At 68.3% G+C, this 56,108-nt stretch carries 55 protein-coding genes and 1 riboswitch (1 of these 56 running past the window's edge); of the genes, 31 read left to right on the top strand and 24 right to left on the bottom strand.

Annotation, left to right across the window (positions count from 1 at the left end; all coding sequences use genetic code 11):
- Positions 1-11 precede the first annotated feature (11 nt).
- Positions 12-557, bottom strand: coding sequence for a DUF2087 domain-containing protein (locus J0I99_RS13190; RefSeq protein ID WP_291398159.1), 546 nt, complete (start codon positions 555-557; stop codon positions 12-14).
- A gap of 244 nt (positions 558-801) precedes the next feature.
- Between J0I99_RS13190 and J0I99_RS13185 the strand changes: the two genes are divergently transcribed.
- The 13 genes from J0I99_RS13185 (at position 802) to J0I99_RS13125 (ending at position 15,169) form a co-directional block, all read left to right on the top strand.
- A complete protein-coding gene (locus tag J0I99_RS13185; RefSeq protein ID WP_291394113.1) occupies positions 802-1,284 on the top strand; it encodes a bifunctional 2-polyprenyl-6-hydroxyphenol methylase/3-demethylubiquinol 3-O-methyltransferase UbiG in 483 nt (160 codons plus the stop codon).
- A 215-nt stretch (positions 1,285-1,499) separates the two neighbouring features.
- Positions 1,500-3,104: a signal recognition particle protein gene (gene ffh, locus J0I99_RS13180; protein WP_291398157.1), complete on the top strand. Its 1,605-nt coding sequence runs from the start codon at positions 1,500-1,502 to the stop codon at positions 3,102-3,104.
- 41 nt (positions 3,105-3,145) lie between these two features.
- Positions 3,146-3,529: a 30S ribosomal protein S16 gene (gene rpsP / locus J0I99_RS13175; protein WP_291394115.1), complete on the top strand. Its 384-nt coding sequence runs from the start codon at positions 3,146-3,148 to the stop codon at positions 3,527-3,529.
- A gap of 3 nt (positions 3,530-3,532) precedes the next feature.
- On the top strand, positions 3,533-4,069 hold the full coding sequence (gene rimM / locus J0I99_RS13170) for a ribosome maturation factor RimM (RefSeq protein ID WP_291398155.1): 537 nt from the start codon (positions 3,533-3,535) through the stop codon (positions 4,067-4,069).
- Positions 4,066-4,746 carry a tRNA (guanosine(37)-N1)-methyltransferase TrmD gene (gene trmD, locus J0I99_RS13165; protein WP_291398153.1) on the top strand — a complete coding sequence of 227 codons (681 nt, stop codon included), beginning with the start codon at positions 4,066-4,068 and terminating at the stop codon, positions 4,744-4,746. The genes rimM and trmD overlap by 4 nt, the downstream gene beginning before the upstream one ends.
- Positions 4,747-4,779: 33 nt before the next feature.
- A riboswitch (cobalamin riboswitch) is annotated at positions 4,780-4,968 on the top strand.
- 32 nt (positions 4,969-5,000) lie between these two features.
- Positions 5,001-5,585, top strand: coding sequence for a HupE/UreJ family protein (locus tag J0I99_RS13160; protein WP_291398151.1), 585 nt, complete (start codon positions 5,001-5,003; stop codon positions 5,583-5,585).
- Between the two features lie 287 nt (positions 5,586-5,872).
- On the top strand, positions 5,873-6,421 hold the full coding sequence (gene rplS / locus J0I99_RS13155) for a 50S ribosomal protein L19 (RefSeq protein WP_291389611.1): 549 nt from the start codon (positions 5,873-5,875) through the stop codon (positions 6,419-6,421).
- Between the two features lie 146 nt (positions 6,422-6,567).
- Positions 6,568-7,179: a hypothetical protein gene (locus J0I99_RS13150; protein WP_291389610.1), complete on the top strand. Its 612-nt coding sequence runs from the start codon at positions 6,568-6,570 to the stop codon at positions 7,177-7,179.
- A gap of 95 nt (positions 7,180-7,274) precedes the next feature.
- Complete coding sequence (locus J0I99_RS13145) at positions 7,275-8,081, top strand: MBL fold metallo-hydrolase (protein ID WP_291398149.1); 807 nt, start codon at positions 7,275-7,277, stop codon at positions 8,079-8,081.
- A gap of 316 nt (positions 8,082-8,397) precedes the next feature.
- Complete coding sequence (locus J0I99_RS13140) at positions 8,398-9,231, top strand: PadR family transcriptional regulator (RefSeq protein ID WP_291398146.1); 834 nt, start codon at positions 8,398-8,400, stop codon at positions 9,229-9,231.
- Positions 9,232-9,375: 144 nt separating this feature from the next.
- A complete protein-coding gene (locus J0I99_RS13135; protein WP_291398206.1) occupies positions 9,376-12,222 on the top strand; it encodes an FAD-binding and (Fe-S)-binding domain-containing protein in 2,847 nt (948 codons plus the stop codon).
- Positions 12,223-12,400: 178 nt separating this feature from the next.
- Positions 12,401-13,594, top strand: coding sequence for an RNA methyltransferase (locus tag J0I99_RS13130; RefSeq protein WP_291398144.1), 1,194 nt, complete (start codon positions 12,401-12,403; stop codon positions 13,592-13,594).
- Between the two features lie 168 nt (positions 13,595-13,762).
- The gene (locus J0I99_RS13125) at positions 13,763-15,169 is read left to right on the top strand and encodes a protein adenylyltransferase SelO (RefSeq protein WP_291398142.1); all 1,407 of its coding nucleotides are present in this window, start codon (positions 13,763-13,765) and stop codon (positions 15,167-15,169) included.
- A 243-nt stretch (positions 15,170-15,412) separates the two neighbouring features.
- Here the strand turns inward: J0I99_RS13125 and J0I99_RS13120 are convergent, their stop codons facing one another.
- A complete protein-coding gene (locus J0I99_RS13120) occupies positions 15,413-17,587 on the bottom strand; it encodes a CHASE2 domain-containing protein (RefSeq protein WP_291398140.1) in 2,175 nt (724 codons plus the stop codon).
- A gap of 192 nt (positions 17,588-17,779) precedes the next feature.
- Between J0I99_RS13120 and J0I99_RS13115 the strand changes: the two genes are divergently transcribed.
- A complete protein-coding gene (locus tag J0I99_RS13115) occupies positions 17,780-18,166 on the top strand; it encodes a DUF3307 domain-containing protein (protein ID WP_291390672.1) in 387 nt (128 codons plus the stop codon).
- 142 nt (positions 18,167-18,308) lie between these two features.
- Here J0I99_RS13115 and J0I99_RS13110 read toward each other — a convergent pair whose 3' ends face one another.
- The 5 genes from J0I99_RS13110 to J0I99_RS13090 all read right to left on the bottom strand — a co-directional run bounded on the left by J0I99_RS13110 (position 18,309) and on the right by J0I99_RS13090 (position 24,222).
- Entirely contained in the window at positions 18,309-18,767 is a 459-nt protein-coding gene (locus J0I99_RS13110; protein ID WP_291390671.1) for a Crp/Fnr family transcriptional regulator, read from the bottom strand.
- 138 nt (positions 18,768-18,905) lie between these two features.
- The gene (locus J0I99_RS13105; protein WP_291398138.1) at positions 18,906-20,717 is read right to left on the bottom strand and encodes an IlvD/Edd family dehydratase; all 1,812 of its coding nucleotides are present in this window, start codon (positions 20,715-20,717) and stop codon (positions 18,906-18,908) included.
- Positions 20,718-20,856: 139 nt separating this feature from the next.
- The gene (locus tag J0I99_RS13100; RefSeq protein ID WP_291398136.1) at positions 20,857-21,828 is read right to left on the bottom strand and encodes a LacI family DNA-binding transcriptional regulator; all 972 of its coding nucleotides are present in this window, start codon (positions 21,826-21,828) and stop codon (positions 20,857-20,859) included.
- A gap of 86 nt (positions 21,829-21,914) precedes the next feature.
- On the bottom strand, positions 21,915-23,195 hold the full coding sequence (gene eno / locus J0I99_RS13095) for a phosphopyruvate hydratase (protein ID WP_291398134.1): 1,281 nt from the start codon (positions 23,193-23,195) through the stop codon (positions 21,915-21,917).
- A gap of 7 nt (positions 23,196-23,202) precedes the next feature.
- The gene (locus tag J0I99_RS13090; RefSeq protein WP_291398132.1) at positions 23,203-24,222 is read right to left on the bottom strand and encodes an aminoglycoside phosphotransferase family protein; all 1,020 of its coding nucleotides are present in this window, start codon (positions 24,220-24,222) and stop codon (positions 23,203-23,205) included.
- Between the two features lie 124 nt (positions 24,223-24,346).
- Here J0I99_RS13090 and J0I99_RS13085 point away from each other — a divergent pair, with 124 nt between their 5' ends.
- The gene (locus J0I99_RS13085; protein ID WP_291390665.1) at positions 24,347-25,099 is read left to right on the top strand and encodes an SDR family oxidoreductase; all 753 of its coding nucleotides are present in this window, start codon (positions 24,347-24,349) and stop codon (positions 25,097-25,099) included.
- A gap of 55 nt (positions 25,100-25,154) precedes the next feature.
- Here the strand turns inward: J0I99_RS13085 and J0I99_RS13080 are convergent, their stop codons facing one another.
- From J0I99_RS13080 to J0I99_RS13065, 4 genes are all read right to left on the bottom strand, one after another.
- Positions 25,155-26,069, bottom strand: a complete 915-nt coding sequence (locus J0I99_RS13080) for an alpha/beta hydrolase (RefSeq protein ID WP_291398130.1) — start codon at positions 26,067-26,069, stop codon at positions 25,155-25,157.
- 84 nt (positions 26,070-26,153) lie between these two features.
- Complete coding sequence (locus J0I99_RS13075; protein ID WP_291398128.1) at positions 26,154-27,338, bottom strand: MFS transporter; 1,185 nt, start codon at positions 27,336-27,338, stop codon at positions 26,154-26,156.
- Between the two features lie 141 nt (positions 27,339-27,479).
- Complete coding sequence (locus J0I99_RS13070; RefSeq protein WP_291398126.1) at positions 27,480-28,316, bottom strand: 5'-3' exonuclease H3TH domain-containing protein; 837 nt, start codon at positions 28,314-28,316, stop codon at positions 27,480-27,482.
- A 174-nt stretch (positions 28,317-28,490) separates the two neighbouring features.
- Complete coding sequence (locus J0I99_RS13065) at positions 28,491-29,864, bottom strand: FAD-binding oxidoreductase (protein ID WP_291398124.1); 1,374 nt, start codon at positions 29,862-29,864, stop codon at positions 28,491-28,493.
- A gap of 239 nt (positions 29,865-30,103) precedes the next feature.
- Here J0I99_RS13065 and J0I99_RS13060 point away from each other — a divergent pair, with 239 nt between their 5' ends.
- On the top strand, positions 30,104-30,454 hold the full coding sequence (locus J0I99_RS13060) for a RidA family protein (RefSeq protein WP_291398122.1): 351 nt from the start codon (positions 30,104-30,106) through the stop codon (positions 30,452-30,454).
- Positions 30,455-30,564: 110 nt separating this feature from the next.
- Here the strand turns inward: J0I99_RS13060 and J0I99_RS13055 are convergent, their stop codons facing one another.
- Positions 30,565-30,825, bottom strand: a complete 261-nt coding sequence (locus tag J0I99_RS13055) for a DUF2934 domain-containing protein (protein ID WP_291398120.1) — start codon at positions 30,823-30,825, stop codon at positions 30,565-30,567.
- Between the two features lie 272 nt (positions 30,826-31,097).
- Between J0I99_RS13055 and J0I99_RS13050 the strand changes: the two genes are divergently transcribed.
- Complete coding sequence (locus tag J0I99_RS13050; RefSeq protein WP_291398118.1) at positions 31,098-31,427, top strand: hypothetical protein; 330 nt, start codon at positions 31,098-31,100, stop codon at positions 31,425-31,427.
- A 193-nt stretch (positions 31,428-31,620) separates the two neighbouring features.
- Here J0I99_RS13050 and J0I99_RS13045 read toward each other — a convergent pair whose 3' ends face one another.
- The 3 genes from J0I99_RS13045 to J0I99_RS13035 are packed head-to-tail and all read right to left on the bottom strand — an operon-like array spanning position 31,621 to position 33,642.
- Positions 31,621-32,238 carry a hypothetical protein gene (locus J0I99_RS13045; RefSeq protein WP_291398116.1) on the bottom strand — a complete coding sequence of 206 codons (618 nt, stop codon included), beginning with the start codon at positions 32,236-32,238 and terminating at the stop codon, positions 31,621-31,623.
- Between the two features lie 5 nt (positions 32,239-32,243).
- On the bottom strand, positions 32,244-32,870 hold the full coding sequence (locus J0I99_RS13040) for a hypothetical protein (protein ID WP_291398114.1): 627 nt from the start codon (positions 32,868-32,870) through the stop codon (positions 32,244-32,246).
- The gene (locus J0I99_RS13035) at positions 32,857-33,642 is read right to left on the bottom strand and encodes a MotA/TolQ/ExbB proton channel family protein (protein ID WP_291391993.1); all 786 of its coding nucleotides are present in this window, start codon (positions 33,640-33,642) and stop codon (positions 32,857-32,859) included. Before J0I99_RS13035 ends, J0I99_RS13040 begins: the two co-directional genes overlap by 14 nt.
- A 195-nt stretch (positions 33,643-33,837) precedes the next feature.
- Here J0I99_RS13035 and J0I99_RS13030 point away from each other — a divergent pair, with 195 nt between their 5' ends.
- The 12 genes from J0I99_RS13030 (at position 33,838) to J0I99_RS12975 (ending at position 45,479) form a co-directional block, all read left to right on the top strand.
- Positions 33,838-35,082 (top strand): DUF3422 domain-containing protein, encoded by a 1,245-nt coding sequence (locus J0I99_RS13030; RefSeq protein WP_291398112.1) that lies wholly within the window; start codon positions 33,838-33,840, stop codon positions 35,080-35,082.
- Between the two features lie 134 nt (positions 35,083-35,216).
- Entirely contained in the window at positions 35,217-35,633 is a 417-nt protein-coding gene (locus tag J0I99_RS13025; protein ID WP_291391991.1) for a cytochrome c family protein, read from the top strand.
- Between the two features lie 193 nt (positions 35,634-35,826).
- Positions 35,827-36,876 (top strand): LysR family transcriptional regulator, encoded by a 1,050-nt coding sequence (locus J0I99_RS13020; RefSeq protein WP_291391990.1) that lies wholly within the window; start codon positions 35,827-35,829, stop codon positions 36,874-36,876.
- 80 nt (positions 36,877-36,956) lie between these two features.
- Positions 36,957-38,696: a PQQ-binding-like beta-propeller repeat protein gene (locus J0I99_RS13015; RefSeq protein WP_291398110.1), complete on the top strand. Its 1,740-nt coding sequence runs from the start codon at positions 36,957-36,959 to the stop codon at positions 38,694-38,696.
- A gap of 75 nt (positions 38,697-38,771) precedes the next feature.
- A complete protein-coding gene (locus J0I99_RS13010; RefSeq protein WP_291391988.1) occupies positions 38,772-39,365 on the top strand; it encodes a c-type cytochrome in 594 nt (197 codons plus the stop codon).
- A 2-nt stretch (positions 39,366-39,367) separates the two neighbouring features.
- Positions 39,368-40,126: a hypothetical protein gene (locus J0I99_RS13005; protein WP_291391987.1), complete on the top strand. Its 759-nt coding sequence runs from the start codon at positions 39,368-39,370 to the stop codon at positions 40,124-40,126.
- 8 nt (positions 40,127-40,134) lie between these two features.
- Complete coding sequence (locus J0I99_RS13000; RefSeq protein WP_291398108.1) at positions 40,135-40,902, top strand: pentapeptide repeat-containing protein; 768 nt, start codon at positions 40,135-40,137, stop codon at positions 40,900-40,902.
- Entirely contained in the window at positions 40,899-41,396 is a 498-nt protein-coding gene (locus J0I99_RS12995) for a thermonuclease family protein (RefSeq protein WP_291398106.1), read from the top strand. The genes J0I99_RS13000 and J0I99_RS12995 overlap by 4 nt, the downstream gene beginning before the upstream one ends.
- Before the next feature lie 132 nt (positions 41,397-41,528).
- Positions 41,529-42,134 carry a 3-isopropylmalate dehydratase small subunit gene (gene leuD, locus J0I99_RS12990; RefSeq protein WP_291391984.1) on the top strand — a complete coding sequence of 202 codons (606 nt, stop codon included), beginning with the start codon at positions 41,529-41,531 and terminating at the stop codon, positions 42,132-42,134.
- 86 nt (positions 42,135-42,220) lie between these two features.
- Positions 42,221-42,610 carry a RidA family protein gene (locus J0I99_RS12985; RefSeq protein WP_291398104.1) on the top strand — a complete coding sequence of 130 codons (390 nt, stop codon included), beginning with the start codon at positions 42,221-42,223 and terminating at the stop codon, positions 42,608-42,610.
- 175 nt (positions 42,611-42,785) lie between these two features.
- Complete coding sequence (gene leuB, locus J0I99_RS12980; protein WP_291391982.1) at positions 42,786-43,883, top strand: 3-isopropylmalate dehydrogenase; 1,098 nt, start codon at positions 42,786-42,788, stop codon at positions 43,881-43,883.
- Between the two features lie 192 nt (positions 43,884-44,075).
- A complete protein-coding gene (locus J0I99_RS12975) occupies positions 44,076-45,479 on the top strand; it encodes an aminotransferase class V-fold PLP-dependent enzyme (protein WP_291398102.1) in 1,404 nt (467 codons plus the stop codon).
- A gap of 240 nt (positions 45,480-45,719) precedes the next feature.
- On the opposite strand, the gene J0I99_RS12970 is transcribed toward J0I99_RS12975, so the two are convergent.
- Together J0I99_RS12970 and J0I99_RS12965 are read right to left on the bottom strand one after the other, a co-directional pair.
- On the bottom strand, positions 45,720-45,965 hold the full coding sequence (locus tag J0I99_RS12970; RefSeq protein WP_291398100.1) for a DUF1127 domain-containing protein: 246 nt from the start codon (positions 45,963-45,965) through the stop codon (positions 45,720-45,722).
- A 34-nt stretch (positions 45,966-45,999) separates the two neighbouring features.
- A complete protein-coding gene (locus tag J0I99_RS12965; RefSeq protein ID WP_291398098.1) occupies positions 46,000-46,959 on the bottom strand; it encodes a homocysteine S-methyltransferase family protein in 960 nt (319 codons plus the stop codon).
- A gap of 250 nt (positions 46,960-47,209) precedes the next feature.
- On the opposite strand from J0I99_RS12965, the gene J0I99_RS12960 reads away from it, so the two are divergent.
- Complete coding sequence (locus J0I99_RS12960; RefSeq protein WP_291398096.1) at positions 47,210-47,857, top strand: TetR/AcrR family transcriptional regulator; 648 nt, start codon at positions 47,210-47,212, stop codon at positions 47,855-47,857.
- A gap of 165 nt (positions 47,858-48,022) precedes the next feature.
- Here the strand turns inward: J0I99_RS12960 and J0I99_RS12955 are convergent, their stop codons facing one another.
- From J0I99_RS12955 to J0I99_RS12940, 4 genes are all read right to left on the bottom strand, one after another.
- On the bottom strand, positions 48,023-49,018 hold the full coding sequence (locus J0I99_RS12955) for an LLM class flavin-dependent oxidoreductase (RefSeq protein WP_291398095.1): 996 nt from the start codon (positions 49,016-49,018) through the stop codon (positions 48,023-48,025).
- Positions 49,019-49,238: 220 nt separating this feature from the next.
- Entirely contained in the window at positions 49,239-51,050 is a 1,812-nt protein-coding gene (locus tag J0I99_RS12950) for an ABC transporter ATP-binding protein (RefSeq protein WP_291398093.1), read from the bottom strand.
- 517 nt (positions 51,051-51,567) lie between these two features.
- Positions 51,568-52,947, bottom strand: coding sequence for an ammonium transporter (locus J0I99_RS12945; protein WP_291398091.1), 1,380 nt, complete (start codon positions 52,945-52,947; stop codon positions 51,568-51,570).
- A 26-nt stretch (positions 52,948-52,973) separates the two neighbouring features.
- Positions 52,974-53,312, bottom strand: a complete 339-nt coding sequence (locus tag J0I99_RS12940; RefSeq protein ID WP_291398089.1) for a P-II family nitrogen regulator — start codon at positions 53,310-53,312, stop codon at positions 52,974-52,976.
- Between the two features lie 295 nt (positions 53,313-53,607).
- On the opposite strand from J0I99_RS12940, the gene J0I99_RS12935 reads away from it, so the two are divergent.
- Positions 53,608-54,825 carry an FAD-dependent monooxygenase gene (locus J0I99_RS12935; protein WP_291398087.1) on the top strand — a complete coding sequence of 406 codons (1,218 nt, stop codon included), beginning with the start codon at positions 53,608-53,610 and terminating at the stop codon, positions 54,823-54,825.
- Between the two features lie 94 nt (positions 54,826-54,919).
- Here the strand turns inward: J0I99_RS12935 and J0I99_RS12930 are convergent, their stop codons facing one another.
- The 3 genes in view from J0I99_RS12930 to J0I99_RS12920 are tightly spaced (at most 38 nt apart) and all read right to left on the bottom strand, a layout consistent with a single transcriptional unit that may run on beyond the window.
- Positions 54,920-55,114, bottom strand: coding sequence for a Trm112 family protein (locus J0I99_RS12930; protein ID WP_291398085.1), 195 nt, complete (start codon positions 55,112-55,114; stop codon positions 54,920-54,922).
- Between the two features lie 38 nt (positions 55,115-55,152).
- On the bottom strand, positions 55,153-55,818 hold the full coding sequence (locus J0I99_RS12925) for an LON peptidase substrate-binding domain-containing protein (RefSeq protein ID WP_291398083.1): 666 nt from the start codon (positions 55,816-55,818) through the stop codon (positions 55,153-55,155).
- A 10-nt stretch (positions 55,819-55,828) separates the two neighbouring features.
- Positions 55,829-56,108 carry the end of a co-chaperone YbbN gene (locus tag J0I99_RS12920; RefSeq protein ID WP_291389979.1) on the bottom strand. Its footprint extends 668 nt past the window's final position, so the window shows 280 of its 948 coding nt (coding positions 669-948); its start codon lies off the right edge, out of view — the gene reads right to left on this strand; it ends in the stop codon at positions 55,829-55,831.

Here is a 56,108-nt window from a genome sequence, read left to right as displayed (position 1 = left end):
GTGAGACAGCCTCACGACGCCGCCTTCGCCTTGAGCTGCTCCAGCAATGGCCCCAGTTCCGACGGCGGGGTGCGCTCGATGCGGCGGTACTCGCGGCCGTCCTGGTTTCGCTCGAGCATCCTGGCGTCGACCATGGCGCGGCGGATCAGGGCGTGGTCGCCGAAGGCGTGCCAGCCTTGGATCAGCGCGCTGATCTGACGCTCGGTGAATACCTCCCCGCGCGGGATGCGCGACCAGAACACCCATTGGCTGAGGGTCTGCAGTGCGAGGCGCGCCGGCCAGCTCAGGAGCACGCCCTCCTTGTCGAAATAGCGGGCCGCCTTTTCGACCTGGTCGAGATTGGCGCGCGTGCCCGCCTCGGTGGCGGCCTTCAGCCGGTCGGCGGCTTCGGCATCGGCGCGCAGGTGCTGGTAGTTGGCAAAGCCGGCCGCCCTCGCGATGAAGTTCAGGAGCTCGACATGGCTGGGCAGGCCGTCGTGCTGGCTGAGGCTCTGGCGCAGGGTCTTGGTGAAGAGTGAAAGGTCATCCACCGCAAGGGGGACGGCAGTTCTGGGCATGACTTATCCTCGGTTGGTGCCGCTGCCCTGAGGGACGTCGCGGTCGCCGGCTTGCGAGTGGCACGAAGGACAAGTGCGGTCTCGAAGGATGGTCGCAGGTTTAGCTCCCCGTTGCGGGGCGGCGACGCCTGGGTGAACTGCAGACCCGGACCAAATCTAGCGCCGCTGGGGATAGCGGGCAACGGCCATGTTCAAGCCACGTTCGGGCGAGTTAGTTCGACGGGTTCGCATGGGGGAGTCGAGTTTGGCCGAGATCGCGAAACGCCATCGCTGGGCGGTGGAGTTGCTGGCGCCGCGACGCGGCGAAAGCGTGCTGGAGATCGGCTGCGGGCACGGCATCGCCACCGGGCTGGTGCTCAAGGCGGGCGCCGACGTGGTGGCGGTCGACCGGTCGGGCAAGATGGTTGCGGCCTGCATCAGGCGGAATGAGGGGCTCGGGCGGCTGACGGCGTTCGAGAGTGATTTCGAGGAGCTGGACCTCGGCAGGTTCGATGCAGCTCTCGCGGTCAATGTCGACTTCGTCCGGCACGAGGATCGCGGCTGGGCCCGCGCTTTCGGCAAGGCCGTCACGGCAGGCGGCCGGATCGTGCTGGTGCTCGAGGCGCCGACCATCCGCACGGCCGACCGCTTCGCGCTCAATGCAGCGGCAAGCCTCGCCGGGATGGGGTTCGAGGTCGATACACAACTGGGCGAGGGGATGGTCGCGGTGGTGGGACGACGGCGCTGACCGGCCGCCTTTCCTTGACTCCGCCCCATTCGTGCTCTATCGACGCCGCCAATCCATCAGGACAAGTCTCCTGAAGGCCGACCGGGACCCGCGAAGGTATAAAGAGATCCCGGAGGCTCGCACCCCACAGCGCAAGCGCCCTGGGGTGTGTTTGGCGTTTGCGCTGATGGAACCCATATCCCGGGCCACATGGCACGGGACGATGAGGAAGACGGATGTTTGAAAGTCTAAGCGACCGGCTTGGGAAAATCTTCGACGGGCTTCGTGGGCGCGGCGCGCTCAACGACAAGGACGTCGACGAGGCGCTGCGCGAAGTGCGCCGGGCGCTGCTCGAGGCCGACGTCTCCCTCGAAGTGGTGAAGGCCTTCGTCGAGCAGGTGCGCGACCGTGCCGTCGGCGCCGAGGTCACCCGCTCGGTCACGCCGGGCCAGCAGGTGGTCAAGATCGTCCATGACGAGCTGGTCAAGGTGCTGGGCGAGACGCAGGTTCCGATCGACTTCAACACCACGCCGCCGATGACCATGCTGATGGTCGGCCTGCAGGGCGCGGGCAAGACCACGCTCTCGGCCAAGCTCGCCAAGCGCATGAAGGAGCGGCAGGGCAAGAAGGTCCTCTTGGCCTCGCTCGACGATCGCCGCCCGGCTGCCAAGGAGCAGTTGCGCGTCCTCGGCGAGCAGATCGGCGTCGATACGCTGCCGATCCAGCTCAACGAAAAGCCCGTCGATATCGCCCGGCGCGCGCAGCGCGACGGCAAGCTCGGCGGCTATGACGTCGTCATCCTCGACACCGCCGGCCGCACGCATGTCGACGAAGAGCTGATGGAAGAGACGGCGGCGGTGAAGGCTGCCACCGATCCGCACGAAATCCTGCTGGTCGCCGATGCGCTCACCGGCCAGGACGCAGTGAACCTTGCCCGCTCGTTCGATGCGCGCGTCGACATCACCGGCATCGTGCTGACCCGCGTCGACGGCGACGGCCGAGGCGGCGCGGCGCTCTCGATGCGGGCCGCGACCGGCAAGCCGATCAAGCTGATCGGCACCGGCGAGAAGATGGATGCGCTCGAGGATTTCCATCCAAGCCGCATCGCCGACCGCATCCTGGGCATGGGCGACATCGTCAGCCTGGTCGAGAAGGCGGCGCAGACGGTCACCGCCGAAGACGCGCAGAAGATGGCGAAGAAGCTCAAGAAGGGCAGCTTCGACCTCGAGGACCTGCGCACTCAGCTCATGCAGATGAAGAAGATGGGCGGCATGGGCTCGCTCATGAACATGATGCCGGGCATGGGGCAGGTGAAGAAGGCGCTCAACGGCGCCAGCCTCGACGAGAAAATCTTCGACCGGCAGATCGCCATCATCAACTCGATGACCAAGAAGGAACGGGAGAACCCGGACCTGCTCAACGCCAAGCGGCGCATCCGCATCGCCAACGGCTCGGGCACCAAGGTCGAGGACGTCAACAAGCTGATGAAGCAGCACCGCCAGATGGCGGACATGATGAAGAAGGTGTCAAAGGGCGGCCTCGGCTCGCTGAGCGGCATGTTCGGCGGCAAGATGGGCGGCATGATGCCGGGGCTGGGCAACATGCCCGACCCCTCGACCATGGACCCCAAGGAACTCGAGCAGCTGGCGCGGCGCATGGGCATCGATCCCGCCTCGATCCCGCAGCAGCCGGAAGCTCCCAAGCAACTCGCACCTTCAAAGCTGCCGACCGATGTCGGCCAGCTCCTCAAATCCGGCTCGGGACTTCCCGGGCTTGGCGGCGCGTCGCGCTTCCCGGGCCTGCCCGGCCTCGGCGGCGGCTTCGTGCCGAAAAAGAAATAACCCTGAACAGCAACGTACGAACTCAACTGAAGGACTGAAGAATGTCGCTGAAACTCCGCCTTGCCCGCGCCGGCACCAAGAAGCGCCCGTACTACCATGTCGTCGTCGCCGACGCCCGTTCGCCGCGTGACGGCCGCTTCATCGAGAAGATCGGCAACTACGATCCCAAGCTCGAGGACAAGTCGAAGCGCGTCACCCTCGTGGTCGAGCGCGTGCAGCACTGGCTGAGCGTCGGGGCCCAGCCGACCGACCGCGTCGCCCGTTTCTTCGACGCCGCGGGCCTGATGAAGCGCGAAGCGCGCAACAACCCCGAGAAGGCCAAGCCGGGCAAGAAGGCGACCGAGCGCGCCGAGGCCAAGGCCGCTGCCGAAGCCGAGAAGGCCGCCGCCGCTGCCGCGCCGGCCGAAGCTCCGGCCGCCGAGTAAGCCGTGGCTCCGAGCGACGGCAGATTGCTGGTGGGCCGCATCGGTGCGGCGCACGGCATCAAGGGCGAGGTGCGGGTGCAGTCCTTCACCGAGGACCCGCTGGCGCTCGTCTCCTATGGCCCGCTGATGACCAACAAGGCGGGCCTCACCATCCGCATCCTCGCGGCGCGCACCACGACCAACGTGCTCGTGGCGCGCATCGAGGGGGTGAACGACCGTAGCGCCGCGGAAAAGCTCAACGGGGTCGAACTCTACATCGACCGCGCGCTGCTGCCCGAGATCGACGACGAAGACGACTTCTACCACGCCGACCTCCTGGGTCTTCGGGCCCAGCTGGCCGACGGCACGTCGCTGGGCACAGTGAGCGCCATCCCCAACTATGGGGCCGGCGACATCCTCGAAGTGCGCGACGAGCGCAGCGGCGACACCTTCCTCTATCCCTTCACCAAGGCCGTCGTGCCCGAGATCCGGGTCAGGGACGGCTATCTCGTCATCGCGCCCCCGATCGAGGCCGATCCGGGCGAAGAGGAACCGGATTGAGCTTTTCGGCTGCCGTCATCACGCTGTTTCCCGAGCTGTTTCCCGGACCGCTGGGCGCCTCGGTGCTGGGGCGGGGGATGGCGGACGGGCTGTGGAGCCTGTCGACCACGCAGCTCAGGGAATTCGCCACCGACCGGCACCGGACGGTGGACGATACGCCATCGGGCGGCGGCGCCGGCATGGTTCTGAAGCCCGATATTCTGGCCAGGGCCATCGATGCGGTGGCGCCAGACGTCGATCCACGGCCGCGCATCCTGATGTCGCCACGCGGCAAGCCGCTGACGCAGCAGCGGGTGCGCGAGCTCGCGGCGGGGCCGGGGGCGGTGATCGTCTGCGGCCGGTTCGAGGGCGTCGACCAGCGGGTTATCGAGGCGCGGGCGCTCGAGGAGATCTCGATCGGCGACTACGTGCTCGCCGGCGGCGAGGTGGCGGCGATGGTGCTGCTCGAGGCGGTGGTGCGGCTGATCCCCGGCGTGCTCGGGGCGGCAGAGAGCCATGCCGACGAGAGTTTCGAGAACGGGCTGCTGGAGTATCCGCAGTACACGCGACCGCAGGTGTTCGAGGGACACGAGATTCCGGCCGTGCTGACCTCGGGCGACCATGGCAAGATCGCGAAGTGGCGGCGGGCCGAGAGCGAGGCGCTGACCCGCGCGCGCCGGCCGGACCTCTTGAAATAGCCTTCGGGCACGATTGATCTGCAGCCTCGGACCTGACACAGATAGCGCGACGGTGCGCATTGATTGCGTGAAACGGGAAGCCGGTGGCCTTCGGGCGAAGCCGGCGCCGCCCCCGCGACTGTAACGGACGACATCCCCTCATCTCGCCACTGGTTTGCAACTGGGAAGGCGAGGGGACCGAGGTCCGGAGCCAGGAGACCGGCCGTCACGAACTGTTACGCGCGGGACGGTGGGTCCCGGATTGGAGAATTTACATGCGCGCACTGATTGCCTTGCTGCTCATCCTGCTGCCGACGGCGGCCTTCGCCCATACCGGGCACGGCGACACCGCCGGCTTCATCCACGGTTTCATGCACCCGGTCGGCGGGCTCGACCACGTGCTGGCGATGCTGGCCGTGGGCGTGTTCGCCTATGTGCTGGGCGGCCGGGCCCTGTGGCTGGTGCCGCTGAGCTTCGTTGCCATGATGGCGGTCGGGTTCCTGCTCGGCGTCGGCCGGGTGGACGTGCCGTTCGTCGAACTGGGCATCGCGCTGTCGAGCGTGGTGATCGGCGGCGCCGCGGCGCTGGGCCGGCCGCTGCCGGTGGCCGCCGCCTCGGCGCTGGTCGGCGTGTTCGCCATTTTCCACGGCCATGCGCATGGCGCCGAGATGCCGGCCGCTGCGTCGGGTCTCGAGTATGCGGCGGGCTTCATCGCGGCGACGGCGCTGCTGCACCTGATTGGCATCGGTGCGGCGCTGGGCGTGGCGCGGCTCGTCGGCAAGATGGGCAGGCCGATAGCGCAGGTCGCTGGCGGGCTGTTCGCGCTGGGTGGGCTCGGCGTGCTGGCCGGCTGGCTGTAAGCTGCCCCATAGCTTCCACAACCACCAGGTCATCCCCGCGAAAGCGGGGATCTCCGTTTTTTGGGGCGTATGGCAAACAGAGGTTCCCGCTTTCGCGGGAATGACGCCGGTGTGTGATGCGAAGACACGCCGGAACGCTGGACTCTCGGGTGATCTTCCTCTATAGCGCGCACGCCCATGCCAACGGCTTCGGGCCAATAAGCGCATATAATCCGTGCAAACAAGACCGGGCGGTCGGCAGAGCCGGCGAAACGCCCCTTTGAAAAGATTCAACAACGGAACCTGAGATGTCCAAGATTATCGCCGAGCTGAACAAGGAGCAGCACGACAAGCTGCTCGCCAAGTCGAACCACCCCGAATTCACCCATGGCGATACCGTCAAGGTGTGGGTCAAGATCCGCGAAGGCGACAAAGAGCGCCTGCAGGCCTATGAAGGCGTCGTGATCGCCCGCTCCGGCGCCGGCATCATGGAAAGCTTCACCGTGCGCAAGATTTCGTATGGCGAAGGCGTCGAGCGCGTGTTCCCGGTGCTGAGCCCCAATATCGACCGCGTGGAAGTGGTGAAGCGCGGCAAGGTGCGTCGCGCCAAGCTGTACTACCTGCGCGACCGCCGCGGTAAGGCCGCCCGTATTTTCGAGAACGTTGGCGCCCGCACCAAGAAGATCGAAGCCGGCGAGCGCGAAGCCGCCCTCGAGGCCAAGAACGCCCGCGAGGCCGAGAAGATCGCCGCTGCCGAGGCCCTGGCTCGCGAGCTCGCCGAGAAGGAAGCCGCCGAGGCTGCCGCCGCTGCCGCCGCCGCCGCCGAGGCCGCCGCTGCCGAGACGAAGGCCGAGTAATCGGTTGACGGTTTGCCGCCGTGCCACAGTTTGGGCACGAGTGCGACTAGAGTTCAGCCCGGCTCACGAGCCGGGCTTTTGATTCCCGGGGTTCGGGAGCGGGTCGGGATGTTGGGACGTCCGGGCCCGGGTGCGGGAGAGTGGGCATGGACGCTGCCTTTCAGGACGCGGGGGAGAGGCGGCGCATCGCTGCCGAACTGAGGGCCGAGGCCCGCAACGTACTGGTCGACACCGGCCTGCTCGAGCTGCTCAACGCGCGCTTCGGCGAGGCGGTGGTGACCGGCAGCGCCGGCTACGATCTGATGGTATGGCGCGACATTGACATCCACATGCCGTGCGAGGCCGAACGCTGGGCCGAATGGGCGGGGCTGGCCGCCGACATCGCCATCCAGTTCGACCGGGCCGGGCTGCAGCTGCACAAGGCCAGCTTCATCAACGACTATGTCGAGCCGCATGCACTCGGCGCCGGGCTCTACTGGGGCATCCAGTTCAAGGACCACGCCGGCAACCACTGGACGTGCGACATCTGGGGCTGGGAGCCGTTCGACTTTGCCGTGCGCCAGGCGCGCGACGCGAACCTGCGCGCCGACCTCTCCGCCTGTGACCGCGACCTGATCCTGCGCCTCAAGCACGAGGCGCGCGAGCGCCCGGGCTATTACGGGGTGATGGTGGGCGGCTTCGACATCTACCAGTTCGTGCTGGCCGGGGCGGGGGAGACGCTGGACGAGCTGGAGCGGTGGAAGGGGCTGGTGGCTTAGGCGACACCGTCTTCCCCATCCACATTTCATGCCCCGTTCAGTTCGGCTCCGGATAAGAGTGGCTTGGGCAGCACCACATCGACCGGAGATTTCCGATGCAATCCTTCATCTGCGTCACCTGTGGCGTGGGTCATGCGCCGTCCGAGGTGCCGCCCGAGCGCTGTGCCATCTGCGATGACGAGCGGCAGTATGTGACGGCGGCGGGGCAGCGCTGGACGACATTGGCGGAGCTGCAGCATAAGCACAGCCTCGAGTTCAAGGAGCAGGAGCCGGGGCTGGTGGGGATCGGGGCAACGCCCGGGATCGCCATCGCGCAGCGCATGCTGCTGATCCGGCAGCCGGGTGGCGGAATCCTGTGGGACTGCACGCCGCTGGTGACGGACGAAGGCGTCAGGCGGATCAAGGAACTGGGCGGGGTGCAGGCGATGGCGATCTCGCATCCGCACTTCTATTCCTCGATGGTCGACTGGTCCGAAGCATTGGGCGGGGTGCCGATCCATATCCACGAGAGCAACCGGCAATATGTGATGCGGCCGTCGGAGCGCATCAGCTACTGGAGCGGCGAGCAGCTGGACCTCGGGCAGGACGTGACGCTGATCCGCTGTGGTGGGCATTTTGTCGGCTCGACGGCGTTGCACTGGCCCGGCGAGGACGGCAAGGGCGTGCTGATGACGGGCGACACCATCATGGTCGTACCCGACACGCGCTGGGTCAGCTTCATGTACTCCTATCCCAACCTCATCCCGCTGCCGGAGCGCGAGGTGCGCCGGATCGTTTCGTGCGTCGAGCCGTTCGCCTATGACCGGATCTACTCCGCCTGGTGGGACCGGGTGATGGGGTCCGACGCAAAGGCGAAGGTGCACGCCTCGGCGGAGCGATATATCGCAGCGATTGTGCCGTAGGTGACCAGCGACAGGCCGTCATCCCGGCGAAAGCCGGGACCCACGGCTCAAGGGCCATCGTGAGCACAGCCGGAGCCCGCCTCTCGCGGTTGGATCGGCTCCAACGACCCAGCGGATCGTCTGGCGCATTGGGTCCCGGCTTTCGCCGGGATGATGGCCGGTGCGTGTAGTGCCCCCTCCACCGGGGAGCATGAAGGCCGGCGCACTCGGAACAGCGTCAGCCATTCTGCCATAAGATATATCTTGAATATATCTTGAACTGGTTGCACCCGACTTCTATCTTCCGGTCACCGTAAGATATATCTTGGAGCGAAATATGCACTATCATGACGATCCGCGCTGGGAGCGGAAGTGGCGTCGCATGGAAGCGATGGCGCGCCGTGGGTTCCGCAAATTCGGCGACTTCAACATGAACATCAACCCCGGCGAGTGGGGCGGGTTCGGGGGCAATTTCCGCATCGGGCGGATGCTGGCCTCGGGCGACCTCAGGCTCGTCGCGCTGTACCTGATCGAGCAGCAGCCACGGCACGGCTACGACCTGATCAAGGCCGTCGAGGAGCATTCCAAGGGCTTCTATTCGCCGAGCCCCGGCATCGTCTATCCGGCGCTCACCTATCTCGAGGAAGCCGGCTACGTGACCTCGTCGGCGGAAGGCAACAAGAAGCTCTACACCATCACCGATGAGGGCCGGACGCACCTCAACGACAACCGCGAGGCGATCCAGTCGACGCTCGATTTTCTCGCCAAGGCGGGTGCGGGCATGGAGCACCTGCGCGAGCGCATGCACAGCCGCGACTTTCCGTTCACGCCCGAAGAGGCGGAACAGTTTCGCGAGCGATTTCGCGGCATGGGCCGGGAGTTTGGCCGCCACGGCTGGTTCGGCGATCGCGAGACTCCGCAGCCACCTCCGCCGGGTGCCGGAGACTGGCCCGGGCGCGGCCCCGGCTTCGGACCCGCGGAACGCCCCGACCGTGATATCGACGACGTGGCGCCGGAAGTGAACGAGGCCCGCAAGGCGCTGAAGAAGGCGATCAAGGCGGCGCTGAAACGCGGGCCGGAGCAGGAACAGCGCGTCAGCGAAATCCTGCAGCGCGCCGCCCGCGAGATCCGCGACGGGCTGGACGACGACGGCGGCGATATCGATATCTAGCCGCAGTTGCGGTCATGCGCAGGGCGCCGGGACATCTCGGCGCCCTTGTTGTTTCCGGACGCAGGGGCCAGACCGGATGACAGCGGGGGAGCGGGGCAATAGAGTGCCGGCATCAGGCGCACAGGACGGTTTGACGTGAACGACATGGCCCCCATCGGGGTGGACAAGGCTGCAGCCGGGCAGGGCGTGGCGGCGCGGCTCAAGGGCGTGATCCGGCAGGATCGGATCATGACCGATCCGGTGATGACCTATGCCTATTCGGGCGATGCCAGCCACTATCGGCTGGTGCCGGCCGTGGTGGTGATTGTCAATACGGAACAAGAGGTTAGGGCGGTCATCGCGGCGGCGCGGGCGGAACGGCTGCCGCTCACCTTCCGGGCGGCGGGGACGTCGCTGTCGGGCCAGGCGATCACCGACGGCGTGCTCGCCGTGCTGGGCGACGGGTGGCGCAAGCTGGTGGTGCACGAGGGGGCCGAGCAGGTGACGCTGGGGCCGGCGATGATCGTCGCCAACGTCAACAAGGCCTTGAAACCGTTCAACAAAAAGCTTGGCCCAGATCCGGCGAGCCAGGCCACCTGCAAGATCGGCGGCGTAGTCAACAACAACTCGTCGGGCATGTGCTGCGGGGTGGCGTACAACACCTATCACACCATGGCGCGGCTGAGGGTGATGCTGGTCGATGGCACCGTGCTCGATTCCGGGGACGCCGGGTTGGTCCGGGCTTTCCGGGAATCGCACGCCGAACTTCTAGGCAAACTCCACGACCTGCACATGGAAGTTTGCCAGGATTCCGAGCTCGTGGCGCTGATCCGGGAGAAGTACCGGATCAAGAACACGGTCGGCTACTCGATCAACGCGCTGGTCGATTTCCACGATCCGATCGACATCCTGATCCACCTGATCGTGGGGTCGGAGGGGACGCTCGGCTTCGTGTCCGAGGTGACCTACAACACCATCCCAGAGCATCCCTACAAGGTCACCGGGCTGATCCCGTTTCCCGACCCGCATTCGTGCGGACGGGCGATCACGCGGCTGAGCAATGGCGGGGTGCAGCAGACGCATGGGGTGACGTCGGCCGAGTATCTCGAGCGGCGGGCGCTTGCGGCGGTGGAACACCTGCCGGTGATGCAGCCCTACCTCAGGTTCTTCACCGAGACCTCGCCGGCCATGCTGATCGACGTGACGGCGGAGAGCCCGGCGGAGCTCGAAAGGGAGATCGCGGCGGCGACCGCAGTGCTGCGCGCGGAGGGCGCGACCGACATCGACTTCGGTGACGGCGACGCGGAACGGGCGCACCTGTTGTGGGACATGCGCAAGGGCTTCATCCCGATGTTCGGGGCGACACGGCCCAAGGGCACGACCATGCTGACCGAGGACGTGGCGGCGCCGGTGGAGCGGCTGGCCGACTTCGTCATCGACATGCGCAAGCTGCTGGACGAATACGGCTACGACGACGGCGTGCTGTTCGGGCACGCGCTAGCCGGGAACCTGCATTTCCAGATGGCGGCGGACTTCGCCAATCCGGCCGAGGTCGAGCAGTTCGACAGGTTCTCGGTGGCGCTGGGCGAGCTGGTCTCGGTGCAGTATGGCGGCTCGCTGAAGGCCGAGCACGGCACGGGACGGGCCATCGCCTCGTTCGTCGAGCTCGAGTGGGGGGCGACGGCCTATCGGGTGATGCAGCGGATCAAGGCGCTGTTCGATCCCGAGGGGCTGCTCAATCCGGGCGTGCTGCTCAACCCCGACCCGCAGGTGCATGTGCATGACCTGAAGCGCATGCCGCTCGCCGACGAGATCGTCGACATGTGCATCGAGTGCGGCTTCTGCGAGCCGGCCTGCCCGAGCCATCACATGACGCTGAGCCCGCGCCAGCGCATCGTGGTGACGCGCGAGCGGGCCCGGCTCAAGGCCTCGGGCGAGGACCCGGAACGACTCGAGGCGCTGGAGGAGGGGTTCGACTATGCCGGGCTCGCGACCTGCGCGGCCGGCAATGTGTGCGCGCTGCGCTGCCCGGTGGGCATCGAGACCGGCTCGATGGTGATTGGCGAGCGGGCGCGGCGGCGGACCGACTCACAGCGGCGCGTGGCGCATGCCGTCGGCGGGCATATGGTGGCGCTCGAGCGCGGCATGAAGCTCGGGGTCGGGGCGCAGGCGCTCAGCCGCACCATCATCGGCGACGGGGCGACGGATGCACTGGCCGGCCTTGCGCGCAAGCTGACCGGTGGGGCGGTACCGCGCGTGTCGCCGGCACTGCGGCCGGGACCGGGTGCGCCGAAGGCGGCGCCGGCCGGCACCGGCGAGAAGGTCGTCTACTTCCCCAGTTGCGCGACGCGCCTGTTCGGCGCGGCGACGAACGAGCACGGGCTGCTGCCGACGACCGAGGCGATGCTCGCGCTGCTCAGGCGCGCCGGGTTCGATCCGGTCGTGCCGGAGCATGCCGAGGGCGAATGCTGCGGGCAGCCGTTCCTGTCGAAGGGCTTCCCCGAGGAGGCCGAGCGGGTGGGCGGCCGGACACGGGTCGAGCTCGACCGGCTGTCCGATGCCGGGCGCCTGCCGGTGCTCACCGATGCCTCGACCTGCGCCAAGCACATGCGCGAGCATCCGGGCGAGGCGGTGGTCGCGGATTCGGCGGAGTTCCTGATCGCCGAAGTACTGCCCAGGCTCAAGCTGACCCGGAAGCTGCCGGCGGTGGCCGTGCACCACAACTGCTCGGCGCAGCGCCTCAAGGAACAGCAGGCGATCAACGCGCTGGCGGCGGCAATTGCCGACAAGGTGGTGGTGCTCGATGCGATCAGCTGCTGCGGCTATGCCGGCGACAAGGGGTTGTTCGTGCCCGAGCTCAACGAACACGCGACGCGCTTCGGCAAGGCGCAGATCCCCGAGGGGTGCGAGGTCGGGCTGTCGACGGTTTCGACCTGTGCCACGGGGCTGAGCGAGCGGATGGGAATCCCGTTCTTCTCGATTGCGAGCCTGCTGGAGAAGGTGAGCCGGTAGGGCGGGGCGCAAGCCCCTCACCCGTCCCGGCTTCGCCGGTCCACCCTCTCCCCGACGGGGAGAGGAATAGAGGTGGTCGCTGATGGTGCGGTATTCTTCTCCCCGTCGGGGAGAAGGTGGCGCGTAGCGCCGGATGAGGGGTCTTACTGGCGGCCCCAATCCCTGCTACCTCCAGCCCATGACCGAACTCACCATTCAATCCCTGGGCCAGCATGGCGACGGCATTGCCGAACATGGCGGTGCGCGGGTGTTCGTGCCGTTCGCGCTGCCGGGCGAGCGGGTCGAGGTGGCGCTCGAGGGTGAGCGTGGCACGCTGCTCTCGATCATCGAGCCGAGCCCGGAGCGGGCCGGGCCGATCTGCGCCTATTTCGGCACCTGCGGGGGCTGCGCGCTGCAGCATCTGAGCCGCGCGAGCTATGCGGCGTTCAAGCGCGGGCTGGTGGCCAATGCGCTCGAGCATGCCGGCGTCGCGGCCGAGGTGGCGGAACTGGTCGATGCCACCGGCACGGGGCGGCGGCGGGCGACGCTGCATGTGCGCAAGGCCGGGGCCGGCTACATGCGGGCGCGCTCGCACGACGTACTCGATATCGCGGCCTGCCCGATCCTCGTGCCGTCGCTGCACAAGGCCGCGCCGCGCATCGCACGCGCCCTGCAACCGCTGGCGGGCGACAGCGATGCGAGCTTCACGCTGACCGACACGGGCCTCGACCTGTCGGTGAAATCGGAGCGCAAGCTCAAGCCGGTGCAGCTCGCCGAGTTTGCGCGGGCGCACAAACTGGCGCGGCTGACCTTCAACGGCGATCCGGTGTTCATGGCGCGGCCGCCGGCGGTGAAAATGGGCAGGGCGCTGGTCGAGATTCCGCCGGGCAGCTTCCTGCAGGCCACCGAGGCGGCCGAGGCGACGCTGGCGCGGCTGGTCGTCGAAGGCGTCGGCAAGGCGAAGGCCGTGGCCGACCTGTTCTCCGGGGTGGGGCCGTTCGCGCTCAGGCTGGCCGAGCAGTCGCGGGTCCATGCGGCGGACAGCGACCGGCCGGGGATCGCGGCGCTGCAGAAGACGGTCAACCATACGCAGGGGCTGAAGCCGGTGGACGCGAAGGTGCGCGACCTGTTCCGCGACCCGCTGGCGCCGATCGAGCTCGATCCGTTCGATGCCGTGGTGTTCGATCCGCCGCGCGCCGGGGCCGAGGCGCAGGCGAGGGAGATCGCGCGATCCAAGGTGAAGACGGTGGTGGCGGTGTCGTGCGAGCCCAAGACGTTCGCGCGCGATGCGGCGATATTGATCGCGGGCGGGTACCGGCTGGAGAGTGTCGTGCCGGTGGACCAGTTCGCGTTTTCGACGCATGTCGAAGTGGTTGGGGTGTTCCGGCGGTGAGGTCCGCGGTCGATCGGGGTCGCGCACCCCTCACCCGTCTCGGCCGTTGGCCGATCCACCCTCTCCCCGACGGGGAGAGGAACAGGGGTGATCACCGATGCCGCTCGGTTCTTCTCCCCGTCGGGGAGAAGGTGGCGCGTAGCGCCGGATGAGGGGCTGGGAGGCACGATGACGGCATTCAAACCCCGCACCACCCATGCCGAGCTCGGCGAGGGCTATTTCGACAAGGTCCGGCCGGCGGCCTTTCCGCAGACGATCCTGCGCTACCGCAACCAGAGGGCGGCGGCGTCGGTGGGGCTCGATGGGCTCACCGAGGCGCAGTGGATCGCGCATTTCGGGCGCTTCGAGCCGCTGCCGGGGTCGTTCGCGGAGCCGCTGGCGCTGCGCTATCACGGGCATCAGTTCCAGACCTACAACCCGGACCTCGGCGACGGGCGCGGCTTCCTGTTCGCGCAGCTGGAAGACCTCAATGACGGCCGGCTGATGGACCTCGGCACCAAGGGCTCGGGACGCACGCCGTGGTCGCGCGGCGGCGACGGCCGGCTGACGCTGAAGGGCGGGGTGCGCGAGGTGCTGGCGACGGCGATGCTCGAGGCGCTGGGGGTGAACACGTCGAAGTCGCTCAGCCTGATCGAGACCGGCGAGGAACTGGAGCGCGGCGACGAGCCGTCGCCGACGCGCGCCTCGGTGCTGGTGCGGCTGAGCCACGGGCATACGCGCATCGGCACGTTCCAGCGGCTGAGCTACCTCAAGGAAGAGGAGCGGCTCAAACGGCTGGTCGACCATTCGGTGCGGGCCTACTACCCGGAGCTGTGGGTCGAGGGCGACAACGGGCGGGCGGCGAAGTTCCTCGGCGCGGTGAGCGAAAAGGTGGCAGAGACCGGGGCGAACTGGATCGCGGCCGGGTTCGTGCACGGCGTGCTCAATACCGACAACATCAACATCACCGGCGAGAGCTTCGACTACGGGCCGTGGCGCTTCCTGCCGACCTACGAGCCGACGTTCACGGCGGCCTATTTCGACGAGAGCGGGCTCTATGCCTTCGGGCGCCAGCCCGACACGCTGGCCTGGAACCTGACGCGGTTCGCCGAAGTGCTGCTGCCGCTGGGCGAGCACGCGGAGATGGAAGCGGGGCTCAACCGGTTCTGGCCAGCCTTCCAGCGCGCGATCTGGGCGGCGGTGCTGCGCCGGCTGGGGCTGGCAACGCTGGGGGTCGAAGCGGACTCGGCGCTGGTGCAGGAGGTGTACAACTTCCTCAACGAGACGCAGATGGGCTACGAGCAGTTCTTCTTCGACTGGCGCGGCGGGGACGGGTCGCGGGCGCTGCGCAGCCCGGCGGCCGAGCACTATCGCGGGGCGGCATTCGAGACGCTGGCCGGGCTGATCAGCGCGCATCCGCGGGCCGGCGACGCCAATCTCGATCATCCGTATTTCAGCCGGGAGACGCCGCGCACCACGCTGATCGAGGAGATGGAGGCGCTGTGGGCGCCGATCGCCGAGCGCGACGACTGGCGGCCGCTGTACGAGGCGCTGGGCGAGATCGAGGAGATGCGCGAGGCCTATGCGGGGGAGTGAGTCCAGGCTCCACATACCTCCCAGTCGTCATCCGCGGGCTTGACCCGCGGACCCATGGGATGCCGCAACATCGCTGGGTCCCCGGGTCTTCGCCCGGGGATGACGGTGCCTGGTAGCGAACGCGGTGCGGCACTCTTCGTCCGCCTTCGAGCACCTTCTCCATGCACCCGTGGCCGCCCCCTCCACCAGCTTCTGGGTCCCCCTCCCCGCCCCGCGGGGGAGGATCACGGAGGGGCCGGTGCCCTACTGCGCGGCGATGTCCGGAGTCAGGGGCTGCAGGGTGTCCCGGACCTCGAAATCGGCGCGGCGGGCGGGAAGCTGCTCGTAGAACTTGACGAGGCCGGGCTCGACCTGCGGGGCCAGCGCCAGGCATTCGGCGATGCCGCCGTGGACGTCCCGGCCGTGGCGGAGGCCATCGAGCACCTCGGCATGGGTGGTGCGCAGCAGCCTGAAGGCGCCAGTGCCGGCGAGGGCATCGTCGCCGACGACGAGGTAGATGGGGACCCGCTCGGCCTTGCCCTTGAGCGCCAGGGCGCCGGCCTCGAGCAGGGCGAAGTCCTGGGTCGCCAGATAGGTCGGCTCGGCGCACAGGATATCGTAGCCGACCTCCTTGCAGGCGCTCTCGACGCGGCTCGCGACGTTCACCGTGTCGCCGAGGGCGGAATAGTCGAAGCGGGTCTCGAGCCCCATGTTGCCGACCAGCGCCTCGCCCGAGCACAGCCCGATGCCGATGCCGAGTGCCTCGACCGGGGCCTTGCTGGCGCGCAGCTGGAAGGCGTCGGCGCCGTTCAGCTGGGCCAGCTTCTCGCGCATGGCGATGGCGGCGCGCAGGGCCTTGGCCTCGTGGTCGGGCACGTCCACCGGTGCGTTCCAGAAGGCCATGATGGCGTCGCCGATGAACTTGTCGATGGTGCCCATGCGCGAGACGATCTCGCGGCCGAGCGCGCCGAACAGGGTGTTGAGGATGGCGAGGATGCGCTGCGGCTCGGTCTTCTCGCTCAACGAGGTGAAGCCGCGCATGTCGGAGAACAGCACGGTGATGCGGCGGATGTCGCCGCCGAGCTTGAGGTTGTCGCCCTTCTTCTCGATCTCGGCAAGCAGCGAGGGGGCGACGTAGTAGCCGAAGGCGCGGCGGATCTTGCGCTTGGCCTGCTCGGTGGTGAGGAAGCGGAAGAAGACGAGCGCCAGGTAGAGCAGGGTGAGGCCGACGAAGGCGAAGCTCGGATCGAGCATGGCGCCCTCGGAGACGAACATCCACCACGAAAAGCCGATGGCGCTGCCGAGGCAGAGGCCGCCGGCGAGCAGGCCGGCGATCGGCCCCAGCTGCAGCACGATGACGACGAGGATGGCGCCGAGCACCAGGAAGCCGACCATCTCGAGGCCAATGACCCAGTCGGGGCGGGTGAGATAGGTGCTGGAGAGGATCTGCTCGATGGCCTGGGCGTGCACGGTGACGCCCGGCACGTTGTCGCCGAGCACGGTGTTGTGCAGGTCGAGCAGGCCGGAGGCGGAGGTGCCGACGAGGATGATGTTGCCGGCGACCTTGTCGGCGAACTGCTGGTAGTTCGGCGACAGGATGTCGGCGGCCGAGACCAGCATGGCTGGGTCGGGGCGGCTGTAGTAGAGCCACAGGTCGCCTTCCGAGGTCAGCGGCACGGTGAAATCGCCGATGCGCATGCTGTCGACATAGCCCTCGGCAGCGGTATCGCCGAAGACGACGACCGCACCGATGCCGAGCGCGATGCGGAGCGCCTCGACCGAGAGGGTGGGAAAGATGGCGCTGCCATTGGTCCACAGCATGGGCAGGCGGCGCACCGCGGTGGTCGAGAGGTTGGCGTTGAGGCTCACCGCCGCAAGGCCGGGGGCGGCGTCGCGGAGCAGCGGAAGGGGGGCGGCGACGCCCGGCAGGTAGGGCAGGCCGGCGCTCGGATCCGGCCCCGAGATGGCGAAACCGCCCTTGGGGTTGCCGGTCAGCGGCTTGCCGGCGACGGTGGAGGAAAAGCCCAGGATCGAAGGCGAGCGCGACAGGGCGTCGGCGAACACCCGGTCGTAATCGGGGAGTGCTGCCGCGTCGACGCCGGGCAGGGTCGCGGCGATGCGGCTCGGCGACATGCGGTCGGGCTCGGCGAACAGGATATCGAAGCCGATGGCGGCGGCGCCCAGTTCGGTCAGCCGGTCGGTGAGCGTCGCCAGCCGGTCGCGCGGCCACGGCCACTGGCCGAGCTCGGCCAGCGAGCGCTCGTCGATATCGATGACATGGACGGGGAAGTCGCCGGCGGGGCGTGGATGCAGGCGCTGGTAGAAGTCGAAGGCGATCTCGCGCAGCACCTGCACCGGGAACGGATCGGACAGGCGCAGCAGCGTCAGCAGGACGACGACGACAAGGCCGGCAAGGATCGGAAGCAGGCGCCGGAGCATGCGCGACCTATTGTGTTTCGACGTCGGGGCGGCGGGCTGCCATGGCAGGAATGAACGCCGGGTGAACGGGGATCGGACTCACGCTAGCACAAGGCACAACTCTGTGCTTGCCTCAATCGGCGGCACTTGCCAGCATAAGCTGCCGGAGACCCGGTGCGGGCCTCTGGGGGCCGCCTCGCAAGGACAGACCGAATGGTCGCACTGTTTCTATTGCTGTTCGTCGGGCTGGAGCTCAAGCACTTCATCGCGGACTATTTCCTGCAGCCGGCATGGATGCTCAGCGGCAAGGGGGATTTCCGCCAGATCGGCGGCTATGCCCATGCCGGCGCGCATGCCGTGCTGACCGGGCTGGTGCTGCTGGTCGCCGGCACGCCGATCGCCTGGCTGGCGGGCCTCGTGCTGGCCGAGTTCGCGGTGCACTACCTGCTCGACTACGGCAAGATCGCCTATTCGCGCGGCGTGCATGTCGACAGCCAGCCGCGCCGCTTCTGGAGCCTGCACGGGCTCGACCAGATCTTCCACCAGCTGACCTACGCGGCGATCATCTACGCGGTGCTGTTGAGCAAGGGCCTGGCGTAGCCAACTTCCACCAACCCACCCACGGCGTCATTCCCGCGAAAGCGGGAATCTGCGCTTGCTGAGCGTGCCGCAAAACAGGGATCCCCGCGTTCGCGGGGATGACACCAAGTAACCGGCGAGTCCGTAGCTTAAGCCGGGCGTACTACTTCTTCTTGCGCTTGGGGTCGTCGGGCTCGACGAGCTGGGCCAGGATCTTGTCGACGAGGTCGAGGTCCTCGCGCTTGCCCTGCGACTGCTGCTGCAGGTCGACCAGGTAGGACGTGGTGTAGTAGAGCCGGCGGGCGAGCAGGGTCGCGACATAGAGGGCGATCTCGGGCTGGCCGCCGAGGAAGCCGAGCGCGTCGTCGATGACATAGGCCTTGACGGTGGACAGCGCCTTCACGGTGGCGCTCGAGGGCATGTCGAGCAGCGCGGCCATTTCGCCGAAGATCGAACCGGGCTCGTCGATATAGCTGACCTGGGTGTCCTGGCGCAGGACTTCGACCTGGCCGTCGATGAGCACGAAGAGCTTGCCGTCCTGGCCGCCCTCCCTGATCAGCACATGACCTGCCCGAAAGGTGTGCGCAACACGCCCTTTGCAGTAGTCCAGAATATCAGACATCGAGCCCTCACCCGCCGTGTGCCCGACAATTGTGCGCCGGACTAGTCCCACTCGTCAAACATTGCGGCTGCTTGTTGACCGACTGGCCGGCCCGGCGCAAGTAGAAAGGGCCGGTTTGACCCGGCCCTTTGCATGAGATCAGTGGTTGTCGCGCGGCAGACCTGCGGTCTGCGCCAGCCGCTGGTAGTTGACGGCAGGCTTGAGCACCATGCCCGAGCCGAGCTGGTCGACGAGACCGCGCTGGATTTCCTGCCACGGCGTCTGGTGGGCGGGATACTTGTAGCCGCCGGCGGCGTGCAGCTCGGCCCGGCGCTGCTCGATCTCCTCGTCGGAGATGAGGATGTCGGCCGACCCCTGGTTGAGGTCGATGCGGACGCGATCGCCGGTCCTGAGGATGGCGAGGTTGCCGCCGGCCGCCGCTTCGGGCGAGGCGTTGAGGATCGAGGGCGAGCCCGAGGTGCCGGACTGGCGGCCGTCGCCGATGCAGGCGAGCGAGGTGACGCCCTTCTTGATCAGGTAATCCGGCGGCCGCATGTTCACGACCTCGGCCGCGCCCGGATAGCCGATCGGGCCCGTGCCGCGCATGAACAGCAGGGTGTGCTCGTCGATCGCGAGCGCAGGATCGTCGATGCGGTGGTGGTAATCCTCGGGGCCGTCGAACACGACCGCCTTGCCCTCGAACATGTTCGGGTGCGCCGGGTCCTGCAGGTAGCGGGCCTTGAACTCCTCGGAAATCACCGAGGTCTTCATGATGGCGTTGTCGAACAGGTTGCCGCGCAGGACGAGGAAGCCGGCTTCGGACTTCATCGGGTTGCTGAAGGAGCGGATGACCTTGTCGTCCTGGATCTGCGTCGACCGGCAATTCTCGCCGATGGTCTTGCCGTTGACGGTCGGGGCGTTCTCGCGGATCAGCCCCTGCTTCATCAGCTCGTTGACCACGGCCGGCACGCCGCCGGCATGGTAGAAGTCCTCGCCCAGGTATTCGCCGGCCGGCTGCATGTTCACCAGCAGCGGCACCTTGTGGCCGTGAGTCTGCCAGTCGTCGATGTTGAGCTCGACGCCGATGTGGCGGGCAATGGCGTTGACGTGGATGGGGGCGTTGGTCGAGCCGCCGATCGCCGAGTTGACGACGATGGTGTTGATGAAGTTGTCCTTGGTCAGGATGTCGGAGGGCTTGAGGTCCTCGTGCACCATCTCGACGATGCGCTTGCCGGTGCGCCAAGCCATTTCCTGCCGGTCACGGTAGGGCGCGGGAATGGCGGCCGAACCCGGCAGCTGCATGCCTAGGGCCTCGGCCAGCGAGTTCATGGTCGAGGCCGTGCCCATGGTGTTGCAGTAGCCGGTCGAGGGGGCGGAGGAGGCCACCAGTTCGATGAACTGCTCGTAGCCGATCTCGCCGGCCGCCATCATCTGGCGCGCCTTCCACACGATCGTGCCCGAGCCGGTGCGCTCGCCGCGGAACCAGCCGTTGAGCATGGGGCCGACCGAGAGCGCGATGGCCGGGATGTTGACGGTGGCGGCGCCCATCAGCATGGCGGGCGTGGTCTTGTCGCAGCCGATGGTCAGCACCACGCCGTCGAGCGGGTAGCCGTACAGCACTTCGACGAGGCTCAGGTAGGCGAGGTTGCGGTCGAGGGCGGCGGTCGGGCGCTTGCCGGTTTCCTGGATCGGGTGGACCGGGAATTCGATCGCGATGCCGCCCGCCTCGCGGATGCCTTCGCGGACGCGCTTGGCCAACTCCATGTGATGGCGATTGCACGGCGACAGGTCCGAACCGGTCTGGGCGATGCCGATGATCGGCTTGCCCGACTGCAGCTCCTCGCGCGAAATGCCGAAGTTGAGATAGCGCTCGAGATACAGCGCCGTCATGTCCGGGTTTTCCGGATTGTCGAACCAGGCGCGCGACCTGAGCTTCTTGCTCTTCGTGGTCTCGCCGTTACCCGAACTCATAGTGATCTCCTCAAGCTGTGCCGGCCGATCCTTTAGCCCAAACCGGGAGGCTTGGGCAGGCATTCCTTCGATGGGGGAGGACCGTACCGGGCGCGATGATAAGCATCGGCAATTGTGGTGGCAATGGCCGCGATAGGGGTCAGCGCGCCGTGCTCTGCCGCTCGAGGAGCGTGATCGGATAGTCGAAGACCGGCCGCTCGACCGGCTGGCCGCGGAGCCGGGCGAGCATCATGCGGCCGGCGTTCAGGCCCATGTCGTAGCCCTCGATGTTGAGGGTGGTGAGCGACGGGTTCAGGTGGGCGGTGAAGTCGAGGCCGCCGAAGCCGGCGATGGCGACCTGGCCGGGCACGGCGACGTTGCGCTCGCGGGCCCGCAGCAGCGCGCCGATGCCGAGGATGTCGGTGCCGAAGAAGATCGCGTCGCAGTCGGGCATGGCGGCGAGGATGTCGTCGAAGGCGCGCATGCCGTCGATGATGCCGCGCGTGCCCTCCATGGGGTGGATGTAGGCCAGGTCGGCGCCGGTTTCCGCCAGCCCGGCCCGGAAGCCGGCGATGCGCTCGGCGCCGCGCTCGACGGTGTGGCCGCTGTAGACGATGCGGCGGAAGCCGCGCTGGCCGAAATGCCGTCCCATCAGGCGGCCGCCATCGGCATTGGAGAAGCCGACCAGCATGTCGATCGGATCGTCGCGGTGGCCCCACATCTCGACGATCGGGATGTCGAGCTTGCCGACCGCCGCGCGGGTCGAGGCGGCCCGCACCACACCGGTGAAGATGACGCCGGCCGGCCGGAACGGCAGGGCGGCGTTGACGACCTTGATCTCGGTATTCTCCGAGTACCCGATCTGGGCGAACATCAGGTGGTAGGGGGTGGCCTCGAAGGCATCGACGATGCCCTGGATCGAGGTGGCGAAATGCGGGTTCGACAGGTTCGAGACGAAGACCGTCACGATGGTCGAGCGCCCCGATCGCAGCGAGGAGGCGAAGTGGTTGACCACGTAGCCCGTTTCGGCCACCGCGGCGAGGATGCGCTGCCGGGTCTCCTCCTTGACCTTGTCGGGGTAGGACAGGGCGCGTGACACGGTAATCGGGGACACACCGGCGACGCGCGCCACATCCTCAACACGAACAGCGCGCTTGCCGCGCCTGTGTCTCCCCTCGGACGTCAATAAGTCCCCCTGCCGGCATTAAGTCGTACAATTTATGGTATGTTGAAACTCCAATAGCGGGCGTTTGGCAAGTTCGTTTCGATTCTGATCACTTCATTCCACTTTGCCGTCCGCTCGGAGCGCGTCATCGAGCCGACCTTGATCTGGTCGGACAGTAATCCGACCGCCAGGTGGCTGAGGGTGACATCCTCGCTTTCACCCGAGCGACCTGACTGGATTGTGTTCCAGCCGAGCGCCCTCGCCGCTGTACTGGCGGCGACGAGCTCGGTCAGCGTGCCGCACTGGTTGGACTTGAGCAGTACCGAGTTGCAGCCGCCCAGGGCCGCGGCGTGGGCGATGCGTTCGGCCGAGGTGGTCAGGTAGTCGTCGCCGATGATCTGCACCGACTGGCCCAGGCGCCGGGTGATCTCGGCGAAGCCGGCATCGTCGTCTTCGGCCAGCGGATCCTCGAGCGAGACGATCGGGTAGGCGCGCACCCAGGTCTCGAGCAGTTCGATCAGCTCGAGCGTGCCCAGTTCGCGACCCTCGAGGGCAAGGCGATAGACGCCGTCGGCGTAGAACGAGGTGGCAGCGACGTCGAGCGCGATGCCGATGTCGCGGCCGGGCCTGAAGCCGGCGTCCTCGATGGCGCGGGTGAGCAGTTCGAGGCCGTCCTCGTTGGCGGTGAAATCGGGCCAGACGCCGCCCTCGTCGGCGACGCCGTTGAGTTTTCCCTGCTGCGCCATGGATCGGGCGGCGGCCATGTAGACCTCGGCGATCTGCTCGGTCGCCTCGGCGAAGCTCTTAGCCCCCACGGCGAGGACGAGGAAATCCTGGATGTCGATGCGGTTGCCGGCATGGCGGCCGCCGCCGAAGATCTGGATCATCGGGGCGGGGATGTGCGGCAGCGCGGGATCGAGCCCGGCGATGTGGCGGAGGTGCTGCCAGAGGAGGATGTGCTGCTCGGCCGCGGCGGCCCAGGCGATCGCGGAGGAGGTGGCGACGATGGCGTTGCCGCCCAGACGGGTCTTCTGCGGCGTGCCGTCCAGCGCGATCAGCGCGGCATCGACCGCGGTCTGGTCGGCGGCATCCATACCCTTGATGCGGCTCGCGATTTCGCCGTTGACCGCGGCGAGGGCGCCGTTGACGCCATAACCGCCGAGGCGCTTGCCGCCGTCGCGCCGGTCAAGCGCCTCGCGGCTGCCGGTGGAGGCACCGGAGGGGGCGATGGCGCGGCCCGTGGCGCCGGAGGCGAGGGTGACCTCGACCTCGACGGTGGGGCGGCCGCGCGAGTCCCACACCTGGCGGCCGAGAATGGACTGGATGGCTGACATGTCGAAACTACCCGGAGGAACGGAGGATGGCGAGGAGATGATGGAGGTCCGGGGCCGGCTCGCGGATCAGCGGCATGGCCCGGTCGCGCACGACCTGGCGTGACGGCTCGGTGAGATATTCGACCGGCGACTTGCCATCGACCCGCGCCAGCATCAGGCACGGCAGCAGGGCGGCGGTGCGCGCCGCGAGGCCGGCGCGGTGGCCGGCGGGGAAGTGGCCGAGCCAGGCGGTCGCGAAGGCCTGCGCCTGGTCGAGCAGCGTCTCGCGCAACGCCGGCAGGTGGATGGACTTCAGCACCAGGTGGTTGAGGCAGAAGGCGGCATCGAAGGCCGGATCACCGTACCAGGCGCACTCGGCGTCGAGCAGCACCGGATGGCCGTCATGGCGCGAGACGAGGATGTTCTTGGGGCTGACGTCGCCATGGACGAGGGCCAGCCGGTTGCCCGCGGTGCTGGCCAGCACGGCCAGGATGCGGTCGGCGAGGGCCGGGTGGCGGCCGGCGGTGTAGCGCAGGTAGGGATCGAGGCGCAGGGCGTCGATCAGCGCGTCGGTGGGGAACTCGGCCGCGGCGGTCGGATCGCCCAGCGTCGCGGCATGGATGCGGCCGAGGGCATCGGCGACGGCCACCGGGACGCGGGGGTCGGCGTGGCCGGCCAGCAGCTCGGTCTTCCACAGCAGGTAGTCCTCGGGCGGCAGGTACTCGAGCAGGGCGATGCCGTGGGCTCGGTCCTCGCCGATCACCCGCGGGGCGGCGCCCGGAACGATGGCATTGGCGCGGCGCAGCCAGGCGACCTCGTAGTGGTTGCGCTCGACCGGCGCCTGCCACTCGGTCGCGACCTTGAGCTGGGACAGGGCGCGCTTGGCGCAATAGAGCCGGCCGTCGGCCAGCCGGATGCGCACGATGTCGGAAGACACGCCGCCGGTCAGCGGCTCGACCTCGAGGCGCGGGCCCGCGGCGATGCCGGCGGCAGCGAAGATGGGGGGAAGCAGCGCTTCCCAGCTTGAGTCTTTCGTCGCGGTCAGCATCGTCCCCTGCCCATTGCCGTGGCTCGTATGGTACGCAGCGGATGGCATTGCAACAATCGACCTGACGGTTGCGCTTTGGTCGCAGGACGGTTTGGTCGCACCAGGACCAGGAGGAGAGTGAACGATGGGACGGCTCGAGGGCAAGGTGGTGTTCATGACCGCGGCGGCGGCCGGGATCGGCGGCGCGGCGGCGGTGGCATTTGCACGCGAGGGGGCGCGGGTGATCGCCACCGATCGCGACGCGGCGGCAATCGCGCGGAAGGGCGAGGAGCTGGGACGGATTTCGGCGGGACACGAGGCCTATGCGCTCGATGTCACCGACCATGCCGCGCTGCGGGCGGCGGCGGCGCGGCACGCCGGGGTGAACGTGCTCTACAACGGTGCCGGCTGGGTGCACCAGGGCATGCTGGGGACGACGACGCTCGAGGACTGGCAGCGCAGCTTCGACATCAACGTGACGCCGATGTTCGTGCTGACCCAGGCGTTCCTGCCGGCCTTCATCGCGCAGGGCGGGGCCTCGATCATCAACGTCGCCTCGGTGGCGAGCTCGCTCAAGGGGGTGCCGAACCGGGTGAGCTACATGTCGAGCAAGGCGGCGGTGATCGGGTTCACCAAGTCAGTGGCGTTCGACTACATGAAGAACGGCATCCGGGCCAACGCGCTCTGCCCGGGCAGCGTCGATTCGCCGTCGCTGCACGAGCGCGCGCATGCGCTCGGCGAGCATGACGAGGTGTGGAAGACCTTCATCGCGCGCCAGCCGATGGGCCGCATGGCGCAGCCCGAGGAGATGGCGCACCTGTGCGTCTATCTCGCCAGCGACGAGAGCGCCTACGCCACGGGCACGAACTTCATCGCGGACGGCGGGATCACGCTGTAGGCAGCGAGGCCGGGTCCGGGGGGCGGGCGCGCCGGCTGTCGCGCCCGGGCCTGCGCTATTTCGCGATGACGCCCTGCAGCTTCAGCCAGTTGGCCAGCAGCTCGGGCCAGGGGTCGGAGAGCCAGCCTTCTTTCGCCATGCCGTAGCCGTGGCCGCCATTGCCGAAGATGTGCAGTTCGACCGGCTTGCCGGCCTTGTGCCAGGCTTCGTAGAGGCGGAGCGAGGAGAGGGCGGGGACCGAGCCGTCGTCGTCGGAAATGACGATGAACAGCGGGCAGGCATCGGCCGGGACGGGCGCGCCCTCGCGCCAGGCGGCGTAGATCGGGGCGGCGAAATCGGGGCGCGACTGCGCGTCGTGCTCGAGCACCGGGCCCATGGTGACGCCGCCGCCGGCGGAAAAGCCGGTGATGCCGATGCGGTTCGGGTCGATGCCCCAGTGGGCAGCGTTGGCGCGCACGAAGCGGATGGCCTGGCGGCCGTCTTCCTCGCCCCACAGCCGGGCCTCGTGCATCGCCTGACGCATCGGGTGGTTGGGATCGGTCTTGCTGGCGGCGAGGCGGGCCTGCAGGTCGTTGCGGAACTCGAGCAGTTGCGCGTCGTCGTCGGTGGAGCGGCCGAGGCGGTATTTCAGCACGAAGCAGGTGACGCCCTGACCTGCCAGCCAGCGGGCCATGTCGTAGCCCTCGTGGTCGACGAGCAGGAAGTGGAAGGCGCCGCCGGGCGCGATGACCATGGCGGCGCCGGTGGCCTTGCCGGGCGCGGGGCGGAAGGCGGTGACGGTCGGGGTCACGACGTTGCGGGTCAGCCGGCGCGGGGACGTGGTCGGCCACGGCACCGGCATGGTGCGCTCGGACCAGGTCCAGCCTTCCGAGCCGGGCGCGGCGCCCGGCCAGATGCGATAGACGCCCTCGGCATCGGGCGCTTCGAGCGCGGGCTGGCGGTCGGGCGGGGCGGTGATGGTGGTGTTCATGCGTGTTCCTCCGGTGGCGGAGGTTAGGCGGAGATCGCGGCAGGGGGCAATGCGCCGGGGCGGAAGATTTCGGATGACGCGGGGTCAGGCCACGGCGAGGGCCTCGCGGCGATCGCGGGCCGTCACGAAGTAGGCGAGCACGCTCGCACACAGGGCCGCAGCCACGGAAATGAGCGGCAGCTGGGCGTAGGCGAAGCCGGCGCCGAGGGCGGTGGCGCTGATCCATGAGCCGGTGGCGGTGCCGACATTGAACACCGAGGAGATGAGGGTCGAGGCGAGGTCGGGCGCCTCGCCAGCGCCCTTGAGCACGCGGTTCTGCACCGTGGTGGCAACGAGCGTGATCGGCAGGGCGATCAGCCCGGCGAGGGCGATGCCCAGCCACAGGTTGCCCGGCGACAGGACGTAGACGGCGACATAGACGGCCGCGAGCAGCGGGTAGGCGTAGCGCAGCGTCTCGGTGGGGCGCAGGTCGGCGAGACGGCCGCCGATGAAGATGCCGACCGTCGCCCCGATGCCGGTGAGCAGCAGCACGCCGGAGATCCACGCCGCAGGCACGCCGACGACGTCGGTCAGATAGGGCGCGATGAAGGTGTTGAGGCCCCATAGCGCGATCATCATCAGGAAGATGAGGGCGAACGAGGTCAGCACGCGGTGGTTGCCGAGCGCGCGGAACTGGGTGGCGATGCTGGCGCGGGCGGACTGGCCGGTGCTCGAGTCGGGCACGAAGACCAGCACGGCGAGCGCGCCGACCGTCGCCATGGCCGCCACCATCCACAGCGGCGCCCGCCAGCCCAGCATCTGCCCGAGCATCGTGCCGGCGGGGACGCCGATGATATTGGCGATGGTGACGCCGGCGAAGATGAAGGAGAGCGCGGTGCCGACCCGGTCCCGGGGGGCGATGGTGGCGACGAGGACGACCGCGACGCCGAAATAGCCGCCATGACCGGTGGCCGAAAGCAGCCGTCCGGCGAGGGCCCAGCCGAAGTCGCCGGCGAGCCCGGTGATGAAGTGCCCGGCGATGAACAGGGCCATCAGGATAAGCGCGGCGCGCTTGCGGGTGAGCGGGGCGAGCAGCAGCGTCAGGATCGGGCCGCCCACGGCGACGCCGATGGCATAGGCGGTGACGAGCAGGCCGGCTGTCGGGATGGGCACGGACAGGTCGGCCGCGATCGCCGGCAGGATGCCCGCGATGACGAATTCCGTCGTGCCGATACTGAGCGTACCGAGAAACAGTGCGAAGATGGCGATGTAGATCGCAACCTCCTCCAAAAGGCAGCTGCCACAATACTGTAGATCGGGCGCGTCGGATAGGCAGCAAGACTGTCGCTCTTCGGCCGTGCGTCAGTCGCATCGACGCATTGTCCGGGGATCAGGACGGCTGGCCGGCCGTGCCATTTCCGCGGCAGCGGTTCACGTCTTGGCCAATCCCTCCAGCCGGTCGGCGAGGTTGTTGAGTTCCCAGGCGCGCGCCAGTGCCGCCGCCTTGTCCCAGGTCGGGCGCTGGTCGGGGATCGGCGCGAGCGGGGCGGTGGTGACCATGGTGGCGAGGCGCCTGTAGAGGCGGAGGTCGTCGGCCACCGCCTCGAACTTGCCGTCAGCGAGCATGGCCTCGAGGTCGGGATAGCGCTTCAACAGGCTCGCCGCGGTGGTGGCGCCGATGCCCCTCGCGCCGGGGATCTTGTCGGAGGGGTCGCCGCGCAGCGCAATGAAGTCGGGCACCTGCCTCGGTTCGACGCCGTAGCGCTCGCGCACCTCGGCGATGCCGACGCGGGCGATCTCGCCGGCCTTGACCGGGTGCAGCACGGTGGTGCGCTCGGAGACGAGCTGGAAGGCGTCGCGGTCGCCGCTGGCAACGAGCACGGTGCCGCTGGCCGTCTCCTCGAGCGCGACGGCGGTGGCGAGGAAATCGTCGGCCTCGAAGCCGGCGGCCTTGCCCGAGGCAAAGCCCATGGCGGCGACGAGCTCGGGCAGCACGTCGAGCTGGTCGACGATCTCGTCGTCGAACACGCGGCCGCCCTGGTAGTCGGGGAACTCCAGCGCGCGCCAGTTCGGTTCGCTCAGCGTGTCCCAGCCGACGATGACGGCGCGCGGTCGTTCGGCCTCGTAGAGGCGGAGCAGGTAGTTGGCGAAGCCGACGATAGCGCCGCCGCCCTTGTCGCCGGCCCGCCGGATCGTCTTGGGCAGGCCGTGATAGGCGCGGTGGGCGAAGGAATCGCCGTCGACGACGAGGAGCGGACGATCGGGCATCGGGCGGACTCGGCCGGTTGCGGGACGCATATAGCGGGCCGGCCGGCCGGGAACGTCAAGGGCGGGAGGGCCGAATGGGAAGCGCGGGAGCCCGCGACCGAGCCCCGGCAGCGGCTGCGCTTCCCATCCGTGGCCGCGGCGCCCCCTTGCGCGGGCGCCGCCATCCGTCGGGCCTCAGGCGGCCGGGGGGATGTTCTGGTTGAGCCGGAACAGGTTCTCGGGGTCGTACTTGGCCTTGACCTGGCGCAGCCGGTCCCACGTCGGGCCCGGGTAGGCGGCGCGCAGGCGCTCCGGGCCTTCGTTGGAGACGAAGTTCACGTAGGCGCCGGCATCGTGCTGGCGCAGCGCCGCGATGCCGGCGCTGGCCCAGCGCTCGTGCGGCTCGGTCGGCCCGCCATACATGGCGAGCAGGCCGACGAGGATGCGGCTCCTGCGATGGGCATAGGCGGTATCGCCGACCGGCACGCGGGCGGCGGCGCCGCCGAGGACGCGGACCTGGCCGATGAACATCGGCGCGTCGGTGCGGCCCAGGTGCTCGATCAGGGTGCGGGCATCGGCGAGGCCGACCGTGTCCATGTAGAGCGCGCGGGTGGTGACGGCCGGGCGCAGGTTCGGATCCTCGGGGATATAGAGGCTCGAGAGCGGGGCCGGTCCGACGAGGTCGGCAATGGCGGGGGCGAGGGCGCGGAAGGGCGCGAGCGCGCGGGCCGCGGCCTCGGCGTCGCCGGCATGGGCCATCATGCCCATGAGCACGAGCTGGCCGTGGACATGCGGCGGGATGAAGGGCAGCGGCGGGGCCGGCATCAGGTTGACGATGGCGGTCAGCTCGTCGGGCGCCGCCTCGGCGGCGGCGACGAAGCCGGCCAGGACCTCCGGCGTCGCCGGCAGGATCAGCGGGCCGCCGACGAAGCTGGGCAGCGCATGCAGCCGGAACCGGAAGCGGGTGACGACGCCGAAATTGCCGCCGCCGCCGCGCAGGGCCCAGAACAGGTCGGAATGATGCTCGGCATCGGCGACGAGGATGTCGCCGTCGGCGGTGACGATCTCGGCGGCGAGCAGCGAATCGATGGTGAGGCCATGCTTGCGCACGAGGTAGCCGATGCCGCCGCCCAGGGTGATGCCGCCGAGGCCGACCGTGCCGGAATCGCCGAGCGGCAGGATGAGCCCGTGCGGCTCGAGCGCGGCGGTCACTGCTCCGGCATTGAGGCCGGTGCCGAACCAGCCGGTGCGGCCGGCATGGTCGATGTCGATGCCGGTGAGGTCGCGCAGGTCGATGACGAGGCCGCCATTGCTGCCCGAAAAGCCGCCGACGCTGTGGCCGCCGGAGCGGACGGCGAGCTCGAGGTCGGTGGCCCTGGCGAAGTTGATCACCGCGGCGATGTCGGCGGCAGTGGCGACGCGGATCACGGCGGCCGGGGTCTTGTCGAAGTTCGCCAAGGCGACGATGCGCAGGCCGTCATAGTCCGGGCTCCCCGGGGTCACGACGCGCCCCCTGAGGGCGCTCGCCAGCATCTCGATCTGGTCTTCCAGCGGAAAACGCTTGTCCATTCCCATAAACTCGCTTGCGGAGGGTGTTTGTGGGGGCGGGGCAATAGTCACGCGCCCGTGAACGCCGGCTGAACGCCGCGCTCAGGATCGGATCAGCTGGATGAACGGCGGCGGTCCGGCGCCGCAGCCGCAACGGCGGACCGGAACCAAAGTGGGGCCGACGAGGGGGTGATTCCGGCTTTCGTCCCGGCGCCGCAGCCGCTACATCAGGCTCCGGATTTTCACCAAGGAGCACTTCCATGAGCATCACCCGCTACCAGCCCGGCAAGCGCATGAGCATGGCCGTCAAGCACGGCAATACCGTCTACCTCGCCGGGCAGGTCGCCCAGGACTACAACGGCCCGATCGAGAAGCAGACCGCCGAGGTGCTCGAGGCGATCGACAAGCTGCTCGCCGAGGCCGGCACCAGCAAGTCCAAGGTGCTCAGCGTCCAGGTGATCCTCAACAATATCGGCGACTTCGCCGCGATGAACTCGGTCTACGACGCCTGGATCGACCCGGCCAACCCGCCGGCCCGCGCCTGCATCGAAGCCCGCCTGGCGCATCCCGCGCTGAAGGTCGAGATCATCGCCGTCGCGGCAGTGGACTGAGTCCAGCGGCCGCGTTCGAACGTGCGTCCCCGGGGGTTTTCGCCCGGGGATGACGGATATCGCGCCCGGTCCCACGGACCGGGCGTTGTCGTCCGCGGCAGGGGTCGGGCTTACTTCGCCTTCGCGGCCGATTGCCGGGTCGGCTTTGCCTCCGGCGTGGCGGCGGCGGCCCGGGCGACGCCATTGGCCGTGGCCTCGACGAAGGCCCGGATCGCCTCGGCGCGGGCCAGGCTCCAGTAGTGGTCCTGGCGGCCTTCCGGACTGCCGTCGGCCTCCCACATGAAATAGGCGCGCTGGCGGATCGCCTCTTCGCTGACGATCGCGGCGGGGTCGGCAGGCCTGGGCGCGGTGGGCACTGATTTGGCGGGCATCGTCATTCCCTCGCGAGGCGGGGGGCGCCGGGATGGCGCGCCACCCTCATGCAGACGTAAAGCCACAGGCTAGCAGCAGCGCGACCCGCCGCGAAGACCTGCCGTCGCACACGCGCCATGACCGCCCTGACCGCCACGCGCGCGGGCCCGGTTGCGCCCGGCGCGACGCTGCCGGCCGGGGACCGCCCCGAGGCTGCCACCAAGCTGTCATGGCGGCACCAAATTGCCGCGAGCAAATTGACTTGTACGCAGCGCGAATCAATGGTGGCGGCATGGCAGAGGCACAACTCAGCGAGACGGTGGTTTCGTTCCGGCTGAAGCGGGCGGAGGAGTTCGCGCGGCAGTGGCGGATCAACGCCCGGCGGCTGCAGTCGCTCGCCAACAATCCGCAGACGCCGGATTCGGTCCGGGCCGACGCGCTGAGCGAGGCGCGCTCGGCCGCCGAGATCGTCGGGCGCCGGGCCGAGGAGATGGCGGCCTTCGCCCTGGCGCGCGGGTTCTCCGCCTGGGAGACGGACCCGCTGGTGGCGCCGGTGGTGGTCGAGATCCGGGCGGTCGAGAACGCGCTCACCTATGCCGTGGAGGCGCTGGGCAAGGGGTGAGGCCTATCGGCCATCGCCTTGTTTGCGGGAGGAGGTGCCCGAAGGGCGGATGAGGGGTCTGTCTCAGCCCTCTCATCGCTCGTCGCTACGCTCCGATCGCGCAGACTTAGTCTGCGAACCCCTCATCCGGCGCTACGCGCCACCTTCTCCCGCAAGGGGAGAAGGCAAGGCAGAGGTGGCGAGCATGGCTGCCTTACTGGCCGACCTGCACCACGCCCTTGTCGGGCAGCGGGACCGGCGGCATTTCCGAGAAGGTGAGCGTGCCGGGGTCGCCGACATTCTCGAAGCCCTCGCCGCCCTGGCCCTGGCCCTGGGTGGCGGCGCCCTGCATGTCGACGGCGCCGGCGCCCTTTTCCTGCGGGGCGACGTCCTTTGCCGCTTCTTCCGAGCCGGTGGCGGCGAACTGGCCGAGCACCTTGCCGCCGCCCTCGATCTGCTGCTGGGCGGTGGCGACGTCGCTGGCGGTCTCGACCTCGTAGGGCACCTCGAAGGCGCGGGGCGGGGCGATCACCACCTGCTGGTCGTCGACCTCCTCGATCCACAGGTAGATGTGGCCGGGCAGGCCCTTGAGCTTGTCCGGCTCGACGATGCGGGTCGACAGCAGGCTGAAGCGGGCCGGCATCCGGTCGGTCGAGGCCCAGCCGATCAGGCCGGTCATGGTGAAATACAGCACGATCACCGAGCCGAGCGTGACGACGATCATCAGCGCCTTCACCCACCAGCGCCACAGCGAGAACAGGTTGAGGCTGAGCAGGAGCAGCGCCAGCAGCAGGAACAGGGCGATGGAGCCGGTGATGACGAGCGTGTTCATCCCTGTCAGCCCTTGCGCACGGCCTGGATCAGCGAGACCGGCACGGTGTTGATGTTGCTGACCGCGCCGTCGGCGTCGACGGTGAAGCGGATCACGGTCTTCTCGTCGCCCTTCTTGTCGAGCACGAGCGTGTCGTAATAGACCACCGAGACCTTGGGGTTGATCTTCTCGACCTTCACCGTCACCGGCACCGCGGCGTTGGTGGGGTTGGTGTAGTGGTAGATGTTGACGATGTATTCGCCTGGCAGGATGCCGCGGACGCTCACCGTCTCCTGGTTGAGCGCGACGTGGTGCTTGACGCCGTTGACCGTCACCTCGTCGAGGTAGTTGCCGCGGTCGTCGCGATCGAGGGTGACGAAGCCCTTCTGCATCGAGTGGTACCAGACGACGTTGCCGGTCGGGTCCTGCACGTAGGTGTCGATGTCGTCCTCGTTGTCGTCCGGCCAGGTCGTGGTGATGATGAACTCGGCATTGGTGTCGATGATGCCGGACTTGGCGTCGGGACGGATCAGCGCGAAGGCGATGAACACCATCATCGCGAAGCCGAGCAGCGCGTTGAACAGGATGTCGGTGAACGGAACGAAGGTCCCGTCGTCGCTCTCGGAGCCGGAAAACAGACTAGGCCCGTCCATCGTGACTCTTCTCGATGGCCGGCACGACATTGATCTCGCTGACTTCGGCGATGGTCGAGAACAGCTCGCCGATGGCCTCGTCGAGCTGGAAATACTCGAACTTCAGCACGAGCGCGGCGGCGATGCCGGAGACGGTGACGTTGAGCGCCACGGCCATGCCACCGGTCATGCCGGCGAGCGCCCCGCGCAGCGTCTCGGCATCGAACGAGGACAGGCCGGCGATCGGGATCAGCATCAGGATGAAGCCGATGGCGGTGCCGAGCAGCGCCAGGCGCAGCAGGCCCTCGGAGACGAACAGGCCGAGCTTTTCGCGGGCCCGCAGCCGGTCGGCGACAGTGCGCAGCAGCAGCGTCTGGTCGATCCGGCCGGCGCCGCCGAGATCGGCCTTGCGCACGAGGTTGGCCACGTGGCTGGCCAGGATGCCGGGCTCGACCAGGGTGCCGGCGCCGGTCAGCACCTTGTCGCCGAGCAGGCGGAAGCCGGTCCGGCTCTCGGCCTCGATCACGGCCCGGGCCTTGCGCGCCGCGATCAGCTCGCGGCTGACGTCGACGGCATGGAACAGGGCGTTGAGCGAGGTAATCAGGAACAGCCCGAAGATGAGCAGCGAGATCCGGGTGTGGTCGGATTCGAGGACGGTCGCCAGCAGGCCCGTCTGCCACAGGGTCAGCAGCAGGAGCGCCACCAGCCCCATCACCACCAGCCAGCGCAGCACGGGGGCATAGTCGCGCACCTGCATCGGCGATCCGATGACCGCGGCCTTCACGTCGTCCAAAGCCGAATACTCCTCCTCCGGCACCCGCCTTGGCGGGCGCTCCCTGGGCAACCGCTAGCACGCGCGGGCAATCGCCCTTGCCTATGCATCGCATTGGAAAAGCCGAACGGGGCGGCCGGCAGCGCGACAAAGTGACGATTGCGGGCGGGCACGAGAGCCGCCACGCTGGGAACCGGCAGCAGGGAGCGTACGACAGTGACGGCGTGGCAGGAACATCGATATCGGCGGCTGATCGATGCCGAGACGCATGCGCGGCCGGTGCTGCCGGCTTCGCCGCCGGTCCGCATCCGGCGGCTGGCGTTCATGAGCGCCGATGGCGGGGCCGACCTGCGCGCGCTGCACGAGAAGATGGGCGTCGTCGCCGGCGCAGCGCCCGAGGGGCCGGCCTGGGCGCGGCAGCTGGTGTTCCGGCGCGACGGCCGGCAGGTGACGTGGGAGCTGCACAACGAGTTCGCCACCATCACCTGGACCGGCCCGACCGACGACTGGGAGGCGAGGCCGGCTGGGATCGGGCTCGAGCTGCACGAGAACCTGCTGCTGGTGTTCGCGACCCGGATCGACGTCATCGGCACCGAATCGATCGCCGAGAGTGCGCTGGCCGGGTTCAGCCCCTTGAGCCTGAGCTATTCGTCGATCTTCGACGGTGGAGCGCAGGCGGCGACCGATTTCCGTCTCGACGAGGACGGGTTCACCCGCTTCGAGGTTGCGGCGGGCCACAGCGGCGAACTCAGGATCGGGGTGATCGTCAGGCGCCTGCTCGAGATCGAGACCTACCGCACCATGGCGCTGATCGGCCTGCCGCTGGCGCGCGAGATGGGCGGACAGGTGTCGAGCTACGAGCGGCAGCTCGCGGCGATTATGCAAAAGGCCGGGGACGGGGACACGGCCGAGGCCCACAATGCGGCGCTCGAGGCGCTGCACCGGCTGTCGGGCGAGATCAGCCGCACCGTCGAGCTGACCAGCTTCCGCTTCGCCGCGACGCAGGCCTATGGCGAGGTGCTGGCCGAGCGGCTGACGCGGCTGCGGGAAAAGGCGATCGGGGAGTTCACCACCATCGAGCGCTTCCTCAACAACCGGACGCAGCCGGCGCTCGCCACCTGCCGGGCCACCGAGAAGCGGCTCACGGCGCTGACCGAGAAGGTGCAGCGGGCGATCGAGCTGCTCGACGCGCGCATCACGCTGTCGATCCAGACGCAGAACCGGGCCGTGCTCGACGGCATCTCGCAGACCGGGCGCAGCCAGTACCGGCTGCAGCTCACCGTCGAGGGCTTGTCGATCATCGCCATCTCGTATTATGCGCTCGGCATCCTGGGCTATGTGTTCGAGGGGCTGCACGAGGTGCTGCCGTTCAGCAAGGGCGAGATGACGGCGGTGGCAGCGCCGGTGGTCGTGCTCGTGGTGTTCCTCGCCATCCGGCGCATCCGGCGGCAAGCGCACTGATGACACATATTGGCAAAAGCGGGCGCCGGACATGGCATGAGCCCGGCTGAGATGGTGCAGGCAATGCACCGAGATGATCAATGGCGTCCGAGAGCGCCCGTCGTGACTTGCGGCGACGAACTGGAGAAGAGTGAATGAGAGTCCTGGCCCTTGGTCTGGTGATTTCGGCGCTGCTCGGCGCCACGGCCTTCGCCGACGACAGTGTCGCGGATGGCGAGAAGGTGTTCAAGAAGTGCGCCGCGTGCCACGCGGTCGGCGAGGGCGCCAAGAACAAGGTCGGCCCCGAGCTGAACAACCTGTTCGGCCGCGTCGCCGGATCGCATCCGGACTTCAACTATTCCAAGGCCATGGTCGAAGCCGGCGCCGGCGGCCTGGTGTGGACGTCCGAGACGCTGCACCAGTACCTGGTCAAGCCGAAGGACTTCGTGAAGGGCAACAAGATGAGCTTCCCCGGCCTCAAGGAGCAGGAAGACATCGACAACCTCGTCGCCTACCTGTCGACCTTCTCGACCGCCCCGACGGCGGACCCGGCCGCGACCCCGGCGCAGTAAACCAGCCCCAGGGGGTGCCGCCTGGTGCCCCGCGATTCGCACGAACAGCGCCCTCTCCGCCCAGCGGGGAGGGCGTTTTGCTGCGCCTACGACTTTTTGACCAATGCGCGCCGGCGTGATGGATGCGACATTCTATTGGCTTATCGAATGTGACGCATTGTGATCACATAATGGGCACACAGATGAGCCCCGCATGGATATCACCCTAAAACAGATGCAAATCTTCCGCGCCGTCGTGATCGCCGGGTCGATCACGAAGGCGTCGCGACGCGTTGGCTTGAGCCAGCCTTCGATCAGCCAGCAGCTGGCCAAGCTCGAGGAGCGGCTGGGCACGCAGCTGATCAACCGCAACCGCACCGGATCGGTGAGCCTGACGCCGTCGGGCGAGTACTGGTTCAAGTTCTCCGACGAGGTGCTGCGCAAGTTCGACCAGGCAATCGACGAGCATGAGAAGCGCTATGTCGACAGCCGCGTGTTCCTCAGGATCGGGCTCAGCCCGACGCTGCGCGGGCGCTTTCTCAGCGCGGCGGCGCGCATCGCCAGCGAGGAGCCGGGCTTCGCCAAGTTCGAGGTGACCTACGCCACGACCAGCAGCGAACTGGTCGAGCAGCTGCGGCTGCACCAGCTCAACTGCGTGATCGTCAACGACGAGGCGCTGGCCGAGGATCGCTCGAGCTTCTCGACGGCGCTGCTGTTCCGCGATCCGATGGCGCTGCTGATACCGGCCGAGGTGCCGCAGGGCATGCTGGAGAAGGCGCTGGCCAAGGGGGTCAAGCCGGCCCAGCTCGATCCGGCCTTTGCCCGCTATGTCGAGATCAGCTCGAACGTGCCGATGCGTCCGGTGTCGGACGCCTGGTACCGGGCCCACCTGCCGTTCGCGACGCCCGCCTTCACCGCCATGACCTACGTGGCGGCGGCGGACATCGTCGCCGAGGGGCTGGCTACCGCGCACGTGCCGCTGTCGCTGCTGCCGAGCCTGCCGGGTTCGGTGCGCAACCGCGTCCGCGTCTACACCTTGCCGGGGATGGATCGCTCGATCGTGCTGGCCATGCCCAAGCACCTGATGACGCTGCTCGGCTATGCCAACATCTTCAAGCGGCTGACCGACTTCTGCCGCAACGAATACAGCCAGAACGTGCCCAAGGAGAGCCTGCTCGAGCTGCCGCATCCGGAACGGCCCCGGACCGAGCGGGAGGCGGCCCCGGTCGTGGCGGCAGCCGACCTGCAGCAGAATTTCCAATAGATGAAATAGGCAAACTCCCCCTCGCATCGGTCTTATGTGGCGCCAGTGCCAACTCACTAGACCGATCCCAAGGGGGGAATATGATGCGTCTTAAACACCTGATGTCCGCGATGTTGGCGGGCAGCATGCTGGCGTTGCCCGGGCTTGCGCTCGCGGCCGACGTCACGGCGGAGCGACTTGCTGCCGCAGGCAGCGAGAGCGAAGCCAACAACTGGCTGTCGGTGCACCGCGACTACAGCGCCAGCCGCCACTCGCCGCTCAACGAGATCAACGCCTCGAACGTCGCCGGCCTCAAGCTCGCCTTCGCCATTCCGCTCGGCGGCAGCGAGCCGGCCGGCTTCGGCCCGGGCTCGATGGAAGGCACGCCGCTCGCCAAGGACGGCTTCCTCTACATCACCGACCCGTGGGGCACGCCCTACAAGATCGACGCGACCGACGGCAAGACCGGCAAGATCGCCTGGATCGGCGACACCGGCATCGACAAGGACCCGAGCCGCGGCATCCTGCTCGCCTCGCGCGGCCTGGCGCTGGTCGACAACCTGGTCATCACCGCTCTCAATGACGGCCGCGTCGTGGCGTTCGACGACGAGACCGGCGACGTGGTGTGGGACCAGCAGGTCGGCACCGAGCCGGGCGAAGGCTTCACCAATGCTCCGCTGGTGGTCAAGGACATGGTCCTGGTCGGCCAGTCCTACGGCGACTGGGCGACCCGCGGCTGGGTCGCGGCGCTCGACGCCAAGACTGGCGAGGAGAAGTGGCGCTTCAACACGATTCCCGAGCCCGGCCAGCCCGGTTCGGAAACCTGGAAGTGCGAAGAAGCCGGCAACCCCGACTGCTGGAAGACCGGCGGCGGCGCGGCCTGGGTGACCGGTTCGTACGACCCGTCCTCCAACACCGTCTACTGGGGCACGGGCAACCCGGTGCCGATGTTCGACCCCGAGTACCGTCCGGGCGACAACCTCTACACCAACGCCTCGGTTGCCCTCGACGCCGACACCGGCGAGCTCAAGTGGTACTTCCAGTACACCCCGGGCGACTACATGGACTATGACGAAGTCGGCGCCCAGCTGCTCGTCGACACCAAGGTCGACGGCGAAGACCGCAAGGTCCTGGCCCACTTCGGCCGCAACGGCATCTTCTACACGCTCGACCGGACCAACGGCTCGTTCATTGCCGCCAATCCATACGTGAAGCAGCTCAACTGGACCAAGGGCATCGACCCCAAGACCGGCAAGCCGGTCGAGTACGACGCGTCCAAGTCGCTGCAGGAATATGCCAACGGCGCCCTGCGCCGCGGTGGTCAGAACGTGCTGACCTGCCCGAACATCCAGGGCGGCATGAACTTCTGGCCGCCGTCGTTCGATCCGACCACTTCGGTTGCCTACGGCGCCGGGATCGAGGGCTGCTCGGACATGACCAACAAGGAAGAGAAGCCGGGTGAGAACTCGACGTTCAGCGGCGGTTCGCAGGCTGGCTCGGGCGCCCAGACCGGCTCGATCTTCGCCTTCGACGTGTCGACCGGCAAGCAGATCGCGCAGCTCGATCGTCCGTACCCGAACTATGCCGGCGTGATGTCCACCCCGGACCTGGTGTGGACCGGCGAACTCGACGGCACCTTCGGCGCCTATGACGCCAAGACCCTCGAGCAGAAGTGGTCGATCAACCTGGGCGGTTCGTTCACCGCTCCGCCGATCGCCTTCAAGGTCGGCGACAAGGAGTTCATCGCCATCGCCTCGGGCGGCAGCGCGCTGGTGACCTTCGGGCACCCCGAGCTGGCCAACCGTCCGGCCGCGAACGTGCTCTACGTCTTCGCCCTCTAAGGGCGGCACCAATAACGAACATTGGATCGGGCGGCCTAGGCCGCCCGGTCTCTTTGCCAGATACAGGAAGCCATGATGTCCCTCCGCAAACCTCTCGCGCTGCTCCTTGTGGCCGGCGCCCTCGCTGCGACCTCGGTCGCGATCGCCGCCAATGCCCCCGCCGGTGCGGGCGGAGCCGCCGCCGCGGCGCTGCCGGCCAACGCGGACCTGAGCAAGATCGAAGGCATCCCCGAGCTCGAGGGGGCCGACATCGTGCGCGGCAAGCGCATGTTCAGCTCGGCCGGCGGCAACTGCCTGTCGTGCCATGGCTGGGACGGTGACGGCACGGGCAAGAACCCGCGCTCGGAAGGTGCCGCCGCGCTGCTGCGCGAATCGGGCCTCGACGCCGCGGGCTTCATCCAGATCATCAGCTGCGGCATCCCGGGCACGCCGATGCCCTACCACGACAGCCAGGCCTACAAGGACGACCGCTGCTACGGCATGGTCGCTGCCGATTTCGAGGCCGGCCAGGAGCCGCACAAGGGCAAGTCGATCAAGAAGGACGACATCGTCAACCTCGTCGCCTACATCATGACCTCGATCCAGGGGAAGCCGAAGGCGACCTACGAGGATTGCGTCGCCTGGTTCGAGAAGTCGGCCGAGAAGGCGTGCGCCTTCATGAAGCAGTAGGCATGCGCCTCGCTGCCGCCGCGCTCTGGCTGGGTCTCGCGATGGCGCCGCTGGCGCCGTCGGCGGGCCTGGCGCAGGCCGAAGCGAAACTGACCTACGTCCCGGCCTTCACCATCTGGGACGTCAAGTTCGGCGCGCCGATCACGCAGATCCCGCTGAGCGCGGTGGCGCTGATTGCCTGCGGCACCAATGGCGGGCCGCCCTCGGTGCCGCTCAGGGACTTCACCGAGTTCGCCACCTGCCCGGCCGAGGCCTCCGGCCTGCACGAGGTGTTCTTCACCTACGACGACGAGCAGGACTACATCGCCAAGGCGCTGGAGGACGAATACCGCTTCGCCCAGGGCGGCACCTCGATCTATGCCCACCCGGTGGTGTTCACCGTGCTGGTCGACGCGGCCGGCATCGCGCGCGGCATCCGCATCGTCACCGACGAGCGGGCGGGCGAACGCGACCGGCGCGTCGCGGTGCGCCTCGCCGACAACCTCAGGGGCCGCTACAGCCCGTGGTCGCCGGCCTGCGAGGACATTCCCGCCACCGACGGGCAGCAGCCGGTGGGGTCGATCTTCATCCACCAGATCTGCACGGGCACGAGCCCCGACGGGGACGCCACCATGCGGCTCGAGGCGACCTACTTCCGCAAGAAGGGCCAGACCTCGATCAGCCGGGAGACCCAGCAGGTGCAGAAGAACTATTTCCAGAGCGCGACTCGGCTCGAGGTGGTGCAGCAGCCCTTCGCCCCCGACGCGACGCCGGTCAGATGAGGGCCGGCATGCGCATGCGCGCCATGATCGCCGTTGCCTTCGCCGTGCTCGCCGCCAGCCCGGCGCTTGCCGGTCCGGTCGAAGACCTGATCAGCGGCGCGCGCCAGGAATGCCGCGGCTGCGATCTCTCCAATGCCAGCTTCAAGAAGGCGGACCTGTCGGGCGTCGACCTCACGGGCGCCAACCTGAGCGGGGCGAGCTTCCACCGCGCCATCCTCAAGGGCGCCAACCTCACCGACGTGATCGCCGAGGATGCCAACTTCAACCTCGCCGACCTGAGCGGCGCGGTGCTGGCCGGCGGCCGCTTCAAGGGTGCGATGTTCTACGAGGCGCAACTGTCCGCCGCCAAGGCGCCGGGGGCCGACTTCAGCTACACGATGGCTCAGCATGCCCGGCTCACCGGCATCGACCTGACGGGCGCCAATCTCGACGCGTCGGTGCTGAAGGGGGCGCGGCTCAACAATGCCGACCTGACCGGCGCGAGCCTGAACCGGACCAACCTCGACAAGGCCAATATCGGCCGCACCAGATTCGACGCGGCGACGATCGACGGGGCCGGCTTCGTCGAGACCACCGGCTCGGGCGCCGCGTTCCGGGACGCAACGATCACCCAGACCGACTTTTTCGGGGCGCGGCTCGACAATGCCGATTTCACCGGCGCCCGGGCGCATGCCAACCGCTTCACCCGCGCCAAGGTGGACCTCGGCAGCATCGCGCCGGACCAGCTGACCAACAACATCATGCCCGACGGGCAGGTACAGAGGAGCGGGCAATGAAGACCCTGGCAACTGCCGCGGCCGCGGCACTCATGCTCACCGGCGGCGCCTTCGCCGAGGAAGTGGTGACGGGCGCCGCTAAGGTGGTCGATGCCGACATCGTCATGGTCGACAAGCAGCGGGTGATCCTGTGGGCCGTCGATGCCCCCGAGCGCACGCAGAAATGCCATGTCGGCGAGCTGCTGTGGGACTGCTACGGGGCGGCCCGGCAGGCGCTGGGCGAGCTCATCGCCTCGGGCGAGGCGAGCTGCACGCTCAAGGACGGCAAGCCGGACCAGTTCAACCGCCGCTTCGGCACCTGCACCTCGGCCGGCAAGGATATCGGTGCCGAACTGGTGCGCCTGGGCATGGCGCGCGCCTATGTCGAGCAGGGCGAGGACTATGTCGCCGAGGAGAACGAGGCCAAGGCGGCGCAGCTCGGCGTGTTCCAGCCTGGCGCCCAGGTCGACGACCCGTGGGCATGGCGCAAGCGCGACCCGCGGAATTACCGGTAGCGAGCCACGCTGCCGGTGGGGGTGGGCCACGCGCACCGGGCGGCCTTCGTTGCCGAACGCCTCGTCCCATGTCCGACTTGATTCGGCGGGCTGCATGCGTCATGACACGCCCACCGAAAGGGGTATCTCGAGATGGAAAAGTTCACGACCCTCACTGGCGTCGCCGCGCCGTTGCCGATCATCAACATCGACACGGACATGATCATTCCCAAGCAGTACCTCAAGACGATCAAGCGCACCGGGCTGGGCACGGCGCTGTTCAGCGAAATGCGCTACAACGAGGACGGCTCCGAGAACCCGGACTTCGTGCTCAACAAGCCGGGCTACCGCCAGGCCAGGATCATCGTCGCGGGCGACAATTTCGGCTGCGGCTCGTCGCGCGAGCATGCGCCGTGGGCCCTGCTCGACTTCGGCATCAAGTGCGTCATCTCGACCAGCTTCGCCGACATCTTCTACAACAACTGCTTCAAGAACGGCATCCTGCCGATCAAGGTGACACCCGAGCAGCTGGCGCTGCTGCAGGACGATGCCGAGCGCGGCGCCAACGCGACGCTCACCGTCGACCTCGCCAACCAGACCATCCAGGGGCCGGACGGCGGCACGATCCACTTCGACATCGACCCGGCGCGCAAGCAGGTGCTGCTCGAAGGGCTCGACGACATCGCCACCACGCTCAAGGCCGACCCGGCGATCACCCGCTTCGAGCACAAGCTGGGCGCCGAGCGTCCCTGGATCTGACGCCGCCGCGCCTTGGTTTTGTCGCGCTTTCGCGGCGGGAAGGTCTGCACCCTTTCCTGAAAGCGCTCCCCCGGGAGGAGGCAGACATGGTGATCCACATCTCGTCGCACTCGCCGTTCGAGGCCAGGATCGGCTATTCGCGCGCCATCGTGGACGGCAACATGATCTACGTGTCGGGCACCACCGGCTACGACTACAAGACCATGGAGATGCCCGACGACGTGCGCGACCAAGCCCGCAACGCCTTCGCCACCATCAGCCATGCGCTCGAGGAAGCCGGCTCGACCCTCAAGGACACGGTGCGGGTGCGCTACTACATCACCGACATGGCCCATTACGACGGGCTGGTCGAAGTGGCCGGCAAGGTCTTCGGCGAGATCCGGCCGGCAGCGACGATGCTGGTCTGCGGCCTCACGCGGCCCGAGATGAAGGTCGAAATCGAAGTGACGGCGCGCATGGGCGCGCACGAGCGCTGATGCGTTCAGGCATGCCGACCCTTCCTGCCTCGTCGGCAACCCGCTCCGGTGTCATTCCCGCGAAAGCGGGAATCCCTGTTTTCGGGCACCGAGCGCGCGGCAAACCGAGATCCCCGCTTTCGCGGGGATGACCCGGTGGACCAGACAGACAACCAAGCAAGCAACGAGATCTACCATGGCCCAGAAGCTCTTCCTCCTGCCCGGCGACGGCATCGGCACCGAGATCATGAAGGAGGTCGAGAAGGTGATCGCCTGGCTCAACAGCCAGGGCGAGACCGACTTCACGATCGACTCGGGCCTCGTCGGCGGCTGCGCCTATGACAAGCACGGCGTCGCCATCTCGGAAGAGGACATGCAGAAGGCGCTCGCCGCCGACGCGGTGATCTTCGGCGCCGTGGGCGGGCCAAAGTGGGACAAGGTGCCCTACGAGCATCGCCCGGAAGCGGGCCTGCTGCGCCTGCGCAAGGACCTCAAGCTGTTCGCCAACCTGCGTCCCGCCATCTGCTACCCGGCGCTGGCCGATGCCTCCTCGCTCAAGCGCGAGCTGGTCGAGGGGCTCGACATCCTGATCGTGCGCGAGCTGACCGGCGGCGTCTATTTCGGCGAGCCCAAGACCATCACCGACCTCGGCAACGGGCAGAAGCGCGCCATCGACACGCAGGTCTACGAGACCTACGAGATCGACCGCATCGTGCGTGTCGCCATGGACCTCGCCCGCACCCGCAAGAAGAAGGTGCATTCGGCCGACAAGAAGAACGTCATGAAGTCGGGCGTGCTGTGGGACGAAGTCGCGCAGGCGGTGGCCAAGGACTACCCCGACATCGAGTTCCACCACATCCTCGCCGACAACGCGGCCATGCAGCTGGTGCGCAATCCCAAGCAGTTCGACGTGATGGTGACGGACAACCTGTTCGGCGACATCCTGTCGGACGCGGCCGCCATGCTCACCGGCTCGCTCGGCATGCTGCCGTCGGCCTCGCTCGGCGCCCCCGATCCGGTGACCGGCAAGCGCAAGGCGCTGTACGAGCCGGTGCATGGTTCGGCCCCCGACATTGCCGGCAAGGGCATCGCCAACCCGATCGCCATGCTGGCGAGCTTCGCCATGGCGCTGCGCTACTCGTTCAACATGGTGGCGCTGGCCGACCGGCTCGAAGCGGCGATCTCGGCGGTGCTGGCGGATGGGCTGCGCACCGGCGACATCGGCGAGCAGAACCGCAAGACCGTCGGCACCGAGGAAATGGGCGCCGCGATCCTGAAAAAGCTGCAGGCCTAGCCTGCTCCCCTCCCCCTTGAGGGGAGGGGTTGGGGGGTGGGGGTCCATCGGGGATCACCGGACCACCCCCTCCCTCGGTCCCTCCCCTCAAGGGGGAGGGAAGGGTGGTGTCCGCGCCGCTGGCCATTACCCCATTCATCCCCGCTTCAGCTGCGCTATGCTCAGCCATCGGTGACCAAGGGAGATCATCATATGACCGACGACCTGCGACACCTTCTGGGCCGGGCGGTGGATCATGCCGTCGCCTATCGTGAGTCACTGGGCGAGAACTCCGGCCGGCCCGAGGTCGACTACTACAGCATGCGCCAGGCGCTGGCCGCGCCGCTGCCCGAGACCGGCAGCGCGCCCGAGGCGGTGCTCGAGGAACTGGTGCGCCTGTCGACGCCGGGACTGATGCCGATGGCCGGCCCGCGCTTTTTCGGCTTCGTCATCGGCGCCTCGCATCCGTCGGGCGTGGCGGCCGACTGGATGGTGACGGCCTGGGGCCAGAATGCCGGTTACCACACCCCCACCCCGGCGGCGGCCGCGATGGAGGAGATCGCCGAGGGCTGGCTGGTCGACATCCTCGACCTGCCGCGCGGCAGCTCGGTCGGCTTCGTCACCGGCGCCACCGTCGCCAACGCGGTCGGGCTCTCCGCCGCGCGCACGAAGGTGCTGCTCGATGCCGGCTGGGACGTCGATGCCGACGGCCTATTCGGCGCGCCCGACGTGGCCGTGCTGGTCGGCGACGACGCCCATTCCTCGGTATTCTCGGCGCTGCAGATGATCGGCTTCGGCTACAAGCGGGTCACCCGTGTCGCCACCGACGGGCAGGGCCGGATGCGGCCCGATGCGCTCGCGGCCGAGATCGGCAAGAGCAGCGGGCCGAAGATCGTCATCGCCCAGGCCGGGCAGATCAATACCGGCGCCTACGACCCGTTCGCCGAGATCATCGCCATCGCGCACGCGCACGGCGCCTGGGTGCATGTCGATGGCGCCTTCGGGCTGTGGGCGCGGGCGACGCCCGGCCACAAGCACCTGACCGAGGGCATCGAGGGCGCCGATTCCTGGGTCACGGACGGGCACAAGTGGCTGCAGGTGCCCTACGATTCCGGTTTCGCCATCGTGCGCGACCGCGAGGTGCACCAGCGCGCGATGACGCAGTGGGGCAGCTACCTGCCCTCGATCAACCAGGGCGACCGCGTGCCCTCCGCCTTCGTGCCGGAACTGTCGCGCCGGGCCCGCGGCATGCCGGTCTGGGCCATGCTGAAGACCCTCGGCCGGACCGGGGTCGCCGAACTGGTCGAGCGCCATTGCGGCTATGCCAGGCGCTTCGCCGAGCGGCTCGCCACCGAGCCCGGCATCCGCATCATGAACGAGGTGACGATCAACCAGGTGATCGTCAATTTCGGCGCGGGCGACGCCGCGGCGCGCAAGGCCGCGACCGAGGCGGTGATCGCCCGCGTGCAGCACGACGGCGTGTGCTTCGTCGGCGGCGCCGCCTGGCGCGGCGACTGGGTGATGCGCATCTCGGTAAGCTCGGGCGAGACCACCGAGGCCGATGTCGACATGTCGGCCGACGCCATCATCTCGGCGTGGCGGGCGGTACGGGGATAGCCGGGAGGCCCCTGTCCTGCAGGGCAATTGCGTATGGCGTGAGGACCCGAAAGGCCCCCTCACCCGGCCCTGCGGGCCGACCTCTCCCCCAGAGGGAGAGGTGGCGTCGCGGCGCGAGTGTGCCCCGGCGCGCGCCGATACCGTCGCCTTCTCCCCTTGCGGGAGAAGGAAGGCGGAGCTTGTTGCGCCATCATGCGCCCTCCCTCCGAACCGGCATGCTTGCCGGCTGGCCTGCCCCGCCTACTCGCCGGGGCGCACCGGGTTGAACAGCAGCGAGCGGTTGCGGCCTTCCAGGGCATCGATCAAGTCCTGTGGCTCGATGCCCATATCGCGCAGCAGGTAGCCATCCATGCGGCCCAGTTCGGCGAGCGTGATGCGCTGGAGGCGGCGCTGGCGCCAGCTGGCGAGCCAGCGGCGGAACGGGCCGGGGCGCGCCGGACGGGCGGTGGCCGGGGTCAGGTCGTCTTCGATATCGATGCTGGTCATCTGAGCGGATCCTTTCGGAAGCCCCCCGCTCGGTTCAGTGATGCTGGTGCGGGGACGGCAGGCAGGTGCTGCAGATCGCCCCGATATGGCGGTGGTCGGTGCCGCAGCAGCCGCCGATCACCCGGATATTGGGCAAGAGCGGCAGCAGCCGGGCGTAGCGCTGGGCCAGGTCGGTGGCGTCGCCGGTATCGAGCTCGGGCGAATTGTCGAGCTCGGCATGGCTCTTCATCGAGGCATTGACCCTGAGCCCGCCGATCCGGTCGACCCAGCGGCCGCCATGGCGCACCGTCGCGGCGAAATGAATGGGGTGGACGCAGTTGATCATGTAGTAGGCCGGATAGTCGCCGGTGGCGGCATCGACCTCGTTGATCGCCACCTCGAGCGGCTTGCCGCCGGGCAGGTTGCCGTCGGTCTCGAGCGTGAAGCTCAGCACCACCGGTAGGTCCAGGCGCCGGGCCAGCCGGGCGATGCCGACCGCCTCGGGCACGTTGGTGAGCGTATAGGCGCTGACATAGTCGGCCCCGGCTTCGGCAAAGGCCTCGACCTGCATGCCGTGGTAGGAGAGCGATTCCTCCACCGTCATCAGGCGATCGTGCTGCCAGGCGTCGCGGCGCGGACCGAGAACGCCGGAGACGATCGAGTCGACGCCGGCGGCAGCGAACTCCACCTGCATCTGCCGGCAGAACGCGACCGCCTCGATATTGGCCCGGCGCAGCGCCGCCAGGTCGAGGCCGGCGCGGAAGCCCCAGTCGGGGTTGGCGCGCCAGGTATTGGTGTCGAACAGGAAGGCCTGGCCGGCCTTCCGGCAGATCGGGATATAGGCGCGGTAGTAATCGCGCATCAGCTCGCGGCCGGTGGCGCTCATGTTCAGCAGGTAGACCGACATGTCCGGTACATCCTGGCCGAGATTGAAGATCATGTGGGTCTCGATACCGCCGTCGGTGACGAACATCTTGCCCGTCAGCTGGGGCAGCTCCTGTCGTGACATCTGCATGCCGTCTCTCCACAGGGGGATTGATTGAAACGGAAATCGAGGCTATTTGCCTCTCCGCGGGTGGCGAGACATATGACGACTCGCGCGTTCCGGCGCTAGCGGGAGCGTGGTCAAGTCGGGTGTCTCGACTGAATTGGTCAGCAGCCGGAACGGGTTGGGGTGGATTTGCCGCTTGGGGCGGTGGTTCGCCCGGGGTCGCGGAAACGCGAAAACCGTACCGGAGGTACCGTAACCGAGAGGGACCTGCCCGATGCGCAAAGGCAATGCGACGCGCGAAAGACTCCTGGAGATCGCCGAGGCGGCGGTGCTCGCCAAGGGGTTCGGCGCCACGTCGATCGAAGAGCTGATCGCCGAGGCCGGCATCACCAAGTCCGGCTTCTTCTACCACTTCAGGGACAAGAACGAGCTCGCCAAGGGCCTGCTCGCCCGCTACGGCGAGCATCTCGACCGGCTGCTCTCGGATATCTTCGGCCGGGCCGCCGAGCTCAGCGACGATCCGCTGCAGAGGCTGCTCGTCGGCCTGACGCTACTGGCCGAGCACATGGCGGCGATGCCGGACGGGCATCCGGGGTGCCTCGTCGCCATCATGAGCTACCAGGACCGGCTGTTCGACCGCGACATCCGCGCCATCGTCACCGAGATGACCCGGCAATGGAACGACCACTTCCGCGTCATGCTCGACGCCATCGTCGCGGTCTATCCGCCGCGTGACGCGGTGGATACGGGCCGGCTGGCGCGGATGATCGCCTGCGCCATCGACGGCGGCATCGTCATGAGCAAGTCGCTGGGCGAGCCCGCCGTGCTGCCCGAGCAGATGCTGATGGCGCGCAACCACATCAAGATGATCTTCCAGCCGGCCGCCGTGCATGTCGTAAGGGAAGCCGCGGCGGCGGCGTGAGCCTGCAATCTGGCGGTCATCCACCCGCCTCCCAATCTCCCAGTCGTCATCCGCGGACTTGATCCGCGGACCCAGGGATGTAGCGGGCATCGCTGGGTCCCCGGGTCAAGCCCGGGGATGACGGCGGTGAGTGTGGGTCTTGGTGTGGCTGAGATCAGGCGATCACTACTCCAACCCAAACGCCTCGGCCAGCAACCGGAACGAGCGCAGCCGCAGCTCGTAGTCCCACACCGTCGTCGTGACCATCACCTCGTCGGCGCCGGATTCGGCAACCTTCTTGTCGATCTCGGCCTTCACCGTCGCCGGCGAGCCGACGATCCACAGCGGGCGGTGCTGCGCGATGATGCGGCTCTCCTGCGGCGTGTAGTCGTGCGTCGCCGCTTCCTCGGGCGGCACCAGCTTGCGCACCTGGCCGGAGTGGAACAGGGCCCAGCTCAGCTCCTGGCTGCCGGAGAGGTAGCGCGCCTCCTCGTCGCTGGGAGCGACCAGCACCGAGAGCGCGATGATGGCGTGCGGCTTGGGGAAAGCCCCGGTCGGCGTGAAGGCGGCGCGATAGGCGGCGAAGGCGGGGGCGGCCGGGGTCTGGCTGAAATGGGCGGCGAACGAGTAGCCGACGCCGAGCTGGCCGGCAGCCTGGGCGCTGGCGCCGCTCGAGCCGAGCAGGAACACCGGCGGCAGGTCGACCTTCTCGGGCACGACGCGCACCGGGTGGAACGGATGGTCGGGGGCGAAATTGCCCTCGTCGAAGGCGAACATCTCCGCCAGTTCCTGGGCGAAGTATTCTCCGCCGACCGAGCGCAGCGCCGAGAGCGTGCGGCCGTCCGAGCCGCCGGCCCGGCCGATGCCCAAGTCGATGCGGCCGGGATTGAGTCCGTTCAGCGTGCGGTAGGTCTCGACCACGCGCAGCGGCACGTGGTTGGGCAGCATGACGCCGCCGGAGCCGACGCGGATGCGCGCGGTGTTGGCAGCCGAGGTGGCGATCAGTACTTCGGGCGAGGACGAGGCGATCGAGGGCATGCCGTGGTGCTCGGCGTACCAGACGCGGGTATAGCCGAGCTCGTCGCCAAGCTGGGCCAGCTTCACCACCTCGCGCAGTGCATCGGGCGTGGAGGTGCCCTCGGAGACGGGGGCGAGGTCGAGGATGGAGAGGGGGAGGGTCATGCGCCCTTATATCGGTGCTTGCCGATGGAAGGGAAGAGCGGCCGGCATCATCCGGCCGTCATCCCGGCGCACGCCGGGACCCAGTGCGCCGGACGTTCCCCATGCAAGCTGGTGCCGACCCATCGGTGATGGACCGGCGCGGTTCGTGTGCGGTTCGACCACCGAGCCATGGGTCCCGGCGTGCGCCGGGATGACGGCCGGTGGGCGGGAGCGCCGTATCTCACTCCGCCGCTTCCAGCCCCTTGATCAGTTCCAGCGCCTGGCGCTCGAACAGCCTCCGGTAGATGCCGCCGTCGCGCTTCACCAGCTGCTCGTGCGTGCCTTCTTCCACCACCTTGCCGGCGTCGAAGACCAGCAGGCGGTCGAGGGCGCGGACGGTGGAGAGCCGGTGCGCGATGACGATGGTGGTACGGCCCACCATCAGCCGCTCCATCGCCTCCTGGATCAACGCTTCGCTCTCGCTGTCGAGGCTCGAGGTGGCCTCGTCGAGGATCAGCACGCGCGCGTCCGACAGGAAGGCACGGGCGATGGCGACGCGCTGGCGCTCGCCGCCCGAGAGCTTGATGCCGCGCTCGCCGACCAGCGTCTCGTAGCCCTTGGGGAGCTTCTCGATGAAGTCGTGCGCGTTGGCGAGCTTTGCCGCCGCGATGATCTCGGCGCGGCTGGCGCCCGGCCGGCCGTAGGCGATGTTCTCGGCCAGCGAGCGGTGGAACAGCACCGGCTCCTGCTGCACGATGGCGATCTGGCGGCGCAGCGAGGCCTGCTGCACGTCGCGGATATCGGTGCCGTCGATGACGATGCGGCCGCCCGAGACATCGTGCAGGCGCTGGATCAGCTTGACGAAGGTGGTCTTGCCCGAGCCGGAATGGCCGACGAGGCCGACCTTCTCGCCCGGCGCGATGGTGACGTTGAGGTCGGTGTAGAGCGGCTTCAGGTGCGCGCCGTAGAGGAAGTCGACATGCTCGAAGGCGATGCCGCCCTGGCTGATGGCGATCGGCTTCGCGCCTGCCTTGTCCTCGATGCCGAGCTTCTGGTCATCGAGCGCCACCAGTTCCTCCATGTCGTTGACGGCGCGCTGCAGGTTGCGCACGTGCTGGCCGATGTCGCGCAGGTAGCCCTGCAGCACCAGGAAGGTGGTGATGACGAAGGTCACGTCGCCGGCCGTGGCCGCGCCGCTCTGCCAGAGCAGCAGGCCCGAGCCGATGATGGCGCAGCGCAGCATCCAGAGCATGCCGTTCTGGATGGTGCCGTTGAGCGTGCCGCGGTTCCAGGTGCGCGAGGTGCGCCGGCGCCACTTGTCGACGACGTGGCCGAGACGGGCTTCCTCGCGGTCCTCGGCCCCGAAACCCTTGACCACGATGTTGCACGAGACCGCATCGGCGAGCGCGCCGCCCATCCTGGTGTCCCAGGCATTGGCGAGGCTCGCGGCCGGCGCCACCCACAGGGTCGAGAGCGTGACGCTGACGGTGATGTAGACGAGCGAGCCGATGCCGACGACGAGGCCCATCACCGGCCAGAACAGGCTCAGCATCACGGTGGTGCCGACGAGCATGACCAGCGAGGGGAAGAGCGCCATCAGGATGACGTCGTTAAGGCTGTCGAGCGCCCACATGCCGCGCGTGATCTTGCGCACGGTCGAGCCGGCGAAGGCGTTGGCGTGCCAGTCGGACGAGAAGCGCTGCACGCGGTGGAAGGCATCCTGGGCGATGTCGCTCATCATCCTGAGGGTCAGCGCGATGATGTTCTGGAAGGCGAACTGACGGACGATCACCGCGCCGGCGCCAAGCGCGACGATGGCGAAGAAGGCGCCGAGCGCGCCGTTCCAGGCGATCTCGTCGGAGGCCGCGCCGCGGGCCACGGCCTCGACCAGCCGGCCGGCAAAGAACGGGGTGAGGATGTCGGCGATGGTCTCGGTGAAGAACAGGCCGACGATGAGCGCCACGCGGCGCGGTTGCCTCAGCCAGTGGCCGGCGGCGAAGCGCAGCACCTTGCCGTACACCTGGCCGCGCGGGTTTTTCCTTGAAGAAGCCATATCGATCGTCCGGAGGCTGGGGGCAGCCATCCGGTCCCGGGAGAAAGTGAGAAGTCTGGAACGGGCCGGAAACATGCCCGGCGGCTGGTGGCAGGTCCCGTGCGGGGACCGCGGGGCCTAGCGGCGTCGTCCGCTGCGGGACCCGGCGAGGCACGGTCGGAATGCTGTCATGTCGCGCCTCCCTGTGGCTGGACCAGGACGGGCAGTCATAAAGCGGAAACGCGGGCGCGGCAAGCCGGCCGGACGCCGGGGTCGGCGAGGCAGGTGGGCGGTCAGCGGCCGAGCGGACGCCTGGCGGGGCGTACGGAACCCGGCAGGCCGGGCCTCGGTCCGTTGACCGGGGTGTGCAGCCCACGCGTTGCGAGTGGGAAGCCTCTGTGGCGGGCCAAGAGGAACGTGAGCTGCACGCCGCGGTCAGCGGCGGTGGAGGGGAGAGCCGGGCCCCAACCCGGCTCTCCGACTGACGCAGGCCGAGGGGAGGAGGTCCCGGCCCGCGGCAGGGGCGTCTCCCGTCGCCCTAGTTGTAGGCGTGCTCGCCGTGGCTCGAGATATCGAGGCCGTCGGCTTCGGCCGTCTCGGAGACGCGGGCACCGTTGAACACCGCCTTGACGATCAGCATGGCGACGAAGGCCACGATGGCCGACCACACGATCGAGACCAGCACGGCCTGGAGCTGGATCCAGAGCTGGCTGCCGATGTTGTAGGCGGCCGCATCGCCGAGCGGATAGCCGCCGAGGCCGGGGGCCGCGACGATGGCGGTGCCGAGCGCGCCGACGATGCCGCCGATGCCGTGCACGCCGAACACGTCGAGCGCGTCGTCGTACTTGAACATCGGCTTCAGCGTCACCACGGCCCACAGGCAGACGAGACCGGCGACGGCGCCGAGCACGATCGAGCCCATGGCGCCGGCAAAGCCGGCGGCCGGGGTGATGGCGACGAGGCCGGCGACGGCACCGGAGGCGGCGCCGAGCAGCGAGGCATGGCCGCGGGTGAACTTCTCGCCGATGGCCCAGGCGAGCGCGGCGGCGGCCGGGGCGACGATGGTGTTCAGCACGGCCTGGGCGGCCAGGCCGGTGGCCTCGAGGTTGGAGCCGGCGTTGAAGCCGAACCAGCCGACCCAGAGCAGGCAGGCGCCGATGAAGGTGAAGGTCAGGTTGTGCGGCGGAATCGGCTCCTTGAGGAACTCCTTGCGCGGCCCGAGCACGATGGCGGCAACGAGGCCGGCGACGCCGGCATTGATGTGCACCACGGTGCCGCCGGCGAAGTCGTAGGCGCCGAGGTTGTAGAGCAGGCCGCCGGCGAACCACACCATGTGGGCGATCGGCAGGTACGAGAAGGTGAACCACAGGGCGACGAACAGCATCACGGCGCCGAACTTCATGCGCTCCGCCAGGGCGCCGACGATCAGCGCCGGGGTGATGGCGGCAAAGGTCAGCTGGAAGCAGATGAAGGTGAGTTCCGGAATGTCGATGCCGGCCGAGAACGTCGCCGACTGGCTGGCCGGGGTGACGCCGGCGAGGAAGAGCTTGGAGAAGTCGCCGATGAAGGCGCTGAGCCCCCCCTCGCCCGGGCCGTTGAAGGCCAGCGAGTAGCCGTAGATCACCCACAGGATGGCAATCATCGAGAAGGCGGCGAAGACCTGCATGAGCACGCTCAGCATGTTCTTGGCGCGCACCAGGCCGCCGTAGAACAGCGCCAGGCCCGGAATGGTCATGGCGATGACGAGGATGGTGGACAACATCATCCAGGTGGTGTCGCCCTTGTCGACGGTGGCGGCGGCCTGCGCTGCGGCCTCGACGGCCGGGGCGGCCGCGTCCTGCGCCAGGGCAGGCAGGGCGAGCGCCAGCGTGGCCAGCGCCGCAGCTCCCACGACTTTTGACATCTTCAGATCCGTCATTGTTGGTTCTCCAGAAGGATGCGGCGTCACAGCGCCGAGGCGCCGGTCTCGCCGGTGCGGATGCGGGTGACGGCCAGCAAGTCGAGGACGAAGATCTTGCCGTCCCCGATGCGGCCGGTCTGGGCGCTCTCGCGGATGGCGGTGACGATGGCGTCGGACTGGGCGTCGTCGACGGCGATCTCGATCTTCAGCTTGGGCAGGAAGTGCACGGCGTACTCGGTGCCGCGATAGATCTCGGAATGGCCCTTCTGCCGGCCATAGCCCTTCACTTCGGTCACGGTCATGCCGTGGATGTCGAGCGAGTTGAGGGCCTGGCGGACCTCTTCCAGCCGCGACGGTTTGATGATTGCGATCACCAGCTTCATGGATGCCCCTTTCGATCCTGGGTCGGTGTTTGGATGTCTCCAATCGGCTGAGTCAGACTCAAACGCCGTGCCAGACTGCAGCCGCATTCCCCAAGGCTTTGATCTTCAAGCGCTTTCATCCCGTTTCCGGGAACGTCACAGTGGCGCAGCGGACCGTTGTGGCCACCCTGACGCCGCAAAAGTGAGCATGATTTGCGCGATTGCACAATCGGTGTGCATACGGTGGGCGACGCCGGGAGCGCTGGACAGGGACGGCATGACGCGCCACATAGCGGCAGGCGCGGAGGAATTTCCCATGGCCGGCAACCAGTATGACATCATCATCGTCGGCGGCGGCCCGGTCGGGCTGACCATGGCGCTGGCGCTCGGCCGCTCGATGAAGGGGCTCAGGGTCGCCCTGGTCGACCGCCGGCCGTTCACCGTGCCGCGCGACCAGCGCTCCTGGGCCCTCGCCGCCGGGGTCAAGCGCATCTTCGTCGAGCTCGGGGTGTGGACCGGCATGGCGGTCGGGGCCGAGCCGGTCAGGCAGATGAAGATCACCGATTCCGGCGCCGGCGACATCTCGCGGCCGCTGTTCCTGCATTTCGAGGGCGACGTGGCACCGGGCGAGCCGTTCGCGCACCTGGTGCCGAACGGGCTGGTGATCGAGCAACTGCTCGGCGCGCTCGGGCCGGAGGTCGAGATCGTCGCGCCGGCCGAGATCACCGAGTTCGTCGCCGATGCGGGCGCGGCACGGCTGACGCTGGCCGACGGCCGCACGCTCGACGCCCAGCTGGTGATCGCCGCCGATGGCGCGCAGTCCTGGCTGCGCAACCGGGCCGGGATCGGCACCATCAACCACGACTACCGGCAGGTCGGGCTGGTGGCGACCATCGCGCACGAACTGCCGCACCAGGGCACCGCCTACGAGCACTTCCGGCCGGCCGGCCCGTTCGCCAGCCTGCCGCTGCCCGGCAACCGCTCGTCGCTGGTGTGGACCGAGACGCCGGAGCGCGCCGCCGCGCTCAGGACCTGGCCGCAGGCGGAGGTCGAGGCCGAGATCGAAGCCGTCATGGGCTCGACGCTGGGCCGGGTGACGCTCGAGGAGCCGCTGCAGTCCTTCCCGCTCCGGCTGCAGATCGCAAGATCCTTCGTCGGCAGGCGGCTGGCGCTGATCGGGGACGCGGCGCATGTCATCCACCCGGTCGCCGGGCAGGGGCTCAACCTCGGGCTCAAGGACGTAGCGGCGCTGGCGCAGGTTGCCATCGAGGCGCTGCGACTGGGCCAGGATGCGGGCGGCGACGACGTGCTCGAGCGCTACCAGCACTGGCGCCGGTTCGACACGGCGCTGATGGTGGCGGTTACCGACGGCATGGTGCGGCTGTTCTCCAACGACGTCGCCGCGGTGCGCGCCATCCGCGACTTCGGCATGGGCCTCGTCGAGCGCATGCCGCCGGTCAAGGATTTCCTCATCGCCCGCGCTTCCGGCCTCGACCGCAACGGGCCCAGGCTGCTGCGCGGGCTGCCGATCTAGTCCAGGGCCTTTCGCTGTCTGCCTGAGACGATGCCGCTTTCCCACCGGCCGTCATCCCGGCGATCGCATACCTGGAAGCGGAGCCCGGCGCGCCTCACACCCGGTGCTGGCCCATATCCTCGGGGTCGATCTCGCGCGCTTCGTCGATGCTCAGCATCGGCACGCCGTCGCGGATGGGAAAGGCGAGATGGGCGGCGACCGAGATCAGCTCGGTGCCGTCGGCCGAGAGCGTCAGGCGGGTCTTGGTCAGCGGGCAGACCAGCATTTCGAGCACGCGGATATCGATCACGTGGCGGGGGTCGGCCGCCGGTGGCCGGGCCGGAGCGCTCAATTGAGCGGGGAGGCCCGGTTGCCGCCGCGCGCCATCTCGAACTCGGCCATGGCGATCAGCGTCTCGGCGCGGGTCTCGAGCGTTGCCGCCTCGAGCAGGGCCTGCTTTTCGGCGGCGCCCCAGGGCGCGACCATGGCGCAGAAGTTGACGAGGTCGGCGGTGCCGGTCTTCTCGATCTCGTCCCAGTCGAGGTCGAAATTGCCGAACTCGGCATAGTCGCGCATCATCTTGAGGAAGCGGGGCCGGTCGACCGCGTCCTCGCCGAACTCGCGCTCGAAATCGGAGGCATAGGCGCTGGCGTCGATCATGGCGCGGCGGAAGGGCGTCATGGTCGGCAGCTCCTTGATCAACTCGAAGCGGCACAACCCCTCGAGGATGACGAAGTAGCGCGCCTCCTCGACCTGCTCGAACTGCACGATGCGGCCGACGGTGCCGACCTTCTCGAGCGGGACGCGGCCCTCGGGGCTTTCGACCGAGGTGTCGCGCGGCTGGATCAGCCCGATCAGCCGGTCGCCCTTCAGCGCATGGTCGACCATGTCGAGGTAGCGCGGCTCGAAGATGTTGAGCGGGCGGCGCGCATAGGGCAGGAGCAGCGCGCCGGTCAGGGGGAAGACCGGAACGCTGGCGGGCAGGTCGGCGGGGGATTGCGGGCGCTTCAGCACCTCCGGACTCCTAGCTGAAGAGCAGCGCCGAGAGCAGGCGCCGGCCCTTGAGGGTAGCGGGGTCCTTGGGGCCCCAGGCTTCGAACAGCTCGAGCAGCTTCTTGCGCGCGCCATCCTCGTTCCAGGCGCGGTCGCGCCGCATCAGCGCCACCAGCGCTTCGGCGGCCTCGAGGCGCTTGCCCTCGGCATTGTATTTCACCGCCAGGTCGAAGCGGGCCTGGTGGTCGTCGGGGTTGTGTTCGACCTTGGCGGCGAGTTCGTCGGTCTCGCTGAGCGTTGCGGCCTCGCCG

Source organism: Devosia sp., assembly GCF_017307495.1.
Taxonomy (GTDB): Bacteria; Pseudomonadota; Alphaproteobacteria; order Rhizobiales; family Devosiaceae; genus Devosia_A.
This window is presented reverse-complemented; position numbering and strand designations above follow the sequence as displayed.

Coding starts and splice junctions, on each gene's coding strand:
- J0I99_RS13120 (WP_291398140.1), bottom strand. CDS start 17,587: ATGCTCCGGCGCCTGCTTCCGATCCTTGCCGGCCTTGTCGTCGTCGTC.
- rpsP (WP_291394115.1), top strand. CDS start 3,146: ATGTCGCTGAAACTCCGCCTTGCCCGCGCCGGCACCAAGAAGCGCCCG.
- J0I99_RS13005 (WP_291391987.1), top strand. CDS start 39,368: ATGCGCCTCGCTGCCGCCGCGCTCTGGCTGGGTCTCGCGATGGCGCCG.
- J0I99_RS13070 (WP_291398126.1), bottom strand. CDS start 28,316: ATGCCCGATCGTCCGCTCCTCGTCGTCGACGGCGATTCCTTCGCCCAC.
- J0I99_RS13085 (WP_291390665.1), top strand. CDS start 24,347: ATGGGACGGCTCGAGGGCAAGGTGGTGTTCATGACCGCGGCGGCGGCC.
- J0I99_RS13090 (WP_291398132.1), bottom strand. CDS start 24,222: ATGCTGACCGCGACGAAAGACTCAAGCTGGGAAGCGCTGCTTCCCCCC.
- J0I99_RS13015 (WP_291398110.1), top strand. CDS start 36,957: ATGATGCGTCTTAAACACCTGATGTCCGCGATGTTGGCGGGCAGCATG.
- J0I99_RS13025 (WP_291391991.1), top strand. CDS start 35,217: ATGAGAGTCCTGGCCCTTGGTCTGGTGATTTCGGCGCTGCTCGGCGCC.
- J0I99_RS13130 (WP_291398144.1), top strand. CDS start 12,401: ATGACCGAACTCACCATTCAATCCCTGGGCCAGCATGGCGACGGCATT.
- J0I99_RS13000 (WP_291398108.1), top strand. CDS start 40,135: ATGCGCATGCGCGCCATGATCGCCGTTGCCTTCGCCGTGCTCGCCGCC.
- J0I99_RS13190 (WP_291398159.1), bottom strand. CDS start 557: ATGCCCAGAACTGCCGTCCCCCTTGCGGTGGATGACCTTTCACTCTTC.
- J0I99_RS12940 (WP_291398089.1), bottom strand. CDS start 53,312: ATGAAGCTGGTGATCGCAATCATCAAACCGTCGCGGCTGGAAGAGGTC.
- eno (WP_291398134.1), bottom strand. CDS start 23,195: ATGTCAGCCATCCAGTCCATTCTCGGCCGCCAGGTGTGGGACTCGCGC.
- J0I99_RS12965 (WP_291398098.1), bottom strand. CDS start 46,959: ATGCAGATGTCACGACAGGAGCTGCCCCAGCTGACGGGCAAGATGTTC.
- leuD (WP_291391984.1), top strand. CDS start 41,529: ATGGAAAAGTTCACGACCCTCACTGGCGTCGCCGCGCCGTTGCCGATC.
- J0I99_RS13045 (WP_291398116.1), bottom strand. CDS start 32,238: ATGAACACGCTCGTCATCACCGGCTCCATCGCCCTGTTCCTGCTGCTG.
- J0I99_RS13040 (WP_291398114.1), bottom strand. CDS start 32,870: ATGGACGGGCCTAGTCTGTTTTCCGGCTCCGAGAGCGACGACGGGACC.
- J0I99_RS13065 (WP_291398124.1), bottom strand. CDS start 29,864: ATGGACAAGCGTTTTCCGCTGGAAGACCAGATCGAGATGCTGGCGAGC.
- rplS (WP_291389611.1), top strand. CDS start 5,873: ATGTCCAAGATTATCGCCGAGCTGAACAAGGAGCAGCACGACAAGCTG.
- J0I99_RS13080 (WP_291398130.1), bottom strand. CDS start 26,069: ATGAACACCACCATCACCGCCCCGCCCGACCGCCAGCCCGCGCTCGAA.
- J0I99_RS13125 (WP_291398142.1), top strand. CDS start 13,763: ATGACGGCATTCAAACCCCGCACCACCCATGCCGAGCTCGGCGAGGGC.
- leuB (WP_291391982.1), top strand. CDS start 42,786: ATGGCCCAGAAGCTCTTCCTCCTGCCCGGCGACGGCATCGGCACCGAG.
- J0I99_RS12970 (WP_291398100.1), bottom strand. CDS start 45,965: ATGACCAGCATCGATATCGAAGACGACCTGACCCCGGCCACCGCCCGT.
- ffh (WP_291398157.1), top strand. CDS start 1,500: ATGTTTGAAAGTCTAAGCGACCGGCTTGGGAAAATCTTCGACGGGCTT.
- J0I99_RS12960 (WP_291398096.1), top strand. CDS start 47,210: ATGCGCAAAGGCAATGCGACGCGCGAAAGACTCCTGGAGATCGCCGAG.
- J0I99_RS12995 (WP_291398106.1), top strand. CDS start 40,899: ATGAAGACCCTGGCAACTGCCGCGGCCGCGGCACTCATGCTCACCGGC.
- J0I99_RS13060 (WP_291398122.1), top strand. CDS start 30,104: ATGAGCATCACCCGCTACCAGCCCGGCAAGCGCATGAGCATGGCCGTC.
- J0I99_RS13160 (WP_291398151.1), top strand. CDS start 5,001: ATGCGCGCACTGATTGCCTTGCTGCTCATCCTGCTGCCGACGGCGGCC.
- J0I99_RS13110 (WP_291390671.1), bottom strand. CDS start 18,767: ATGTCTGATATTCTGGACTACTGCAAAGGGCGTGTTGCGCACACCTTT.
- J0I99_RS12955 (WP_291398095.1), bottom strand. CDS start 49,018: ATGACCCTCCCCCTCTCCATCCTCGACCTCGCCCCCGTCTCCGAGGGC.
- J0I99_RS13145 (WP_291398149.1), top strand. CDS start 7,275: ATGCAATCCTTCATCTGCGTCACCTGTGGCGTGGGTCATGCGCCGTCC.
- J0I99_RS13140 (WP_291398146.1), top strand. CDS start 8,398: ATGCACTATCATGACGATCCGCGCTGGGAGCGGAAGTGGCGTCGCATG.
- J0I99_RS12950 (WP_291398093.1), bottom strand. CDS start 51,050: ATGGCTTCTTCAAGGAAAAACCCGCGCGGCCAGGTGTACGGCAAGGTG.
- J0I99_RS13115 (WP_291390672.1), top strand. CDS start 17,780: ATGGTCGCACTGTTTCTATTGCTGTTCGTCGGGCTGGAGCTCAAGCAC.
- J0I99_RS13135 (WP_291398206.1), top strand. CDS start 9,376: ATGGCCCCCATCGGGGTGGACAAGGCTGCAGCCGGGCAGGGCGTGGCG.
- J0I99_RS13010 (WP_291391988.1), top strand. CDS start 38,772: ATGTCCCTCCGCAAACCTCTCGCGCTGCTCCTTGTGGCCGGCGCCCTC.
- J0I99_RS12945 (WP_291398091.1), bottom strand. CDS start 52,947: ATGACGGATCTGAAGATGTCAAAAGTCGTGGGAGCTGCGGCGCTGGCC.
- J0I99_RS13020 (WP_291391990.1), top strand. CDS start 35,827: ATGGATATCACCCTAAAACAGATGCAAATCTTCCGCGCCGTCGTGATC.
- J0I99_RS12985 (WP_291398104.1), top strand. CDS start 42,221: ATGGTGATCCACATCTCGTCGCACTCGCCGTTCGAGGCCAGGATCGGC.
- J0I99_RS13050 (WP_291398118.1), top strand. CDS start 31,098: ATGGCAGAGGCACAACTCAGCGAGACGGTGGTTTCGTTCCGGCTGAAG.
- J0I99_RS13055 (WP_291398120.1), bottom strand. CDS start 30,825: ATGCCCGCCAAATCAGTGCCCACCGCGCCCAGGCCTGCCGACCCCGCC.
- J0I99_RS13150 (WP_291389610.1), top strand. CDS start 6,568: ATGGACGCTGCCTTTCAGGACGCGGGGGAGAGGCGGCGCATCGCTGCC.
- J0I99_RS12935 (WP_291398087.1), top strand. CDS start 53,608: ATGGCCGGCAACCAGTATGACATCATCATCGTCGGCGGCGGCCCGGTC.
- J0I99_RS13105 (WP_291398138.1), bottom strand. CDS start 20,717: ATGAGTTCGGGTAACGGCGAGACCACGAAGAGCAAGAAGCTCAGGTCG.
- J0I99_RS12975 (WP_291398102.1), top strand. CDS start 44,076: ATGACCGACGACCTGCGACACCTTCTGGGCCGGGCGGTGGATCATGCC.